Below are 56634 nucleotides of genomic sequence, written 5' to 3' on the forward strand. Positions count from 1 at the left end.
CATTTGACGAGGTGTTGCATGATATTTTCATGCACTGGCTTTTAACACACTGTTGAGTTCTCAAGAAACGGACGCGTTCACCGTCAACCACCCGGCCGCACTCGCTTCGTTCGTTGTGTCTTAATTTTACCGTTTCGTCCGACTTGCTGTCAAACCGGGCGAACCAGCTACAATCTCGACCACCCCGCTTCCGGGGCAACCCTCTCAACTTACCGTGACATTTGGCCGTTGTCCAATCACCCGGTTTTTCGGATGATGCGACGCCATACCAAGTGGTGGCTGTGTTGGAGAAGGAGTGGCCCCTCGGGGCCCGTCCGCCGTCATGCGGCGTCCGGCTCGCTCCCGGGGCACAGACGAGATTAGGTCGGGATCGCCCTCACGTCAAATCTGCGTCCGGCATGTCGATCTCTGCCCCTATCCTCCACTAGGTGACCGCCACGATCGCCGCACCCGAGAGCCCGACACACGCCCTCCCCCGTACCCCGCCCTGGCTCGCCGTCGTGGCGGGCGTCGTGGCCTGCGCCGTCGCGCTCACCGGGTCGGGCGGCGCGACCCTCAACGGGGACGAGCTGGCCACCCTCAGCGCGGCCAGGCGCGGCATCTCCGGCATGTGGGAGCTCGCGCAGCACATCGACGGCCACTTCCTGCCCTACTACGTGTTCATGCACTTCTGGACGGCGTTCGGCGAGGCGGAGCTCTGGCTGCGGCTGCCGTCGGCCGTGGCCATCGGCGTGGCCGCCGCCTTCCTGGTCTGCCTCGGCCGGCGCCTGCACGGGACGACTGCGGGCCTGACGGCCGCGGCGCTGTTCGCCGTGCTTCCCTCGGTCTCCTACTACGGCGCCTTCGCCAGGTCCTACGCCTTCGCCGCCGCGGCGGTCACGATCTCCTTCTGGTGCCTGCACCGTGCCCGGTGGGTGCGGTACGCGATGTCCGTGGCTTTCGTCGGCTGCACGCACCTGTTCGCCGTCCTGGTCCTCCCCGCGCACCTCGCCCTGCTCCGCAGGAGCACCGCGAGCGCCACGAGCGCCGGAGGCACCGCGAGCGCCAAGAGCGTCGGAGTCACCGCGAGCGCCAGGGGCCCCTGGGGCATGGTCCTGGCCATGGCGGCCGGGTTCGTCCCTGCGGCCGTGCTGGGTCTCATCGGGTACGGCGAGCGCCACGCGATCAGCTGGATCCCCCAGCGTGGCCCCGAGGTGCTGCTGAAGTTCCCCAAGATGGCGGCGGGGGCGAGCGGGATCGGCCTGCTGCTGTTCGCGGTCGCGCTCGCCGGTGCCGTCCTCATGATCAGGAGGGACACCCGGTGGGGCCTGGCACTGTCCGGCTGGCTGCTGCTCCCGCCCGTGCTGCTGCTGGCGGTCTCCCACCTGGTGACACCCGTGTACGTGGACCGCTATCTCTTCGTCACCGCTCCCGCGCTCGCGCTGCTGGCGGCGATCGCGGTGGCCGAACTGCCCCGCTTCGCCGTGCCGGCAGCCGTGGCCCTCACGGTCGCCGCGGGTGCGCTGGCCGTACCGCAGCACGGGGAGATCAGGGAGCCGAACGGCCGCTTCGAGGATGTGCCGTGGGCGATCCGGCGGATGAAGCTCGAGCCCGGTGACGCGATCGTGTACGGCCAGAGCTCGCTGCGCACCGGCTTCGACTACTACGCCGCGGCTGTCATGCCGGACGACGTGCTGCGGGAGGGCACGGCGCCGGCCGCCGACAGTTTCGCCTACCCCGAGAAGGTGGACGTCGCCGCCGCGCTCGCGGGCCGCGACAGGGTCTGGCTGGTGTGGCGCGGCGCGAAGGACGCCGACCTGCCGGCGATCGAGAAGGTACGGCAGGCGGGCTTCGACCGGGCCCAGGCCTGGCACTCGGCCGACATCCCCGGCCTGACGGTCTCCCTCTACACGCGAAAGGCGGGCCTGCCCTGAGGGCAGGCCCGCCGGCGGTCGGGCGGGTCAGCCGACGATGACGCCGCCGATCGACTTCTTGCCGCGGCGCAGGACGAGGAACCGTCCCTGGATCAGGTCGTCCGCGCCGGGCGTGAACGCCTCATCGGTGATCTTGACGTTGTTGAGGTACGCCCCGCCCTCCTTGATCGCGCGCCGGGCCGCCGACTTCGACTCGACCAGGCCACTTTCGGCCATAAGGTCGGCGAGGGTCGGGCCGAGCGTGGCGACCCTGGCCAGCGGGACCTCCGCCAGCGCCGCCTCGAGCGTCGCGGCGGGCAGGTCCTCGAGCGTGCCCTGCCCGAACAACGCCTTGGAGGCGGCGACGACCGCGTCGAGCTCGGCCTTGCCGTGCAGCAGCTCGGTGAGCTCCTCGGCCAGGGCTCGCTGCGCCTCGCGGGCGAAGGGCCGCTCGGCGACGGCCTTCTCCAGTTCCTCGATCTCCTCGCGGCTGCGGAAGGTGAACACCTTGAGGTAGTGGATCACGTCGCGGTCGTCAGAGTTGAGGAAGTACTGGTAGAAGGCGTAGGGCGAGGTCATGGCCGGGTCGAGCCACAGCGCGCCGCCCGCCGTCTTGCCGAACTTGGTGCCGTCGGCCTTGGTGATCAGTGGCAGGGTGAGCGCGTGAACGTGCCCGCCCTCGACGCGGCGAACCAGGTCGACGCCCGCGGTGATGTTGCCCCACTGGTCGCTGCCGCCGATCTGCAGCGTGCAGCCGTGCCTGCGGTACAGCTCCAGGAAGTCGTTCGACTGCAGGATCTGGTAGCTGAACTCGGTGTAGCTGAGTCCCTCACCGGCCAGGCGCGCCGAGACCGACTCGCGGGCCAGCATGCGGTTGACGGGGAAGTGCTTGCCGATGTCGCGCAGGAAGTCGATCGCGGACAGCTCGGCGGTCCAGTCGAGGTTGCTGACCATGAGCGCGGGGTTGGGCTGGATCTCGAAGTCGATGAAACGCCCCACCTGGCCGCGCAGCCGCTCCACCCATCCGGCGACGACGTCACTGGAGTTGAGCGCGCGCTCGGAGTTGCGTCCGCTGGGGTCGCCGATCAGCCCGGTGGCGCCACCGACCAGGCCGATGGGCCGGTGGCCGGCCAGCTGGAAGCGGCGCAGCGTCAGCAGCGGCACGAAGTGACCGACGTGCAGCGAGGCCGCGGTCGGGTCGAAGCCGCAATAGACCGTGATCGGCCCCTTGGCCATGGACGCCCTGAGGGCGTCGAGGTCGGTGGACTGCGCGATCAGGCCTCGCCACGCGAGGTCGTCGAGGATGTCGGTCACGATTCCGGCTTTCCCAACATGTAGTGGTTGACGGGGACTAGCCTGCCCGATACACACGCATCCTCGCCACTTGGATACGCTCGGTGTCCATGTGGAAGGTCCGTCGCGAGCTGGCCGTTCTCAAGATCCTAGGGGCTCTGGCCTGTGCCGGGCTCGGCGTCTACTGGTACCTCGGCGGCGACGTGCGCGGCGTCGTCCTGGCCGTCCCCGCGACCCTGCTGGTCGGCGCGATGGCGGCCAGGGACGTGATCGCCCCTGTACGGCTGGCGGCCGACGAGAGCGGCATCACGGTCGTGCACGGCTTCGCCGGCAGACGGCACGTCCCCTGGGACCAGATCGAGGACGTGCGCGTCGACGTGCGCACGCGGTTCGGGCTGCGCAGCGAGATGCTCGAGATCGACACCGGCGACCACCTGCACCTGCTGAGCGGCTACGAGCTCGGCGGCGCCTCCTGCACGGAGGTCGCGGCGTTGTTGCGCCGCCGCGGCGTGTGAGCCCGGTACGGCGAGACGGTCGGCTCCCCCTCGATCCAGAACCGCCACGGCGTGTCGGCGGCGCTGGAGATTCCCGTCCTGGGTCCTGAGCGGATCTCCGGAGCCGGCTCTCCTTCGAGCACCCGGCCGATCATGTCCAGCCCGTTGTCGGCCCTGCCGAGGCCGAGCGCGGTCGCCAGCCTGGCGGGGCCGCGCGCGAGGTCGCGGTCCTTGGCGGCGGGCCGACGGGCGCGGGCCAGGGGCAGGCCGGTCACGATCTCGCCGGCGCGCAGCAGCACCGCCGAGCCGTGTCCCTCGGGCAGGCAGACGAGGTTGGCGCAGTAGTGCATGCCGTAGGTGAAGTAGACGTACAGGTGGCCGGGCGGGCCGAACATGACCGCGTTGCGCGGGGTCTGCCCGCGGTAGGTGTGGGAGGCGGGGTCCTCCCCCGGCAGGCCGTACGCCTCGACCTCGGTCAGCCGGACGCCGACGTCGCCGTGCACGAGGACGCACCCGAGCAGGTCGGGTGCGACCTCGTGGGCGGGGCGGTCGAAGAAGTCCCTGGTCAGACGTTGGACGCCCATGCCGCCTGCACGTCGACGGTCTCGCGCAGGGCGGCGATCTGGTCGCGGACCCTGTCGGGGGCCGTGCCGCCGTGCGCCTTGCGCGCGGCCAGGGCGCCCGGCACGTTGAGGACGTCGCGGACGTCCGGCGTCAGGTGCGGCGACACCTTGGCCAGGTCCTCGTCGCTCACGTCGCCGAGGTCGACGTCGTTGACCTGGCAGTAGACGACCAGGTGACCGACGGCCTCGTGCGCCTCGCGGAAGGGCACGCCCTTGCGGACCAGCAGCTCGGCCAGGTCCGTGGCCAGGGCGAAGCCGTCGGAGGCGGTCGCCGACATGCGGGCGGTGTTGACGCGCATGGTGGAGACCAGCCCGGCCACCGCGGGCAGCACGACGAGCAGCGTGTCGACGGTGTCGAAGACCGGCTCCTTGTCCTCCTGCAGGTCGCGGTTGTAGGTGAGCGGCAGGCCCTTGAGCACGGTCAGCAGCGTCATGAGGTTGCCGATGAGGCGGCCGGACTTGCCGCGGGCGAGCTCGGCCACGTCCGGGTTCTTCTTCTGCGGCATGATCGACGAGCCGGTCGAGTAGGCGTCGTCCATCTCGATCCAGCGGAACTCCTGCGAGGCCCACAGGACGATCTCCTCGCCGAGCCGCGACAGGTGGACGCCGATCATCGCGGCGTCGAACAGGAACTCGGCGGCGAAGTCGCGGTCGGCGACGGCGTCCATCGAGTTCGGCGCGGCGGCGTCGAAGCCGAGCTCGGCGGCGACGACGACGGGGTCGAGCGGCAGCGACGAGCCGGCCAGCGCGCCGGAGCCCAGCGGCGAGACCGCGGCCCGCTTGTCCCAGTCGATCAGGCGGTCGATGTCGCGTGCGAAGGCGTGCACGTGCGCCAGCAGCTGGTGGCCGAAGGAGACCGGCTGGGCGTGCTGCAGGTGGGTCATGCCGGGCGCCGCCGTGTCGGCGTGGTCGGCGGCCTGGGCCAGCAGCGCCGTCTCCAGCTCCACCAGCCTGGAGACGATGGTGCGGACGTGGTCGCGGAGGTAGAGCCGCAGGTCGGTGGCGATCTGGTCGTTGCGGCTGCGCCCGGCGCGCAGCTTGCCGCCGAGGGCGCCGAGCCGCTCCAGCAGCCCCCGCTCCAGCGCGGTGTGCACGTCCTCGTCGGCGACCGTCGGCCGGAACTCACCGTTCTTGCAGGCGCGCTCCAGGTCGTCGAGCGCGCCGATCATGCGCTCGAGCTCGTCGTCCGTCAGCAGGTCCGCCCTGTTCAGCACGCGGGCGTGCGCCCGCGAGGCCATCAGGTCGTACGGCACCAGCCGCCAGTCGAAGTGCACGCTCACCGACAGCCGAGCCAGCGCGTCGGCGGGGCCCGACTCGAAGCGCCCGCCCCACAGCCTCATCGGCTTGCCATCACTCACCGTCATACCCTCCGTCTTCTCCGCGAAGTCCCACGCGATCCTAGCCATGCTTCACGTCACGGGCTGCAGCGATCTTGGACGGCAGGCTCCACAGCTGGACGAATCCCTTGGCGAGCGACTGGTCGAAGGTGTCGCCGGTGTCGTAGGTGGCCAGCGAGAAGTCGTACAGCGACTGCTCCGAGCGCCGGCCGGTGACGACCGCGCGGCCGCCGTGCAACGTCATCCTGATGTCGCCGCTGACGTACTTCTGCGCCTCGGCGATGAGCGCGTCGAGGGCGTGCTTGAGCGGCGAGAACCACAGGCCGTCGTAGACGAGTTCGCTCCAGCGCTGGTCGACGCCGCGCTTGAAGCGGGCCAGGTCGCGTTCGACGGTGACGTTCTCCAGCTCCATGTGCGCGGTGATGAGCGCGATGGCGCCGGGCGCCTCGTAGACCTCGCGCGACTTGATGCCGACGAGCCGGTCCTCGACCATGTCGATCCTGCCGACGCCCTGCGCGCCGGCCCGCCTGTTCAGCTCGTCGACGATCTGGAACGGCGTGAGCAGCCGCCCGTCGAGGGCGACCGGCACGCCGCGCTCGAAGGTGATGACGACCTCGTCGGCCTCGCGCGGCTCGGCCGGGTCGGCGGTGTAGGCGTAGATGTCCTCGGTGGGACCGTTCCAGATGTCCTCGAGGTAGCCGGTCTCGATGGCCCTGCCCCACAGGTTCTGGTCGATCGAGTAGGGGTTCTTCTTGGTGGTCTCGATCGGCAGGCCCTTCTCCTCGGCGAAGGCGATGGCCTTGTCACGGGTCCAGGCGAAGTCGCGGGCGGGCGCGACGACCTTGAGGTCGGGGGCCAGCGCGGCCAGGCCCGCCTCGAAGCGGACCTGGTCGTTGCCCTTGCCGGTGCAACCGTGGGAGACCGTGGTGCCGCCGAACTGCTTGGCCGCCGACACCAGGTGCTTGACGATCAGCGGGCGCGACAGCGACGACAGCAGCGGGTAGCGGTCCATGTAGAGCGCGTTGGCCTGCAGCGCGGGGACGCAGAAGTCGGCCGCGAACTCGTCCTTGACGTCGATCACCACGGACTCGACGGCGCCGCAGTCGAGGGCGCGTTTCTGGATCACGTCCATGTCCTCGCCGCCCTGACCGAGGTCGACGGCCACGGCGATGACCTCGGCGTCCATTTTCTCGGCCAGGAACGGAATGGCGACGGAGGTATCCAGCCCTCCGGAGAAGGCGAGCACGACTCTCTCAGACATGATCATGGTCCTTTGCGGTTGGCGATGTTGAGCAGGCTGCCCGCGAGCGCCTGGCCCCCCTGCGGGTCACGGCTGATGACCAGGATGGTGTCGTCTCCTGCCACGGTGCCGAGGATGGACTCCCAGTCGGCGTGGTCGATGGCGGAGGCGAGGAACTGGGCGGCGCCGGGCGGTGTCCTGACGATGACGAGGTTGGCCGAGGCCTCGGCGGAGACGAGCAGTTCCTCGGCGATCCGGTTGAGCCTGGCGGCGGGCGACTCGCCGGTGCCGAGGCGGGCCAGCGGGATGCGCCCGCCGCCCTCGCCGGGTAGGGCGTAGACCAGCGAGCCGTCCTCCGCGCGCAGCTTGAGGGCGCCGAGCTCGTCCAGGTCGCGGGAGAGCGTGGCCTGGGTGACCTCGACCCCGCTCTCGGCGAGCAGCTTGGCCAGCTCCGGCTGGGAGCGCACGGCCTGGCGCTGCAGCAGCTCGGTGATCTTGGCCTGTCGCGCCACCTTGGTCATGGGGATGGTCATCGGGACTCCTTCGCCGGTGCCGTCACCAGCCACTGCAGGAGCGCCTTCTGCGCGTGGCGGCGGTTCTCCGCCTGGTCCCACACCACGCTGCGGGGGCCGTCGAGCACCTCGGCGCTGATCTCGTAGCCGCGGTAGGCGGGCAGGCAGTGCAGCACGACGGCCTCGGGCGCGGCGTGGGCCAGCAGCGCGGAGTTCACCTGGTACGGCATGAGCGCCGCGACGCGCTCATCCTTGCCGTCCTGCCCCATGGACACCCAGGTGTCGGTGGCGACGACGTCGGCGCCGTGCGCGGCGACCACCGGGTCCTGGCGGACGGCGACGGTGCCGCCGGTCTGTTCCGCGATCTCCGCGGCCCTGGCCAGGATCGCGGGATCGGGCTGGAAGCCGGACGGCGCGGCGATCCGCACGTGCATGCCGGCGGTGGCGCCTCCGAGCAGGTAGGAGTGGGCCATGTTGTTGGCGCCGTCGCCGAAGTAGGCCAGCGTCAGCCCCTCGGTCCTGCCGAAACGCTCCCTGACGGTCTGCAGGTCGGCGAGGATCTGGCAGGGGTGGTACTCGTCGGTCAGGGCGTTGACCACGGGCACGCCCGAGGCCGCGGCCATGGCGTCGATGCGCTGCTGGGCGCCGGTCCGCCACACGATGGCGGCCACCTGGCGCTCCAGCACCTTGGCGGTGTCCTCGATCGGCTCGCCGCGGCCCATCTGGGACGTGCCGCCGTCGATGATCATGGGGAGGCCGCCCAGCTCGCCGATGCCGACGGCGAAGGAGACACGCGTCCTGGTGGACGGCTTGTCGAACAGGACGGCGACGGTCCTGGGGCCCGCGAAGGGGCGGTAGCCGTACGGGTCCTTCTTCATCGCCGCGGCCAGGTCGAGCACCTCGGCCTGCTCGGCGGGCGAAAGGTCGTCGTCCTTCAGGAAGTGCCGGACGGGTGGTCTAGTCACGGGAGGCCTCTTCGAGGATGGAGGGGAGGGCGGCGACGAAGGAGCGGATCTCCTCGGCCGTCACCACCAGCGGAGGGGCGAGCCGTACCGCGTCGGGCTGCAGGGCGTTGACCAGGAATCCGGCGTTCTGGGCGGCCTGCTGCACCTTGCCGGAGACCGGCTGGTGGAGCACCAGCGCCAGCCAGAGGCCGCGGCCGCGCACGCCCTTCAGCAGCGGGTGCCGCACCTCCTCCAGGCCCGACCACAGCAGGTCGGCGGCCCGGTTGACGTGGTCGAGGTCGACGTTGTCCAGGACGGCCAGCGCGGCGGCGCAGGAGACCGGGTTGCCGCCGAACGTCGAGCCGTGATCGCCCTTCTCGAACAGCGTGCCGGCGAAGCCGAAGCCCACGCACGCGCCGATCGGCAGCCCGCCGCCCAGGCCCTTGGCCAGGGTGAGGATGTCGGGCACGACGCCGTCGGCCTGGTGGGCGAACCAGTGTCCCGTCCGGCCGATGGCCGACTGGATCTCGTCGGCGACCAGCAGCGCCCCCGTCGCGGTGCAGATCTCGCGGGCGGCCTTGAGGTAGCCGTCCGGCGGCGGCACGACGCCCGCCTCGCCCTGCGTGGGCTCGAGGAAGACGGCGATGCAGTCCTCGGTGACGGCCTGGGCGAGCGCGTCGGCGTCGCCGTACGGCACGAAGCGGACCTCGACAGGGAACGGGCCGAACTGGTCGCGGATGGCCTTCTTGCCGGTCAGCGACAGGGCGCCCATGGTGCGGCCGTGGAAGCCGTTCTCGGTGGCGACGAAGTAGGAGCGGCCGGTGGCCTTGCCGTACTTGACCGACAGCTTGTAGGCGGCCTCGTTCGCCTCGGTGCCGGAGTTGGCGAAGAAGATCCTGGCGGGCTCCTTCAGCAGCTCCAGCAGCTTCTCGGCGAGCAGCACCTCGGGCTCGTGCAGGAACAGGTTGCTGGTGTGGGCGATGGTGGCCACCTGCCGGGAGACCGCCTCCACCAGCGCGGGGTGGGCGTGGCCGAGCGAGTCGACCGCGATCCCGCCGATGAAGTCGAGGTACGGCCGGCCGTCGACGTCCCACACGGTGGTGCCCTCGCCTCGGGCCAGAGCCAGCGGCGGGACGCCGTAGTTCGGCATGAAGGCGTTCTCGAACCTCTGATACAGGTTCATCAGGGCATCACCATGGTTCCGATTCCGTGGTCGGTGAAGATCTCGAGCAGCAGGGAGTGGGGCACGCGGCCGTCGAGGACGTGCGCCTGCGGCACGCCGCCCTGCACGGCCGTCAGGCAGGCCTCCATCTTGGGCACCATGCCGCTGGACAGCGTCGGCAGCAGCTCGGCCAGCTCGGCCGCCTTGAGCCGGTCGATCACGTCGGTGTCCTCGGGCCAGTTGGCGTACAGGCCCTCGACGTCGGTGAGCACGATCAGCTTCTGCGCGTCGAGCGCGACGGCCAGCGCGGCGGCGGCGGTGTCGGCGTTGACGTTGTAGATCTCCCCGTCGTCGCCGCGGGCGACGCTGGAGACGACGGGGATGCGGCCGTCGTCGAGCATCGCCCGGACCGCGCCGGGCTCGACCCTGACGATCTCGCCGACCTGGCCGATGTCGACCGGCTCGCCGTCGACGACGGCGTGCTTGCGCTCGGCGGTGAACAGGTGGGCGTCCTCGCCTGACATGCCGACGGCGAACGGGCCGTGCCGGTTGATCATGCCGACGACGTCGCGGTTGACCTGGCCGACCAGGACCATCCTGACGACCTGCATGGCCTCGGACGTGGTGACCCGAAGCCCCGCGGTGAACGTCGACTCGATGCCCAGCCGGTCGAGCTGGGCGTTGATCTGCGGCCCTCCGCCGTGCACGACGACGGGCTTGAGGCCCGCGTAGCGCAGGAAGACGATGTCCTCGGCGAAGCCCTCCTTGAGGGAGTCCTCGGTCATGGCGTTGCCGCCGTACTTGATGACGACGGTGGCGCCGCTGAACCTGGCCAGCCAGGGCAGCGCCTCGATCAGCGTGCTCGCCTTGGCGAGCGCTCCGTTGGCCCTCATGAGCTGTACGCCGAGTTCTCGTGGACGTAGGCGGCGGTCAGGTCCGTCGTGTGGATGGTCGCCGAGTGCGGTCCTGCCGACAGGTCGATGGTGATGGTGACGTCGCGGGGACGCATGTCGACCTTGGCGCGGTCGTCGCCGACGGCGCCGCCCCTGCAGATCCAGATGCCGTTGATGGCCACGTTGATCCGGTCGGGCTCGAAGACCGCGTCGGTGGTGCCGACCGCCGACAGGACGCGGCCCCAGTTGGGATCCTCGCCGTGGATGGCGCACTTGAGGAGGTTGGAGCGGGAGACCGTACGGCCGACGGTGACCGCGTCGTCCTCGCTGGCCGCGCCGACGACCTCGATGGCGATCGCCTTGGAGGCGCCCTCGGCGTCGACCAGCAGCTGCCGCGCCAGGTCGGCGCAGACCTCGGTGATCTTCTTCTCGAACTCGTCGAGGTCGGGGATGATGCCGGAGGCGCCGCTGGCCAGCAGCAGCACGGTGTCGTTGGTGGACATGCAGCCGTCGGCGTCGAGCCGGTCGAAGGTCTTCGACGTGGCCTTGCGCAGCACCGTGTCGAGCTGCTCGGCCGACAGGTCGGCGTCGGTGGTGATGACGCACAGCATGGTCGCCAGGGCGGGGGCGAGCATGCCGGCGCCCTTGGCCATGCCGCCGACCATGTAGCCGCCGTCGCCGCGCTTGAAGGAGATCTTGGAGACGGTGTCGGTCGTGCGGATCGCGTCGGCCGCCGCCAGGCCACCGTCGCGGGAGAGCTGGGTGGCGGCGCTGTCGACGCCGGCCAGCAGCCGGTCCATGGGCAGCCGCTCGCCGATCAGGCCGGTGGAGCACACCGCGATCTCGCCGGCCGAGTCGGCCAGCACCTCGGCGACCTTCTCCGCCGTGGCGTGGGTGTCCTGGAAGCCCTCGGGACCCGTGCAGGCGTTGGCGCCGCCGGAGTTGAGGACGACCGCGCGCACCCTGCCGCCGGCCAGGACCTGCTGTGACCACAGGACGGGGGCGGCCTTCACGCGGTTGGCGGTGAAGACGCCCGCCGCGGCGCGGCGGGGCCCCTCGTTGACGACGAGGGCCAGGTCGCGGTGACCGCTGGCCTTGATGCCCGCGGTGATGCCTGCGGCCTTGAATCCGAGGGGTGCTGTGACGCTCATGCGTCCTCCTTCGTCGGACGCATGAGCGTCAACGCACAGTGTTTGATGGTTCCCTCGCCACGCTCGCTCACGGGGCGACTCCGTTCTGAGGAAGGCCGAGCTCTTCTGGTAGGCCGAGGGCGAGGTTGACGCTCTGGATCGCGCCGCCCGCCGTGCCCTTGGTGAGGTTGTCGATGGCGATGACGGCGACCACGCGGCCGGCTCGCTCGTCCAGCGTGACCTGCAGGGCCGCGGTGTTGGCGCCGTAGGTCATCGCGGTGGCGGGCCAGGTGCCTTCGGGCAGCAGCGTGACGAACGGCTCGTCCTTCAGCGCGCTGTCGTAGGCCTCGCGCAGCGTGGCGGTGGTGAGGCCGGGGGCGGCGGGAGCCGTGCAGGTCGCGAGGATGCCGCGGCTCATCGGGGCCAGCATCGGGGTGAAGGCGACGGTGACGGGGACACCCGCCACGGCCGACAGGTTCTGCTCCATCTCGGGCGTGTGGCGGTGGACGCCGCCGACGCCGTAGGCGCTGACCGAGCCCATGACCTCGCTGCCGAGCAGGTGCGGCTTGAGCGCCTTGCCGGCGCCGCTGGTGCCGGTGGCGGCCACCACGACCACGTCGGGCTCGGCGAGCCCTTCCGCGAAGGCCGGGAAGAGGGCCAGGGTGACGGCCGTCGGGTAGCAGCCGGGTACGGCGATGCGCCGGGCGGCCTTGAGCAGGTCGCGCTGGCCGGGAAGCTCGGGCAGGCCGTACGGCCAGGTGCCCGCGTGGGCTCCGCCGTAGAACTCCGCCCACGCGGCGGGGTCGGCGAGCCGGTGGTCGGCTCCGCAGTCGACGACCACCGTGTCGTCGTCGAGCTGGGCGGCGACCGCGGCGGACTGGCCGTGCGGGAGGGCGAGGAAGACCACGTCGTGGCCGGCGAGGGTCTCGGCGGTGGTTTCCTGAATGATCCGGCCGGCCAGCTGGGGCAGGTGCGGCTGGTGGGCGCCGAGCGGGCTGCCCGCGCTCGTGGCCGCGGTCAGCGCGCCGATCTCCAGCTCAGGATGCATGAGCAGCAGGCGCGCGAGCTCACCTCCGGCATAGCCGCTGGCTCCGGCGATCGCCACACGCTGCATAATCATTCACCCTTACTCATGCTCTTGCTTAGAAAGATTATGCATGCGAGTCGATGAACATGCAAGCAAGCTCGGCCTGCGCGCCCGCATCGCGAGATGGGACTAAACACCCAAAGAGTGCATAATCACTCAGAATTGAGGATCTAGCGTCACGTACCTACCGGTCGGTACTGTGAAAACTCCGGTTCACAGACCCTGCGGGAGTTCTTGCCCATGAGCATCACGCACACCCAGGTCCAGGCCCAGCTCACGGCGGCGGGCCAGCTGTTCGAAACCGAGGCGCTCGACTCCGGGATCCGTACGTGGAAGCACGCACCCGGACACTTCCGCACGATGCTCGAGAACAGTCGGTTCCAGGGCGAGAAGGACTTCCTCGTCTACGAGGACGAGCGGATCAGCTACGAGGAGCACTACCGGCAGGCGGCGACCCTGGCGCGCAGGCTCACCGAGGAGTACGGCGTCGCCAAGGGTGACAGGGTCGCGATCGCCATGCGCAACTACCCGGAATGGGTCGTCTCCTTCTCCGCCGTGCTCGCCGCGGGGGCGATCGCCGTACCGCTGAACGCGTGGTGGACCGCGCAGGAGCTCGACTACGGGGTCACGGACTCGGGCGCCAAGGTGCTGATCGCCGACGGCGAGCGCGCCGAGCGGCTGGCCGGCACAGGCGTGCCGCTGATCGTCACCAGAGGGTCGGGACACGGCAGGCCGTGGAACGAGGTCATGGGCGAGGTCAGGCCGGACGTGACGCTTCCCGAGGTGGAGCTGTCGCCCGAGGACCCGGCCACGATCTTCTACACCTCCGGCACGACGGGGCTGCCCAAGGGGGCGCTCGGCAGCCACCGCAACCTCGGCCAGGCCCCGATGACCGTCGCCTACTCGCTGATCAGAGCGGTCGTCATGGCGGGCAAGGACCCGTCCGGCCTGACGGGTGAGCGGCGCGTGACGCTGCTGACCGTGCCGCTGTTCCACGTGACGGGCTGCTTCGCCGTCCTCATGGGCACCATGTTCACCGGAGGCGCTCTCGTGCTCATGTACAAGTGGGACCCCGAGCGGGCGCTGCAGCTCATCGAACGCGAGCAGATCACCGGCATGACCGGCGTGCCCACCAACGCCTGGCAGCTGCTGTCGCACCCCGATGTGGGCAAGTACGACCTGTCGTCCCTCACCGGCATCTCGTACGGCGGCGCCCCCGCACCGCCCAAGCTCATGGAGCGCATCAGCGCCGAACTGCCGGGCCGCGCACCGAGCAACGGTTACGGCCTGACGGAGACCACGGCCCTGACGATCAACAACGCGGGCGCCGACTACGCCCGCAGACCGGACAGCATCGGACTGCCCTCCGCCGTCGTCGACGTGCGCGTCACCGACCCCACAGGCGCGCCGCTGCCCGCCGGCGAGGTGGGCGAACTGTGCCTGCGGGGACCCAACGTCATCCTCGGCTACTGGAACAAGCCCGCGGCGACGGCCGAGACCTTCATCGACGGGTGGCTGCACACCGGCGACCTGGCGCGGGTGGACGACGAAGGCTTCGTGTACATCGTCGACCGGGCGAAGGACATGGTGATCCGCGGCGGCGAGAACGTGTACTGCGCGGAGGTCGAGGCGGCGCTGTTCGAACACCCGTCCGTGGACGACGCGGCGGTGATCGGCGTACCGCACGACGAGCTCGGCGAGGAGGTGGGCGCGGTGGTCCGGCTGTCGGCCCCCGCCACGGCCGAGGAGCTGACGGCGTTCCTGAAGGAACGGATCGCCGGGTTCAAGGTGCCTGCCCACTACTGGTTCAGGGACAGCGAGCTGCCGCGCAACCCGGGCGGCAAGATCCTCAAGACCCGGCTGCGCCAGGAGGTCCTGGGCCCCGACCGACCCTGATGCCCGGCTCCTACTGACCGGCCCTACTGAGCGCTGACCGGCCCTGCTGAGCGGCCCGAGGCCCGCTCTTCCGTCCCCCCTTGCCCCGTGAGCTCATCCCTCCGGCCAGTGCCCTTCCCCCCCCTTGACCCGCGCTCATCCCCTCGAAACCGCGCCCTTCCACCCCCCTTGACCCCCTTGACGCGCGCTCATCCCCTCGGGCCCGCGCCCTTCCGCCCTCTCGACCCGCGCTCTTCCACCCTCTCGACCCGCGCTCTTCCACCCCTCTTGACGCGCGCTCATCCGCGCCCTCGGTGGGTGGAAGAGCGTTCTTATTTTGCTTTGTCGCAGGTCAGCGCGCCACAGGCGGTCGTCGTTACCTCCCGCGTAATCGCCGCCTTGATGTCCCTGATGACACGGTTGCACCACCGGAACGAAACACCCTTCCGAAGGAGCACACGATGACCACCATCCCCGTCACCGCCGACCGCGCCAAGTTCCTGCGCCTGGCCCTGGCCGCGGACGCCATCATCACCGGCGGCAACGGGCTGATCTACCTGCTGGCCGCCGCCCCCGTCGGCGCGCTCCTCGGCGCCGACGCCGGCGTCCTGCGCGAGATCGGCGTCTTCCTCCTCGTCTACGGCGCGGCGGTCGGCTTCCTCGCCAGCCGGGCGACCATCAGCAGGGCCGCCACCCAGGCCGTGATCGCCCTGAACATCGTGTGGACCCTCGGCAGCGTCGCCACCGTCGTCACCGGCCTCATGGACTTCACCACCATCGGCGCGATCTGGGCCATCGCCCAGGCGCTCGTGGTGGCCGGCTTCGCCGAACTGCAGATCATGGGCCTGCGCAAGGCCGCCTGACCCCCTCACCGACCCGACCCTCTCACCGACAGGAAAGGACGAGAACACCATGACCATCGTCGAGCGCTACCTGGCCGCCTGGAACGAGACCGACGCCGAGGCCCGCGCCAAGGCCGTCGCCGAGCTCTGGACCGAGGACGCCACCTACACCGACCCCATGGCGGACGTGGCCGGCCACGAGGGCATCGCCGCGGTGATCGCCGGAGCCCAGGAGATGTTCCCCGGCCTGGTCTTCACCCCCGGCGAGCTTGACGACGCCCACCACGACCTGGTCCGCTTCACCTGGCACCTCGGCCCCGCCGGCGGCGAGGCGCTGGCCGTCGGGTTCGACGTGGTGAAGCTCGCCGAGGACGGCAGGATCCGCCAGGTGCTCGGCTTTCTCGACAAAGTGCCCGGCTGAGCGATCCACTCGAAGGCCCCCGGACCCCGGGGGCCTTCGTCATGCTCGGACCCTCACGCGGAGGCCGTCACACCGGGCCATCCGGCGGGGGCCCATCATGTGGGGCCATCACGCGAAGGAGCCATCGGCTGGGAAGCCATCACGCGAGGGAGCCGTCACGCGGAGGGGCCATCACGCGGAGGGGCCATCACGTGGGAGGCCATCGCGTGGGAGGCCATCACGCGAGGGGCCGGCACGCCGGCGCTTCCTCCTGCCGGGCGGTGGAAAATCCTTTGCGCCGGCCCGCGGCCCCGAAACAGAATGAACCCTCGTGTCCGACCGACTCAAGCGCCTGCTCGCCCACTTCGCCATCGACCTGGGTCCGCTGCGCGAATCCCGCGACTATCGGCTGCTGATGGCCTCCGGCGTCATCACCATGTTCGGCACGTTCATCACGATGGTCGCGGTGCCGTACCAGATGAAGGAGCTGACCGGCTCCTACGTCGCGGTCGGCCTGGTGAGCCTGGCGGAGTTCGTGCCCATGGTGATCTGCGGGCTGTGGGGCGGCGCGATCGCCGACTCGCTCGACCGGCGCAAGGTCATCCTGCTGGGCGAGGTCGGGCTCATGGTGACCTCGGCGCTTCTGATGGTCAACGCGATCCTGCCCGAGCCGCAGGTGTGGGTGCTGTACGTGGTCGGCGCGCTGTCCACCGGTCTGGCCAGCCTGCAGCGGCCGAGTCTGGAGGCGCTGATCCCGCAGGTGGTCAGGCACGACCAGCTGGGTTCCGCGGCCGTGCTGGCCAGCCTGCGCTGGAACATCGGCGCCATCACGGCGCCCGCCCTCGGCGGCCTGCTGGTGACCACGTTCAGCGTCGCCACCGCCTACGCGGTCGACACCCTCAGCTTCGTGCTCTCGCTGCTGCTGCTGTGGCGGATCGCGGCTGTCCCGCCGAAGGAGGACGCCGCTCCGGCCTCGCTGAGCTCGCTGGTCGAGGGCGTCCGCTACGCCGTCGGCAGGCGCGACCTGATGGGCACCTATCTGGTCGACGTCGCCGCGATGGTGTTCGCCATGTCGACGGCGCTGTTCCCGTTCATCGTCGACCACTACGGCGCTCCCCAGGCGCTCGGCCTGCTGTATTCGGCCGGCGCGGTCGGCTCGCTCGTCGCCTCGCTCACGGGGGCCTGGGCGGCGCGCGTGCAACGACAGGGACTCGGCGTGATCCTGGCGGCGGCGCTGTGGGGGGCGGCGATCGCGCTCGCGGCGGTGATCCCCAACATCTGGGCGATCTTTCTCTGCCTGGCACTGGCGGGCGCGGCCGACATGGTCAGCGGCATCTTCCGGATGACCATGTGGAACCAGACCATCCCGGAGGAACTGCGCGGCCGCCTGGCGGGCGTCGAGCTGCTCTCCTACGCCAGCGGCCCGATGCTCGGCAACGCCAGGGCCGGGCTCATGGCGCAGGCCGGAGGCGCCCGGTTCTCCCTGGGGTTGGGCGGGCTGCTGTGCGTGGGCTCGGTGGCGCTGCTGGCGTGGCTGCTGCCGTCCTTCCGCACCTACGACGCCAGGACCAGCGAACACGCGCTGGCCGAGAAGGCACGCCGCGAGGCCGCCACCTCCCAGGCCTGACGCCGACGTGCGGCCCTGCCGGCCCCAGCCGCCCGGGCCCGGGTCCGCGCCGCCTCGGCGGTGCCACCCCGGCGGAGCACGCCCGCTGATACCGCCGCCCGGGGCATACCCGGTGGTACCTCCGACGCAGCCTGCCCAGTGGTGATACCACCGCTACGACCGGCCCGGCGACAGGACACGTCCCCAGCCGGCGCGTGCCCAGTGATGCCGCCCGGGCCTTCCCGGCGGCACGTCGCCGCTCGGGGAGGGCATGCCTGGTGACCTGCCATCGGGTACCGGCCATGAGACGGCACGCCCCATGATCAACTGCCGGGGCGGCAGTCGCAGCGCGGCACATCGCCAGTCGAAGGCACGCAGATGACCTACCGCCGGGGCGCCGTCGAGGCGGCACGCCGTCGGTCGAGGGCATGCGTGATGGTCTGCCGCCGGGGCGTCGGGAACGCCCGGGAAGGACGAGCGGCGAAGGCGTGGCGCTAGGCGGGTCTGCCCTCGGCTTTCCCGAACGCGTGCAGCGCCTCCACGTCGGAGTGGAGTCCGGTGACGTAGTCGGCCACCCACCCGGCGACCCCGGGGAAGCCGCTCTCCTCGACGATCCGTGCGCCTGCCGCTCGTGCGTCGAACAGGGTACGGCGGAGCGTGACGGCGCCGCTTCCCGCGTCGAGCAGGGCCCAGTGGGCGCCCGCCGTGCCGTACGGCATGCCGACCGAGCCTGGATTGACCACCAGCCTGCGGTCGACCAGCCTGACGAACGGCATGTGCGTGTTGCCCAGCACGACCGTGTCCGCCCCGACACCGTCGAGCACTTCGGCCCAACGCTCGATCGTGCTGTCGACCAGGATCATCTCGTCGTCACGCCGGGGCGTGGCGTGCACGAACAGCGTCGTGCCCAGGGCGCCGAGATCCAGTTCGCGCGCGTCCGGCAGGCCCGCCAGCAACTCCACCTGGTCATCGCGCAGCTGCCGGCCGGCCCACTGCGAGATCGGGTAGGCGCTCGGCTCGCCGCGGGCGACCTCCACCAGCTCCCGGTCGGCGTTGCCGTTCACCCACAGCGCCCGCTCCCCCAGCGAGACCAGCAGGTCGAGCGTCTCAACGGGTTGCGGGCCCGCGGCCATGTCACCGGTGAGGACGAGCAGGTCCGCCGCCACAACGTCGGGTTCGGCCAGCACGGCCTCCAGCGCGGGCAGGACACCATGGATGTCGGACAGTACGGCTACACGCATGACGTTCACGCTGCCGGATCGCCCGCGCGCCCCTCAAGGGCTTTCGCCCGCGGCGGACCGCCCGGTCGCCCGCACCCTCGGGTCAGCCGCTCCGCGTCCCCTCAGGCATCACCACCGCGGGCGATCAGCCGCTTTCGCGCCAGCCCTCGCGTTCCTCCACCAGCGCGTCGACCCGCGGAAGGTGCTCCTCGCCGAGCCCTTCGACGACGACGAGCCACTGCGCGTCCTCGGCGTCGTCCTCCCCGGCGAGCGTCTCCCTGACGACGGCAGGCACACCGCCGAGCCGCGGGAACCATTCGACCAGCGTCTCGGCCACCTCTTCGGCGTCGTCACGCTCGGAGAACACCAGCAACTGCCTCATGGACGGCAAGCCTAGAGCCCGGCCCTGCCTCCTCGTTCTCCGGGCGTGAGCGGCGTAGATCACCTACCGTGGGCCCATGGCGTCCGACGCGGTGACACCGGAGACGACTCGCTCGCTACCCGGTTGGGTCTTCCCTCCGGCCGAGGGCTTCGCCGCCGAGCACCTCGATCACCTTCCGGATCTGCCTGCGCGCACGGAGTTGATTGACGCAAGCTTGGTGTTCGTGAGCCCACAGCCGTCCCTCCACATGCGCACGCTCTCGCTCCTGGAGTTCGAGCTGCGACGCCAGGCTCCGGGCACGCTCAAAGTGCGCAGGCACATGAGCGTCGTCCTCGGCCCGGCCCAGCGGCCCGAGCCTGACGTGAGCATCGTCCGCGCCGAGGCGGCGCACGGCGAGGAGACCTCCTACCAGGCGGCCGACGTGCTGCTCGCCGCCGAAGTGGTGGCGCCGGACTCTCTCGTGCGCGACCGCGAGCGCAAGCCGCAGCTGTACGCGGAGGCGGGCATCAGGCACCACTGGCGGGTCGAGAACGACGCACATGGTCCCGTCGTCTACGTCAACGAGCTCGACCCCGCGACCTGCGCCTACGGGCTCACCGGTATCCACCACGACCGGTTGAAGCTCACCGTCCCGTTCGACCTCGACATCGACCTCACCGAGATCGCCCGGCTCTGAGATCGACCGGCGCTGAGATCAATCGGCTCTGAGATCTGGACGAATCCGCGAGCCGGGCGGCACGAAGGTCGCCACGAAAAAAGGGGGCCCCGAGGGGCCCCCTTTCACTGTCTCTCCTACGCCCCGCGCAGTTGCGCGCCGACCCGGTCGGCGGCCATCGCGACGGCCGCGTCGCGGGCGGCGGTGGTCTCCTCCACCGTCAGCGTGCGGTCGGCGGCGCGGAAGCGCAGCGTGTAGGCCAGCGACTTGTTGCCCTCGCCCACCTGCGCTCCGGTGTAGACGTCGAACAGCCGCACCGACTCCAGCAGCTCGCCCGCGCCGTCACGCAGCGCCGCCGCCACGTCCGCGACCGGGGTCCAGTCGGGGACGATCAGCGCGACGTCCTGCGTGGCGATCGGGTAGGAGGAGACAGGGGGCGTCTCGACCGGCCCCGGCATGGCCTGCTCGAGGCGGGTGAGCTCCAGCTCCATGGCGCAGGTGCGCGGCGGCAGGCCGTAGGCCTCGACCACCCTGGGGTGCAGCTCTCCCGCATGGCCCACGAGGACGTCGCCCACGTAGAGGGCGGCGCACCGGCCGGGGTGCCACGGCTCGTGCTGGTCGGCGACCACGGCCAGCTCCACGCGGGCCTCGCTCGCCACGAGCCGCGCGGCCTGTACGGCGTCGGCCCAGCCGGCCTGGCGGCCCTGGCCCCACCAGCCGGAGCGCTCGAACTCGCCGGCCAGCACGACGGCCACCCGCTGCGGCTGCCTGGGCAGCGCCGACTCGATCGACTCGAGCTCCTCGGGAGAGGGCCGGCGGTCGACGCCGAGCACGGGCGCCTTGACGGGCGTGCCCTCACCGGGCCGGTAGACCAGGCCGGTCTCGAACAGCGCCACGTCGTTGAACCCGCGGCCCACGTTGCGCACCAGGGTCTTGAGCAGGCCGGGCAGCAGCGTGGTGCGCAGCAGCGGCTCGTCCTCCGACAGCGGGTTGGCCAGCCGTACGGCACGACGGCGGTCGTCGCCCTCGGGCAGCTGCAGGTGGTCGAGGTCGCGCTCGCCGAGGAACGGGTAGGCCAGCACCTCGACGTAGCCGGCGGCGGCCAGCGTGCGGCCGACCCGCCGGTGCAGCCGCTGCGCCTCGGTCAGCCCGGCGCCCGCCGGAGCCTTGGGCAGGATCGAGGGCAGGTCGGCGTAGCCCTCGAGGCGGATGACCTCTTCGGCCAGGTCGTTGGGGTCGGTGAGGTCGGGGCGCCACGACGGCGGCGTGACCGTGATCATGTCGTCGCCCGTCACGGCCAGCAGCCCGTCGGTGTCGCCGCCGGAGACCACGCCCGTGGGGTCGACACCGCCGCGCTGCGGCGCCGGGTCGGCGCCCGGCACGACCTGGCAGCCCACCTGCTCCAGGCGGGTGACGACCGTCTCGCGGGAGTACGGCACGCCGGCCACGGCCCCCGGGTGGGAGGTCGGGATGGCGATCCGCACGGGCGACACCTCGCTCTGGGCGTGGGTGACACCCGGGACGGCGGTGGCACCGCCCAGGGAGGTCAGCAACTGCACCGCCCGCCACGAGGCGACCAGCGGCAGCTCGCGGTCGACGCCGCGCTCGAAACGCTTGGACGCCTCCGACACCAGGTTGTGCCGACGGGACATGCGCGCCGTGCCGGTGGCCGAGAAGTGGGCCGCCTCGATCACGATGTCGGTGGAGTCGTCGGAGATCTCGGTGTGCAGGCCGCCCATGGTGCCCGCCATCGAGATCGCGCCCGAGTCGTCGGTGATCAGGATGTCGTCGGTGTCGAGCTTGCGGACGACGTGGTCGAGCGTCTCCAGCGTCTCGCCGGGGACGGCGCGCCGTACGACGATCTCGCCGGTCAGCTTCGTGCGGTCGAAGGCGTGCAGCGGCTGGCCGAGCTCCAGCATCACGTAGTTGGTGATGTCGACGGCCAGCGACACCGGACGCATGCCGGCCCTGGTGAGCCTGGTGCGCATCCACAGCGGGCTCGGCGCGGACGGGTCGAAGCCGCGCACCTCGCGCAGCACGAACCTGTCGCAGGACGTCGGGTCGCCGATGGAGGCGGGGTGGGACGGCTCGGTGTCGGCGGGCAGCTCGATCGCCGCCGGGTCATGGAACGGCACGCCGAAGGCGGTGGCCGCCTCGCGGGCCACGCCCCTAATCGACAGGGCGTAGCCGATGTCGGGGGTGATCTCCAGCTCGAGCACGTCGTCGCGCAGGCCGAGCAGCTCGACCACGTCGGTGCCGATCGGGGTGTCCTGGGGCAGCACCATGATGCCGTCGTGGTCGTCGCCGAGGCCGAGCTCGCGCTCGGAGCAGATCATGCCCTCGGACATGCGGCCGTAGGTCTTGCGCGCGCCGACCTCGAAGCCGCCGGGCAGCACGCCGCCGGGCAGCACGATGGGCACCCTGTCGCCCACCACGAAGTTGGTGGCGCCGCAGACGATCTGACGCGGCTCGGCCTCGCCGACCTCGACCATGCAGTGGCGGATCGGCTTCTTGAACCCGGTCAGCTCCTCGATCGAGAGCACCTCGCCCACCACGACGTTCTTCACGTCATGGCCGTGGGAGCTGATGCTCTCGAGCTTGAGGCCGGCGGCGGTGAGCTTGTCCGCCACCTCGTGCGCGGTGACGGCGGGGAGGTCGACGTGCTCCCGCAGCCAGGAAAGCGGGACCTTCATCAGATCTCCATTCCGAACGGGAGGGTGAAGCGGACATCGCCCTCGACCATGTCACGCATGTCTTCGGCGTTGTGGCGGAACATCAGCGTCCGCTCGATGCCCATGCCGAAGGCGAAGCCGGAGTACTTGCGCGGGTCGACGCCGCAGGCGACGAGCACGCGCGGGTTGACCATGCCGCAGCCGCCCCACTCGATCCAGCCCTCCGACTTGCAGGTGCGGCAGGGCGGGTTGCCGGGAACGGCCGAGGCACCCCTGCACACGAAGCACTTGAGGTCCATCTCGGCCGAAGGCTCGGTGAAGGGGAAGTAGTTGGGCCTGAACCTGGTCGTGATGCCCTCGCCGAACATGACCTCGGCGAAGCGGTCGAGCGTGCCCTTGAGGTGGGCCATCGTCAGGCCCTCGTCGATCGCCAGCCCCTCGACCTGGTGGAAGACCGGCGTGTGGGTGGCGTCGAGCTCGTCGGTGCGGAAGACCTTGCCGGGCGAGACGACGTAGACCGGCACGCCCCGCTGCAGCAGCGCCCTGATCTGCACCGGGGAGGTCTGGGTGCGCAGCACCTTGCCGGAGTCGGTGGACTCGACGAAGAAGGTGTCGTGGTCGGAGCGCGCCGGGTGGTCGGTCGCGATGTTGAGCGCGTCGAAGTTGAACCACTCGCCTTCGAGCTCGGGGCCCTCGGCGACCTCGTAGCCCATCGCGACGAAGGTGTCGGCGATGCGTTCCTGCATGGTCGTGAGCGGGTGGCGGGCGCCTCGGGGCGCGCGGTCCCAGGGCAGCGTGACGTCAACCGTCTCCTCGACGAGGACGCGGGCGTCGCGCTCGGCCTCCAGCTCGGCCTGGCGCGCGGCGAGGGCCTCGTTGATCGCCTTGCGGGCGCCGCCGATGCGCTTGCCCGCCTCGGCGCGGGCCGCGGGCGGCAGGGCGCCGATCTCGCGGTTGGCCAGCGCGATCGGCGAGCGGTCTCCGGCGTGTGCGAGGCGCACCTGCTTGAGTGCGTCGAGATCGCCCGCCGCCTTGATCGCGGCGACGGCCTCGGCCTCCATGCGCGCCAACTCGTCGGCGTGCAGAGGGGTGACCTCGACGGGGTCGTAGTCAGACAAGAGAGAGCTCCGTATCCAGGGCTTGAGCGGACCCGAGTCTAGTCGGATCGGCAGAAAGGGTCGTGCGCGGCGACGCCTGCCTGTGGAAAACGACCGGCCGCGCCTCGCGCCTGTGGAAAAGCCCGTCGGGTCCGTGCTCGCCGTACGGTCAGGCGAAGTCGGGTGCCCCGGCGGGCATGGTAAATCGGAACTCGGCCCCGCCCTCGGGCGCGCGCTGCACGGTGATGGTGCCGCCGTGGGCCTCCACCAGGCCCTTGACGATGAACAGGCCAAGGCCCGTGCCGCCGCGCCTGCGGCTGTTGCCGCGCCAGAACTGCTGGAAGACGCGCGGGGCCAGCTCGGGCGCGATGCCCTCACCCTGGTCTCGCACGGACACGGCAACTCCCCAGCCGACGGATTCGATGTCGATCGTGACGGTGCCCCTGCCGTGGCGCACCGCGTTCTCCACCAGGTTACCGAGAATCTGGTCGATCTTGTCGCCGTCGAGCCACATCTCGGGCAGCTCGCCGGAGACCCGCAGCTGGAAGCGGTTTTCGGGCTCGCCCGCCGCGACCCTGCCAGCGATGATCTTGCGGGCCCGGGCGGGCACGTCGACGACCGCCCGGTGGATCTCCAGCCGCCCCGACTCGATCCGCGAGACGTCGAGCAGCTCGGTGATCAGCCTGGTGACCCTGTCGGCGTCGTTGTTGACGGTCTCCAGCATCACGAGCTTCTGCTCTTCGGTGAAGCGCGTCCACTTGGCCAGCAGCGTCGCGGTGAAGCCCTTGACGCTGGTCAGCGGCGAGCGCAGCTCGTGGGCGACCGTCGAGACCAGGTCGGCGCGGCTGCGTTCGAGCCGCGCCCTGGCGCCGCCGTCGCGCAGGGTGATCGTGACCCGCGCGACGTCGCCGCCGCACTCGGGCTCGCGCACCAGCCTGGCCGCCACGTGCAGCTCCTGCCCGCCGGGCAGGTGGAGCGGCCGTTCGGGCACCCTGGTCCTGGTGCGCAGCCCGCCCTCGGGGTCGAGGCACTTCCACCACTCGCGGCCGTCGTGGTCGCGGAACGGGAACACCTCGTTGATGTCACCGCCGACCGCGCGCTCGCGGCTGACGCCGGTGAGCCTGGCGGCGGCCCTGTTGACGGTGAGGATCACGCCGAAGCGGTCGGTCACGATGAGCCCGTCGGGCAGGTCGTCCACGGGCACCGTGCACGCCGGATCGGACACCCGCCAACCGGTACCTTCGCCCCGCACGAACCCCGCCTCCTCAACCTACATGGCCGACAATAGCGGGTTTCCCACACCAGAGGGCACCCGCGCGCGCCGCCTTGCGCTGGGGTCGCCCTGTCCTCCCGTACGGCTACCGCCGGGCCGGGCCCACCCAGGGCACGCATGCCCGCCCGTCCAGGGAGACGGCACGCGAGCTCACCGGCGGGCCGCCGTCACGCGCCGCCGTCCCGCGCCTGCGGGGCAAACCCGCTTGCCCGGCCGGTTCCGGGCCGGTTCAGCCGTTCCGCTGGGCCCTGGCCGAGGCGTACAGGCAGACCGCCGCCGCGGTCGCCAGGTTGAGGCTCTCCGCCTGCCCGTAGATCGGTACCCGCACCACGTCGTCGGTGAGCGCCAGGATCTCCTCGGGCAGCCCCCACGCCTCGTTGCCGAACACCCAGGCCGTGGGCCCCGACAGGTCGACGTCGTCCAGCGTGTGCTTGCCGGCCCCGTCGGCCGCCAGCACCCGCAGCCCGCTGTCCTTCAGCCGCCGCACGGCCTGCGCGACCGGCGAGCCGATGGCCACGGGCAGGTGGAACAGGCTGCCCGCGCTGGCCCTGACGCACTTGCCGTTGTAGGGGTCGACCGAGGCGTCGGTGAACACGACGGAGTCGGCGCCGGCCGCGTCGGCCGTACGCATCACGGTGCCCGCGTTGCCGGGGTCGCGCACGTGCGCGAGCACCGCCACGAGCCGGGCCTGCTCGGTGACGGCCTGCTCCAGGGGCGTGTGCACGAACGTGCAGATCGCCACCAGGCCCTGCGGCGTCACCGTCTGGGCCAGTTCGGCCATGACCTCGCCGCTGGCCCGCTGGACCGGAACGCCCTTGAGCGTGGCCTCGCTGATGAGGTCGCCGTGTCGCACCTCGGCCTCGGCGGTGGTGAACAGTTCGAGGACCACGCCGTCCAGCTTGAGCGCCTCGCGCACGGCCTGGGGTCCTTCGGCGAGGAACTTGCGGTCCTGCTCCCTGAAAGCGCGCTTGGTGAGCCGGCGCGCGGCTTTCACGCGCGGCGACTTCACGTTGGTCAGCTCGGATCCCGCCATGCTCCAGTCCCCCACTCGTCGAACGCTCGTGCCCGCACGAGCCATTGTCCAGCTCTCACGACCCTCCCGGACCCCTGAAGAGCATGAGGGACGCTCGCGCGGGCCGCCGCGGGAGGCCGGGAGCCGCTCACGGCCCGCTTCACCGACCCCGGTCCGCTCACCGCCCGTCTGCCCGCTGCCGCCGGTCGGGCCGAACCCGGTCCGCTCACCGCCTGCCGGCCCGCCGGCGACGGTCGGGCCGAACCCGGTCCGGCCGTCGCGCCTGCCCGCTGCCGGCGATCACCCTCAGGAACGGCCGTTGCGCGGCTGTCAGGCAGCTCTCAGCGACCCGCAGATCGACATGAGCCGCACCAGGCCGGTCGCCCCGTGCCGCGAAACCCGCCGGATGATCGGTCACTCCCGCCGTCCGTCAGCCACCGGCGGCCCGCTCCCGCGAGAAAGCCAGGAGACCGCTCCCGGACAAAGCCAAGAGGCCGCTCCCGCGAGAGAGCCAGGAGGCCGTGGCCACGAGAGAACCCCCACCCCGTTGGGCAGGCCGCTCTCGGCGCACCGGCGACCCACCGGCCATCGAGCGGTTCCTCCCGGAAGCCACTGGGCCCGGCCACCAGGGGCCGCGCCGTGACACCGCCTGTCCGGAAGGGCAGGGGCGCGAGCCGGGACGGCGACGCGAACCACCCGCGTGCCGTCCGGCCCCATGTCCGCCCGAACCGGGCCGGGCAAACAAAACGGGCCCACCGACGTGGCGGTGGGCCCGTGCGAATCCGTGCCGAACGGTCAGCCCGCGGCCGGCGCGTTCACGTTCGCCGGCAGGGCCTTCTTGGCGGCCTCGACCAGCGTCGCGAAGGTCTGGCTGTCGTTGACCGCCAGGTCGGCGAGGATCTTGCGGTCGACCTCGATGTTGGCCAGCCGCAGACCCTGGATCAGGCGGTTGTAGGTGATGCCGTTCTGACGAGCCGCCGCGTTGATCCGCTGGATCCACAGGCGGCGGAAAGCGCCCTTGCGGTCCTTACGGTCACGGTAGGCGTAGGTCATCGAGTGGAGCATCTGCTCCTTGGCCTTGCGGTACAGCCTGGACCGCTGGCCACGGTAGCCGCTCGCCCGCTCGAGGACGACCCTGCGCTTCTTCTTGGCGTTGAGCGCCCGCTTCACGCGTGCCATGTTCTATCTCCCCGGGGACTTGCGCTACTTGGCGAGCAGCTTCTTGGTCTTCTTGTAGTCAGCGTCGGAAATGACGACTTCATTCTTGAGACGGCGCGTCAGCGTGGACGACTTCCACTCGTTGTAGTGCGCGCGGCTGGCGCGGCGGCGCTTGATCTTGCCGGTTCCGGTGAACCGGAACCGCTTCTTCGCACCGCTGTGCGTCTTCATCTTCGGCATTTCGCCGTCTCTCCTCAATTCGTCCGTGCCGAATCCCGGGCCGGTGCGGGCCGGCCCGGTTGCGGCTTGTTCGACTGGCGCTGGCTGGGTCGCCTGTAAGGCTAACCCGAACTGCGGGTCACTCTTCCGGTTCGGAAGGCTCCTCGCTGCCACGCTGCGCCTTGGCCGCTGCCTTTTCGGCCTTGGCCTCGGCCTTCTTCTTGTGCGGACCGATCACCATGATCATGTTACGGCCGTCCTGCTTGGGCTGGGACTCGACGAAGCCGAGCTCCGTGACGTCCTCGGCCAGCCTCTGCAGGAGCCTGAAACCCAGCTCGGGACGCGACTGCTCACGTCCGCGGAACATGATCGTGACTTTGACCTTGTCTCCCGCCTTGAGGAACCGCACCACGTGACCCTTCTTGGTCTCGTAGTCGTGCGGGTCGATCTTCGGCCGGAGCTTGATCTCCTTGATGATCGTGTGCGCCTGATTCTTGCGCGCCTCGCGCGCCTTCATCGCGGACTCGTACTTGAACTTGCCGTAGTCCATGAGCTTGCACACGGGCGGACGAGCCGTGGCCGCGACCTCGACGAGGTCGAGGTCTGCCTCCTGGGCGAGCTTCAGGGCGTCGTGGATGGACACGATGCCGACCTGCTCACCGTTAGGGCCGACGAGGCGAACCTCGGGCACACGGATGCGCTCGTTGATGCGGGGCTCAGTGCTGATGGGGCCTCCTAGGTATGCGATCCCTACGCGCTCGATCGTGCCGGGCATCAACGCGGATGTAAACGCGAAAATGCCCCGCACATCGCGCATGCGGGGCCACTGAGCTTGGCGGCTCGAATGGCCGTAAGCTCCCCGGAGTAAGTCCGGCGTGATCCTGGACCTGGACACCTCACGGTGACTCAGGTGGGAGGGAGACCTCCGCTTGCGCGTCCAGCAAGCATGCCGGACCGATCAGGGAGCTACATTACCACAACCACGAGCGCCCGCCGAATCATCCCGCCTGGCTGACGCATTTCCTGGACGGCCTGGCACACGACAGCGGGCCGCGGACCAGGCCCGTCTTCGCCGAGACGGCCGGAGAACGGCCAGGCTCAGCCCCATCGGGCGTGCCCGTGATCGGGCTGCCCGGGGCCGGTCACCGTAAAGTCAAGACTTCGCGGGGACCGGGAATCAACCCGTTCGAGTGGCGCGCCTGAGGATCTCGGCCTCGCCCGCCGCGCGCATCGCCGCCACCGGCACGTCCGTCCGGCCCGTCATCAGCTCCACCTGGCGCACCGCCTGGTGCAGCAGCATCGGGAACCCGCCGACCACCTTTCCGCCCGCGGCCCGCACCGCGGCGGCCAGGCGCGTCGGCCAGGGGGCGTAGACGACGTCGAACAGCGCGGGGACCCGCGCCGCCTGGCCCGCGAAAGCATCGGCGGCGCCACCGGGCAGCGTGGAGACCACCAGGTCGACGTCGAGCAACGCGTCCAGCTTGTCGAACGTCTCGACCGCCAGCGCCATCCCGAGCCGCTCGGCCACCTCGATCGTCTCCCCCGCCCGCGCGGGGTCGCGCACGACGAGTGTCGCGGCGCCGGTGCCGAGGCCGCGCAGTGCGGCCAGGGCAGAGGCGGCCGTGGCGCCGCCGCCCAGCACCAGCGCCGAGCCGGGGGCGGGGATGCCCGCCTCGGCCAGGGCCTGCTCGATGCCGTGGACGTCGGTGTTGTCGCCGTGTCTGGCGCCGCCGGCGAACACCACCGTGTTGGCGCCGCCCACCGCGACGGCCAGGTCGGAGACGGTGTCGAGCAGCGGGAGCACGGCGCGCTTGAGCGGCATCGTCAGCGACAGCCCCGCCCAGTCCTCGGCGTCGAGCATGGCGGGCAGGCCGGCTTCGTCGCACTCGCGCGCCTCGTAGGTCCAGCCGGTCAGGCCCATGGCCTGGTAGGCGGCCCGGTGCAGGAACGGCGAGAGCGAGTGCGTGATCGGCGAGCCCAGCACCGCTGCCCGTCCTGTGGTCCGCACACCTGCTCCTTTCACCGCGCCCTGGGTCTCCAGGACTCTATCGCCCGGTACGGCAGGCCCGCGCGAGCCCCACCCGGCGGCACGGGCCACGCCTCACCGAGCCCAGCCTGCGCCGAGCCGGCGCCGAGCCCGCGCGGGCCGGCCGGGTCACCCACCGCCGTTGCGCTCGAACTCCGCCTTCAGCTTCCAGAACTCCGCCTCGCTGGCCGTGAACTTGGTGACCTTGTTCTTGGGGTCGGTCGTCACGAAGTACAGGTAGCCGCTGTCGCTCGGCTTGAGCGCCGCCTCGATCGCGTGCTCACCCGGGTTGCTGATCGGCCCCGGCGGCAGCCCTTCGTACATGTAGGTGTTGAACTTCGACTTGGTCTCCAGATCGGCATGGGAGGCGGCGATGCCGTACTTGTTGAGCGCGTACATGACCGTGCTGTCCATCTGGAGCTTCATCGCCGGCTTGCGCGACAGACGGTTGTAGATCACCTCGGCGATCTTCGGCATGTCCTCGTACGTGCCCGCCTCGGCCTGCACGATGCTGGCGACGGTCATGATCTGCCCCGGGGTGAGGCCGAGCTGTTTGGCCGACTCCTCCAGGTTCGTGGCCGACGCCGCCTGCGTGTAGCGGTCGACCATCTGGGTGAGCATCTGGGTGGGAGTGGCGTTCGGCTCGAACTCGTAGGTCGCGGGGAAGGCGTAGCCCTCCAGGCTCTTGGCGTAGGACGGCAGGCCGATGGCCTCCTTGTCCTTGGCCGCCGCGACGAACTCCTTGCGCGACTTCTTGGTCTGCTTGGCCAGGATGTCGAACACCTTGGTGAGCCGCTCCCCCTCCTTGATCAGGACGGTGTTCTGCAGCTTCTTGCCCGACACCAGCGCCTCGACGGCGGCGGCGGCCGACATGCCCTTCTTCAGGGTGAACTGGCCGGGTCGCAGCTCGGAGCTCTTGCCGGCGGCGGCGATGGCGTTGGTGAAGGCGCGCTCGCTGGCCACCACGCCCTGCGCCTGCAGGGTCTTGGCGACGTCGGCGGCGGTCTGGCCGTCCTTGACCTGGATGACCACCTCGGTGGTGCCGGGTCCCTTGAAGTCGTCGGGCACCAGCGCGTCGCTGAGCCACAGGTAGCCGTAGTAGCCGCCACCGCCGATGATGCCCACGAGGACGATCACAGCGAGCAGCGGGGCGAGGAATCCGCCGCGGTTGCGGCGCCTGCGCCTGCGGCGGCCACGGCCCACCTTGCCGGAACCGCGAGAGCGGCCCCTGGCCCGACCTTCGTCGTCCTCGGAGCCTAGCAAAAAGTCCATGTCGAGATCGTTCATAGATGCGGTGGCCAATCTCCCGGTATGGACGGCCTGGCGTCAAGGGGGAACACCAAACCGGTGGGGGTTACCGAGCCGAACGAGGGGATCCGCCGGCCTTGAGCCGGTGACCAGCGGTTATCACGATGTGTAGCAATGCTAGGGGATGCGGCAGGCGTGCGCGCCTCCGCCCCGGCCCCGGTCCTCGGCGGGACTAAGCAGGCCCCGAGCAGCATCAATGGGTCCCGAGGTAGTCGTTCAACTCTTCCCGGTATCTCACGAACTCACTCTCTTTGTCGGTGAATTTCGTGATTCTATGCTCCGGGTTGGTTGTCACAAACCAGTTCCAATCGCCCCTGGCCGGGTGCAACGCGGCCAGCAGCGCCTTCTCCCCCGGATTGGCGATCGGCCCCGGAGGCAGGCCCTTGTGCCGGTAGGTGTTGTACCGGGAGCGCACCCTGAGATCGTCCTGCGACAGCTTCAGCGTGCGCCGGTTGAGCGCATAGGTGACGGTGGCGTCGAGCTGGAGCGGGGTGCCGCTCCTGAGCCGGTTGTAGATCACTCTAGCGATCTTCGGATAGTCGCCGTCCCTGCCGCCCTCGGCCTGCACCAGGCTCGCCACGGTGACCGCCTCCAGCGGCGTGAGCGCGACCCCCGCGGCACGTGACTCGAGGCCGATGCTCGCGGCCGCCTCCCTGAACCGGGTGACCATCCGCCTGAGCAGGTCGGCCGCCGTGCCGCCCGGCTCGACCTCGTAGGTCGCCGGGAAGAGGAAGCCCTCCAGGCCGCGGGCGTAGCGGGGCAGGCCCAGCGTGGCGACCCTGGCCGTCCGGAAGTCCTGGAGCGGGATGCCCGACTGCTTGGCCAGGTACGGCAGCGCCTCCGACAGCCGCATGCCGTCGGGCAGCGTGACCCGCTTGACCACCCTGGCACTCGGCGTCAGCAGCAGGTCGAGCGCCGCGGCGGCGGCCATCCCCTTGCGCAGCAGGTAGTGCCCGGGATACAGGCTCGCCGCCTTGGAACGTTCCTGCGCGACGTTGGCGAACGAGCGGGCACTGGCCACCACGCCGGCCTCGGTCAGGAGCGCCCCGATGTCGCCCGCGCTGGCTCCCGGGTGGATGTGCACGGTGACCGCTCCCGTGCCCGCCCCGTCGAAGTCCGCGGGCATGACGTACGGCTTCAGCACCACGAACCCCGCGGTGCCGAGCGCCAGCGCGGAGGCGGCGGCGCCACCCGCCAGCGTGGCGGCCTTGCGCCTGGCCCGGCGCCGGCCCGAGGCCGCCCGATCGGCTGCCGGCGAGGCCGCCCAGCCGGCGGCCGGCAGGTCGGGCCCGTCACCGCCGGTCTCCCCCTCGTCCTCCACCGGTCTGCTGAAGGGGATCACCTCGGCCAGCGAGTCACCGTCGTCGTCGCCGGGCCGCCGGCTCGACGGCAGCTCGGCCACCGGCAGCGGAGCCGTGTCCTCCAGGGGACGTCCCGGCGTCGTGCGGGGTCCCTCGTCGTCCGGCCCGCTCACCGGGCAGACCCGTCGTCCGCCGCTTCGGGCGGATCGACGGGTCTGCCTGGTGGCCGGTCTGTGGCTCGCTCCGCGTCGAGCGCGTCCTGCAGCAGCACGACGGCGGCCGCCTGGTCGACGACGGAGCGCTGCTTCTTGGCCTTGACGCCGCTGGCCCGCAGCCCCTGCTGGGCGGCGACCGTGGTCAGCCGCTCGTCGAACAGCCGCACCGGCACGGGTGCCAGCCGTACGGCGAGGTCAACGGCGAAGGTGCGGGCCAGCGCCGCGGCCTGGCCCTCACGTCCCGACAGCGAGGTGGGCAGCCCGACGATCACCTCGATCGCCGCGTGCTCCTCGACCAGGACGGCGATGCGGTCGAGGTCGCCCGCACCGCGTCTGACGGTCTCCACCGGAGTGGCCAGCAGTCCCGAGGGGTCGCTGCGGGCCACTCCGATGCGTACGGACCCGACGTCGACGCCGAGTCGTGCGCCGAATCTCATGTCAGGCGAGCTGCTCCGCGATGGTCTCGCCGACCACGCGCAACGCCTCGTCGATCGCCTCAGGACGGGTGCCCCCGCCCTGCGCGACATCGTCCTTGCCGCCACCGCCACCCCCAAGCGCCTTGGCGGCGACGCCGACCAGTCTCCCGGCCTTGAGCCCCCGCTCGCGCCCCGCCTCGTTGACCGCGGCAACCACCACCGGACGGTCAGAGGGGACCCCGGCGAGCACGACGACCGCCGGACGGTCACCGGCGAACCTGCCGCGCACGTCAAGCGCGAGCTTACGCAGATCATCGGGCCCGGTTCCATCAGGCGCGCGGTGGGTCACGACAGAGACTCCGTGCAGCTCACGGGCCTGCGCGGCCAGATCGCCTGCGATCTGGAGCACCTGCGCGGAGCGCAGCTTCTCCAGCTCCTTCTCGGCGGTGCGGAGCCTGGAGACGATGCCCTCGATGCGCTCGGGCAGCTCCTCGCGGCGCGCCTTCAGCTGCTCGGTCACCTGGGCGACCAGCAGCGACTCGCGGGCCAGGAAGCGGAAGGCGTCGATGCCGACCAGCGCCTCCACGCGGCGCACGCCCGCGCCGACCGACTGCTCGCCCAGCACCTTGACCAGGCCGAGCTGGCCCGAGGAGTGGACGTGGGTGCCGCCGCACAGCTCGCGGGAGTAGTCGCCGATCTCCACGACGCGGACCTCGTCGCCGTACTTCTCGCCGAACATGGCCAGCGCGCCCATCGCCCTGGCCTCGGCCTGGGAGGTGTAGAAGGCGTTGACCCTGAGGTCGTTGATGAGGACGGCGTTGACCTCGTCCTCGACGTCGCGCAGCACGCTGGGCGGCACGGCGCCGGCGGAGGTGAAGTCGAAGCGGAAGCGGCCGGGCGAGTTCTCCGAGCCCGCCTGCGCCGCCGACTCGCCCAGGGCGTTCTTGAAGCCGCGGTGCACCAGGTGGGTGGCGCTGTGGCTGCGCGAGATCGCCTTGCGGCGCTCGACGTCGACCTCGGCCTGCACCTCGTCGCCGAGGCGCAGCTCGCCGGTGCGGACCTTGCCGCGGTGGACGACCAGGCCCTTGATCGGCGACTGCACGTCGAGCACGTCGACCTGCGCGCCCGAGGTGCGCAGCACGCCCTGGTCGGCGAGCTGACCGCCGCCCTCGGCGTAGAAGGGGGTACGGCCCAGCACGACCTCGACGGTCGAGCCCGCGCCGGCCACCGGAACCGGGACGCCGTCGACGAGGATGCCGACCACGCTGGACTCCGCCGTGGTCAGGTCGTAGCCGAGGAACTCGACCGTGCCCGCCTTCTCCAGCAGCTCACCGAAGACGGAGATGTCGGCGTTGCCGGTCTTCTTGGCCGCCGCGTCGGCCTTGGCGCGCTCGCGCTGCTCCTTCATCAGGCGGCGGAAGCCCTCTTCGTCGACCTTGAGCCCCTGCTCGGCCGCCATCTCCAGGGTGAGGTCGATGGGGAAGCCGTAGGTGTCGTGGAGCTGGAAGGCCTGGTCGCCGGAGAGCGTGGTGCCGGACTTGCGCTTGGTCTCCTCGACGGCGACGTCGAAGATCGCCGTGCCGGTGCGCAGCGTGCCGAGGAAGGAGGTCTCCTCGGCGTCGATGACCGCGTGGATCTGCGGCGCGTCGTTCTTCAGCTCGGGGTACTGCTCGCCCATCACGTCGATGGCGACCGCGGTGAGCTCGTGCATGTAGCGCTCCTCGCCCGAGCCGAGCAGGCGCAGGTTGCGGATGGAGCGGCGCAGGATGCGGCGCAGCACGTAGCCGCGGCCCTCGTTGCTCGGGCCGACGCCGTCGGCGACCAGCATGGTGCCGGTGCGGACGTGGTCGGCGACCACGCGCAGGCTGACGTCGGCGCGCGGGTCGCGGCCGTAGCGCGAGTCGGTGAGCTCGGCGGCCTTGTCGAGGATCTTGTAGGTGGTGTCGATCTCGTAGATGTTGTCGACGCCCTGCAGGATCGCCGCCATGCGCTCGAGGCCCATGCCGGTGTCGATGTTCTTGTTGGGCAGCTCGCCGGAGATGTCGAAGTCGGTCTTGTTGCGGACCGCGCTCAGCTGGTCCTGCATGAAGACGTTGTTCCAGACCTCGAGGTAGCGGTTCTCGTCGGCGATGGGCCCGCCCTCGCGGCCGTACTCGGGACCGCGGTCGTAGTAGATCTCCGAGCAGGGGCCGCCGGGGCCGGCCACGCCCATGTGCCAGTAGTTGTCGGCCAGGCCGCGGCGCTGGATGCGCTCGACCGGCACGCCGACCTTGTTGTGCCAGATGTCGAAGGCCTCGTCGTCGTCGAGGTAGACCGTCGCCCAGAGCCGGTCCTCGGGGAAGCCGAAGCCGCCCTCCGACTCGGGCTTGGTCAGCAGCTCCCAGGCGTACGGGATCGCCAGTTCCTTGAAGTAGTCGCCGAGGGAGAAGTTGCCGAGCATCTGGAAGAAGGTGGCGTGCCTGGTGGTCTTGCCGACCTCGTCGATGTCGGGGGTGCGCACACACTTCTGCACGCTGGCCAGCCGTGCCGCCGGAGGCTTGCGCTGCCCCAGGAAGTACGGCTTGAAGGGCACCATGCCCGCAGGCACCAGGAGCAGCGTCGGGTCCTCAGCGATCAGGCTGGCCGAGGGCACGACCTTGTGCCCACGCTCCTCGAAGAAGCGCAGGAAGCGGCGGGCGATCTCTGCCGACTCCATATCAGCGGCCATCCTTTGCGTTAGTGGGTTGTGTCAGGGTTGTCGAGCCCGAAGCGGGATCGCAACTCGATTTCGCGGTCGGCGGCCTCGCCGAGCGCCTCGGAGGTAAAGTCTCTCACCTGCAGCAGCAGCCCGCTGGCACCGTCGGCGGCCCTGCGGGCGACGTGGTCGGGCTTGAGGGTCTGCAGCTTGCGCATCACCCACACGGCGCCGAACGCGCCGAGCGCCATGTAGAACAGCCGCCTGATCACCGCCGCCTCCTGCGCGGCTGCTTGCGGACCTCGATGGCCCTGCGCACGCCGTGACTGAGGGCGGAGACCCTGATGAGCGGCCCGGTGAAGATCGTCTGGGTGACGGCGCTGAGTTTGGCGGCGTGCCCGCTGACCTGCTTGACGTCGCGGGTGATGGCCTCGACGGCGACGAGCTGCCGGTTGGCCTCGTTGACGGTCATGCTCATGTCCTCCAGCAGGGGCACGACCCGGTCGTTGAGGTCGGAGACCATCTTGGTGGTCTCCCTGAGCAGCCGCGCGAGCTTGACGAGCACCATGGCGAGAAAGCAGACGAGGATCGCCCAGGCCATGGCGACGATCAGCCCGGCCAGTTCTCCTGCGGTCAGCATCAGCGGATCCGTCCCCGTTGGCGTCGTGGAATGGGAAAGACCCTATCGTGCCGGATACCACTCGACTGCCTGCTGGGTGTATGTCGCGCCGAGCGAGTCACTCCGGCGCCCGACGCGCTCCGGCCACCAGCTCCACCTCGAAGCCCTGCGCGTTCTCCAGGTAGGCCGCGTGGTGGCCGGGGCCGCCCGCGTGGGGGTGCCGGTCGGCGAACATCAGCCGCCATCCGTGCGCCGGCGCCTCGGCCGCCACGACCTTCCCCCTCCCACTCCTGGTGAGGCTCGTAGCCGAGTCTGGTGAACAGCCAGGTGAAGCCGGGCAGGACCGCCTCCAGCGAGTCGACCCACAGCTCCACGTGGTGCAGGCTCACGGGGATCCGCGCAGGAAGTCGCGGATCCTGGCCCACCGGTCGGCGACGCCGGCCTCGGCGCCGTGCCTGGTCGGCGCGTAGTAGCGGCGCTCGCGCACCTCCTCGGGCGCGTAGTCCTGGCGGACCAGACCGTGCTCGAAGTCGTGCGGGTACTTGTAGCCCTTGCCGTGGCCGAGCTTGGCCGCGCCCGGGTAGTGGGCGTCGCGCAGGTGGCCGGGCATCTGGCCCATCAGGCCGCGCCGCACGTCGTCGGCGGCCGCCCCGATGGCCTTGACCACGGCGTTGGACTTGGGGGCCAGCGCGCAGTGGATGACCGCGTGGGCCAGGTTGATGCCCGCCTCGGGCAGGCCGATGAGCTGGACGGCCTGCGCGGCGGCGACCGCCGTCTGCAGGCAGGTGTTGTCGGCCAGGCCGACGTCCTCGGAGGCGAAGATGACGATCCTGCGGGCGATGAACCGGGGGTCCTCCCCGGCCTCGATCATGCGGGCCAGGTAGTGGAGCGCGGCGTCGGCGTCGGAGCCGCGCATCGACTTGATGAACGCGCTGATGACGTCGTAGTGCTGGTCGCCCTGCCGGTCGTAGCGGACGGCCGCCTTGTCGACCGCCTTCTCAACGACCTCGACCGTGATGTCGTCGGCCAGCAGGGCGGCGGCCTCGAGGTAGGTCAGCGAGCGGCGGGCGTCGCCGCCCGCCAGCCGTACCAGGTGCTCCAGCGCCTCGGGGGCGAGCGTGGCGCGGCCGGACAGGCCGCGCTCGTCGGTGACGGCCCGCCGCAACACGGCGCGGATGTCGTCGTCGGACAGCGACTCGAGGGTCAGCAGCAGCGAGCGTGACAGCAACGGCGAGATCACCGAGAAGAAGGGGTTCTCGGTGGTGGCGCCGATGAAGGTGACCCACCTGTTCTCCACCGCGGGCAGCAGGGCGTCCTGCTGGGCCTTGTTGAAGCGGTGGACCTCGTCGACGAACAGCACGGTCTGCCTGCCCGTCATGCCGAGCTCGCGGCGCGCGTTGTCGATGGCCGCGCGGACGTCCTTGACGCCGGCCGACACGGCGGAGATCTCGACGAAGCGGCGCTTGGTGACGCCGGCGACCACGTAGGCGAGCGTGGTCTTGCCGGTGCCCGGCGGCCCCCACAGGAACAGCGACATCGGCGCGTCGCTCTCGACCAGCCGGCGCAGCGGGGTGCCCTGGCCGAGCAGGTGGCGCTGGCCGAGCACTTCGTCGAGGGCGCGGGGGCGCATCCGCACCGCCAGGGGCTGGGGGGTGGCCTCCTCTGCGGCCGAATCGAACAGACTCTCCACAAATCGAGCCTACAGGGCCCACACCGCCCTGGCGCCCGAATCCCCTGCTCGGAACACGTAGTAGCCCGCCGCGACGGCCAGCGCCACCGTCACCGCCGACGCCGCCCAGGCGGGCACGCGCCGCTCGGCCCGCCACAGGAAGACCATCAGCAGGGCGGCCATGCCGAGGCCGGCCGTGGCCAGCAGCAGCGGCAGGGCGAAGCTCTGGTGCTCGGCGATGCGCTGACCGAGCTCTCCCTCCACCTGCGAGAACCGGGCCGCCTTCAAGGCGCCGCCGCTCTGGCGGGCGGCGAAGACGGCGGCGGGCGCGGCGAGCGCGAGCGCCACCACCGCCCATCCGAGGGACGGCCGGAAGCGGGGCACGAGTGCGTACGCCACGGAGGCGGCGACCAGCAGCGGGGTGAGCACCACCGCGAAGTGGATGATCAGTGGGTGCGCGGGGAGGCCCAGGATCTCGTTGAACATTTCACGACTCCGTTCTCATATGAACACGGATCCCACCACGCCGAGGTTCGCTGAGACCGGTTTCTCATCTACTTCTCAGGACATAAGCCCCATCTCTCCCACCAGCTACTTACGTCCAGCACATTCCCAACCCCGATAGCATGCGCGGAGCAGTTTGGTCATGTGTCGGCAAACGTGGAGGAAATACCGGTGAGCGGCGACGACCGCCAGAGCGAGCTGGCGCGGGAGCACAAGGAGCGGCAGGCGCAGCGTGCGGCCGAGCAGGCGGCCAAGGCCAGGCGCAACACCTTCATCGGCGCGGGCGTCGCGGTGGTGCTCGTGGCGGGCGGCATCGTCGCGGCCACCACGATGATCGGCAAGAGCGACGCCACGCCCGTGGCCGAGGCCTCCGCCTCCCCCAAGGCCAGCACCTCGGTCCCCGCGGTGCCCTCGGCCAGCCCGACGGCGTCGGCGGGGCCGGTGACCTGCGAGTACAAGAAGCAGAACGACCCGGCCATCCCGACCAAGTTCGTCGGCCTGCCGGGCAAGCGGCCCAACAAGAAGCTCAAGCAGATGACGATCGTCACCAACCGCGGCGAGATCGTCATCGACCTCATGACCGAGCAGGCGCCGTGCACGGTCAACGCGCTGGCCTTCCTGGCCAAGAAGAACTTCTACGACAACACCAGGTGCCAGCGCCTTGTCACGCCCGACGCCGCGGGCGTGCACCTGCTGCAGTGCGGCGACCCGCTGGCAAAGGCCGACGGGGTCAACCCCACCGACGGTCAGGGCTCGTCCGGCTTCACCTACGGCGACGAGAACGTCGGCATCCCGTACAACCAGGGCGTCGTGTTCGTCACCCAGCCGTCGGGCGCCGCGGGCCAGAACGGCAGCCAGTTCGCCATCTCCCTGTCCAACGAGAACACGCAGGTCTCCCCCGAGTACGGCGTGCTGGGCACGGTCAGCAAGGGCATGGAGATGATGCTGGGCCTCGCCAAGACCGAGAAGGACCTGATCGTCAACCCCAACGACATCACCGGCGACGGCGGCACCACCGCGCCGAAGAAGCCGGTCGTGATCAAGGACGTGCGCTTCTCCTAGTGATTCAGGTCACAACGCCGCCGCCGCCCGCCACGCAGGGGCACGCTGGAGGCTGTGACCGACAAACTTCCGTTCGAGTTCTTCCTCTCCCCGGAGTTCAGCACCGACCCGTACGCGGTCTACGCCGAGCTCCGGGCGAAGGGGCCCGTCCACGCGATCGACTTCCCGCCCGGCGCGTCCTCGTTCGTGATCATCGACCACGAGCACGTCAGGCCCGCGCTGAACGATCCGCGCCTGTCCAAGAGTCCGGCCAACGGCCCTGACTGGTTCCGCGAGGCGATCGCGAAGGACAATCCCGTGCTGGCCGACAACATGCTGATGTCGGACCCGCCCGACCACACGCGGCTGCGGCGGCTGGTGTCGAAGGCGTTCACCCCGCGCAGGATCGAGGAGCTGCGCCCGCGCGTCCAGCAGATCACCGACGAGCTGATCGACGCCTTCGAGGGCGACACGATCGAGCTGATCGACGCCTTCGCCTTCCCGCTGCCGATCATCGTGATCTGCGAGCTGCTGGGCATCCCCGACAGCGACCGGGCCGACTTCCGCCACTGGTCGGGCGCGCTGGTCCGCCCGGCCTTCGACGAGGAGCTGGCCAGGCAGCGCGACGAGGCCGGCGACGCCTTGCGCGCCTACTTCAGGGAGCTGATCGCCCAGCGGCGCGCCACCCCCACCGACGACCTGGTCGGGGCGCTGGTCACCAGCACCGAGCTGAGCGAGCAGGAGCTGCTGTCGACGCTGGCGCTGCTGCTGATCGCCGGCCACGAGACGACCGTCAACCTCATCGGCAACGGCATGCTGGCCCTGCTGCGCAACCCCGACCAGCTCGAGCTGCTGCGCGAAAGGCCCGACCTGCTGCCGAACGCGGTCGAGGAGTTCCTGCGCTTCGACGCGCCCGTGGAGCGCGGCACCTTCCGCATCGCGCTCGAGGACATGGAGATCGCCGGGACGCAGATCCCGAAGGGCAGCTTCGTGCACGTCTCGATCGGCGCGGCGGGCCGCGATCCCCAGGCCTTCGAGCGCGCCGACGCGCTGGACGTCACGCGCGAAGACAACCGGCACGTCGCCTTCGGGCACGGCATCCACTTCTGCCTCGGCGCGCCACTGGCCCGCATGGAGGCCCAGATCGCGTTCGGCTCGCTGCTCACCCGGCTGCCCGGCCTCGCGCTCGGCTGCGAGGAGAAGGAGCTGAGCTGGCGCTTCAGCGGCTCCATCCTGCGCTCGCTGACCGCCCTCCCGGTCACGATCCAGGGTGGCCCGCGTGCCTGACAAGCTGCCCTTCGAGTTCCTGTTCACCCCCGAGTTCAGCAGGAACCCCTACGCCGTCTACGCCCCCTTACGAGGCGAGGGACCGGTCTTCCCGATCGACTTCCCGCCGGGCTTCGAGGCCTATCTGATCATCGATCACGAGCACGGCAGGGCCGCGCTGAACGACCCGCGCCTGTCGAAGGACATGCAGCGGTTCGGCGACTACTTCAAGGCGATCGCCACCGAGGACGATCTCCTCTTCGACGCCAACATGCTCTCCTCCGACCCGCCCGACCACACGCGGCTGCGCAGGATCGTCTCCAAGGCCTTCACCCCGCGCCGGGTGGAGGAGCTGCGCCCGCGCGTCCAGCAGATCACCGACGAGCTGATCGACGCCTTCGCCGGCGGCAGGGCCGAGCTGCTGGACGCGTTCGCCTTCCCGCTGCCGATCATCGTGATCTGCGAGCTGCTCGGCGTGCCGCCGGAGGACCGCGACCTGTTCCGCGAATGGTCGGCCCTGCTGGTCAACCCCACCTTCGAACCCGACGAGGTCGAACGGCGCAGGGCGGCGGCCAGGGCGACCACCGGCTACTTCCGCGACCTGACCGAGCAGCGCAGGGCCGCGCCGCGCGACGACCTGATCAGCGCGCTGGTGTCCCAGGACGAGCTGACCGAAAAGGAGCTCCTCTCCACGCTCAGCCTGCTGCTGATCGCCGGCCACGAGACCACGGTCAACCTGATCGGCAACGGCGTGCTCGCGCTGCTGCGCAACCCCGGCCAGCTCGAGCTGCTGCGCGCCAGGCCGGAGCTGCTGCCGAACGCGGTCGAGGAGTTCCTGCGCTACGACGGGCCCGTCGAGCGCTCGACCCCGCGCTTCGCCGCCGAGGACCTCGAGATCGCCGGCACCCGCATCCCTCGGGGCGCCATGGTGCACATCTCGCTCGGCGCGGTGGGCCGCGACCCCGCGGTCGTGGCGGCGCCCGACACGCTCGACATCACCCGCGCCGACACCAGGCACCTGGCCTTCGGCCACGGCATCCACTTCTGCCTCGGCGCGCCGCTGGCCCGCATGGAGGGCCAGATCGCCATCGGCACCCTGCTCGACCGGCTGCCCGGCCTCGCGCTGGGCTGCGCCGAGGAGGAGCTGAGCTGGCGGCTGACCGGCTCGGTCGTGCGCGGCCTCGCCGCGCTGCCCGTCCGGTTCTGACGCCGGCGAGCCGGTGGCGCGGCCTCGGCCACGCCACCGGCTCGTTCCGCGGGCGGTCGCCCGGTTCCTACGCCTCGTCCTTCGGCTTGGCGTCGACTCCCGCCTCCTTGCGCTGTTCGACGGTGATCGGCGTGGGCGCGCCGGTCAGCGGGTCGAAGCCGGAGGCGGTCTTCGGGAAGGCGATCACGTCGCGGATCGACTCGCCGCCCGCCAGGAGCATGCAGATCCTGTCCCAGCCGTAGGCGATGCCGCCGTGCGGCGGCGGGCCGTACTTGAACGCCTCCAGCAGGAAGCCGAACTTCGACTCGGCCTCCTGCTTGCTGATGCCGAGCACGTCGAAGACGCGCTGCTGCATCTCGGCCCGGTGGATACGGATGGAGCCGCCGCCGATCTCCATGCCGTTGCAGACCATGTCGTAGGCGTAGGCCAGCGCCTCGCCCGGGTGTTCCTGGAAGTTGTCGGCCCACTCGGGCTTGGGCCCGGTGAAGGGGTGGTGGACCGCGGTCCAGCCGCCCTCGCCGTCCTCCTCGAACATGGGCGCGTCGACGACCCACAGGAACGACCACTGCGACTCGTCGATCAGGCCGCAGCGGCGGCCGATCTCGAGCCGGGCCGCGCCGAGCAGGTCGCGCGAGGTGTTGCGGGGACCGGCGGCGAAGAAGATCGCGTCACCCGGCTTGGCGTCCACCTTGCCCGCCAGGCCCGCGGCCTCGTTGGGCGACAGGTTCTTGGCGACGGGGCCACCGAGCGTGCCGTCCTCCTGGACCAGCACGTAGGCCAGGCCGCGGGCGCCGCGGGACTTGGCCCACTCCTGCCAGGCGTCGAGCTCCTTGCGGGTCTGCGACGCACCACCGGGCATGACCACCGCGCCGACGTAGTGGGCCTGGAAGACGCGGAAGGTGGTGTTCGCGAAGTACTCCGTCATGTCGACGAGCTCCTGACCGAAGCGCAGGTCAGGCTTGTCGGAGCCGTAGCGGGCCATCGCCTCGGCGTAGGGCATGCGCGGCAGCGGCATGGGGATCTCGTAGCCGAGGATCTCCTTCCAGACCCGCGCGATCAGCGCCTCGCCCACCGCGATCACATCGTCCTGGTCCACGAAGGACATCTCGATGTCGATCTGGGTGAACTCGGGCTGCCGGTCGGCGCGCAGGTCCTCGTCGCGGTAGCACTTGGCCAGCTGGTAGTAGCGCTCCAGCCCCGACACCTGCAGCAGCTGCTTGAACAGCTGGGGCGACTGGGGCAGGGCGTACCAGTTGCCCGGCTGCAGGCGCACCGGCACCAGGAAGTCGCGGGCGCCCTCGGGCGTCGAGCGGGTCAGCGTCGGCGTCTCGACGTAGACGAAGCCGTGCTCGTTCATCACCTCGTTGGCCAGGTAGGTGGCCTTGGAGCGGATCCGCATCGCGTTGGCGACCTGCTGGCGGCGGATGTCGAGGTAGCGGTAGCGCAGGCGGACCTCCTCGGCCACGCCCGTGCCGCCCTCGATCGGGAACGGCAGCGGCGCGGCCTCGCTGAGCACCTCGACCGAGTCGGCCACGACCTCGATCTCGCCAGTGGGCAGATCGGGGTTGGCGTTGCCCTCGGGGCGGATCCTGACCTCGCCGACCACCCTCACGCAGTACTCGCTGCGCAGGCCGTGGGCGTCGTCCTCCTCGCGGAAGACCACCTGCGCGGAGCCCGAGGCGTCACGCAGGTCGATGAAGACGACCCCGCCGTGGTCACGACGGCGGGCCACCCAGCCCGCGAGCGTCACCTGCTGGCCCGCGTGCTCCTTACGGAGCTCGCCGGCCTTGTGCGTGCGAATCACTGCAGCTTTCCCTTCAAAACATCGGCGACCTGGGCCAGCGGCACCTCGGTCTGCTCTGCGGTGGTCAGGTCCTTCACCTGGACGGCCTGCGCCGCCAGGTCACGCTCTCCGAGGATCAGCGCGAAGCGGGCGCCCGAGCGGTCGGCGCCCTTCATCGCGCCCTTGAGCCCCTTGCCGCCGAAGGCCATGTCGGCCGACAGGCCCGCCCCTCGAAGCTCCTCGACGAGCAGGAACATCCGGCGGCGCGCCTCATCGCCCAGCGGGACACCGTACACCTGGACGCGGCCGCCGGCCTCGTCGCCGAGCAGGCCCTCGGCCTCCATCGCCAGCAGCGTGCGGTCGACGCCGAGCGCCCACCCGACGCTGGGCAGCGACGGGCCGCCGAGCATCTCGCTGAGCCCGTCGTAGCGCCCGCCGCCGCCGACGGCCGACTGCGAGCCGAGCCCGCCGTGGACGAACTCGAAGGTGGTGCGGGTGTAGTAGTCGAGGCCGCGCACCAGGCGCGGGTCGTCGGTGAAGGGCACCTCGCAGGCGGTCAGCAGGGCGCGGACCTCCTCGTGGTAGGCCTTGCACGCCTCGCACAGGTGGTCGATGACCAGCGGCGCCCCCGTGAGCTGCTCCTGCACCTCGGGGCGCTTGTCGTCGAGCACGCGCAGCGGGTTGATCTCGATCCTGGCCCTGGTGTCCTCGTCGAGGTCGAGGGCGCGCAGGAAGTCCTGCAGCGCGGCCCGGTAGGCGGGGCGGCAGCCCTGGTCGCCGAGCGAGTTGAGCAGCAGCGTGACCTCGCGCAGGCCGAGGTCGCGGAAACCGCGCCAGGCCAGCACGATCAGCTCGGCGTCGAGCGCCGGGTCCTCGGCGCCGAGCGCCTCCGCGCCGACCTGCCAGAAGTGGCGGTAGCGGCCCTTCTGGGCGCGTTCGTAGCGGAACTGGCTGCCGGAGTACCACAGCTTCACCGGGAGCTGGCCGGTGTGCAGGTTGTGCTGCAGGACGGCGCGCACGACCGAGGCGGTGCCCTCCGGGCGCAGGGTCAGCGACCTGCCCGCCTTGTCGGGGAAGGTGTACATCTCCTTCGACACGACGTCGGTCGACTCGCCGACACCGCGTTTGAACAACTCGGTGTCCTCGAAGACGGGCGTCTCGACGTAGCCGTAGCCCGCCTGCCGTACGGGGGCGACGAGCGTCTCCCGGACGGCGAGGACCCGCTCGGAGCGGGGCGGCAGCCAGTCGAAGGTGCCCTTGGGTGCTTGGAAAGTCATCAGATCCCTCGTGTGGGACCGGCGTGCGGCGCGGCTTCCTTGAGATAAGGGTTGGTCGCGCGCTCGCGGCCGATCGTGGTCTGCGGTCCGTGGCCCGGCAGGACGACCGTCTCGTCCGGCAGCGGCAGGCACTTGGCGGCCAGGCTGCGCAGGATCGTCGGGTAGTCGCCGCCCGGCAGGTCAGAGCGGCCGATGGAGCCGGCGAACAGCAGGTCGCCCGAGAACATGATCTCCTCTGGAGGCAGCCTGAAACTCACCGACCCCCTGGTATGGCCCGGGGTGTGGTCGACCACGAACTCCATCCCCGCCAGCTCGACGACGGCGCCGTCGGACAGCTCCCGCACGTCGTCGGGTTCGCTCAGCGTGATGCCCCCGAACAGCTGGCCGGAGGTGGGCGACCAGCCCGCGGCCGGGTCGCTCAGCAGGTGGCGGTCCTCGGGGTGGATCCACGCGGGGATGTCACGCGCGCCGCAGACGGGGGCGACCGACCAGACGTGGTCGAGGTGGCCGTGGGTGAGAAGGACCGCGACGGGCTTCAGCCGGTGCTCGCGGAGCAGGTCGTCGACGGCGTCGACGGCGTCCTGGCCAGGATCGACGATCACGCACTCCTCGCCGGCGGCCGGCGCCACGAGGTAGCAGTTGGTCTGGAACGCCCCTGCGGGGAAGCCTGCGATGAGCATCTGCCTCGGCTGAGTCTCGTCAAGAAAGCGGATGAGAATGTAACCGAAGCGTACCGGTGCTGGCCGCTGGGCTGCGAACCATAACCGGTTGGCCGATACGATTCGCCCACCTCAGTTGATTCGATAGGGAGGCAAAAGCGGTGTCCACGGGCAAGGACCGCCAGCGTCAGCTGGCACGTGAGCACTACGAGCGGCAGATGCAGCGCCGCACCGAACGCGAAGCCAAGGCCAAGCGCACCGCCGTGATCGGATCCACCGTGGGCGTCCTCGTGGTCGTGGGCGGCGTCATCGCCGCCGTGGCCCTGCTCGGCGGCAGCGGCGACAGCGCCGCCTCCGACTCGCCGTCGGCCGCGCCCTCCACCTCCACGTCGGCCGCGGCCGGCCCCAAGCCCTTCGACCCGGCGACGGGCGAGTGCGGCTACCTGCCCGACACCAGCGGCACGGTCAAGGACGTCGGGCTGCCGCCGGCCAAGGCCGAGGCCAAGGACGCGGTCATGACGCTCAAGACGAGCCAGGGCGACATCGTCGTCGAGCTCAACGGCGTCAAGGCCCCGTGCACCGTCAACTCGCTCAAGCACCTGGCCGCCAAGAAGTACTACAACGGCAGCAAGTGCCACCGCCTGGGCAGCGCGCAGTTCCCCATGCTGCAGTGCGGCGACCCGACGGCCAAGGCCGACGGCAAGGCGCAGGGCGACGGCCAGGGCGGCCCCGGCTACCGGCTGGCCGAGGAGAACCTCGAAGGCGCCACCTACAAGCGCGGCGTCATGGCCATGGCCAAGACCAGCGAGCCCGGCACGACGGGCAGCCAGTTCTTCCTGGTCTACGGCGACATCGGGCTGACCCCCGACTACACGCCTGTCGGTACCATCACCAAGGGTCTCGACATTCTCGACAAGGTCAACAAGGCGGGCGTCATCACTCCTGGTCCGGACGGCACGGGCGCACCCAAGGAGACGGTCGAAATCAAAGACGTGACAATCTCTGCCAAGAGCTGACGTAATACAACTAGGGGCAGTAGTCCCGAAGGGTCTGATGAGAGTGCGGGAGGACACGGTGAGCACCGACCCGTGGGGCCGGGTAGACGACGACGGCACCGTCTACGTGCGTACGGCCGAGGGAGAGCGGGCCGTCGGGTCCTGGCAGGCCGGTGAGCCCGAAGAAGCGCTGGCCTACTTCCACCGCAAGTACGACGAGCTGGCCGGTCAGGTCCAGCTGCTCGAACAGCGCGTCAAGGGCACCGACCTGGCTCCTGCGCAGGCCGAGGCGAGCATCGTCAAGCTGCGCGAGGCCGTCGCCGACGCCCACGCCATAGGCGACCTGGGCGCGCTGGTCACGCGTCTCGACGCGCTCAGCGAGCTGGTCGCCAAGCGCCGCGAGGAGGTCAAGGCCGCGCGTGACCTGGCCAGGGCCGAGGCCAAGGCGGTCAAGGAGCGCATCGTCGGCGAGGCCGAGCGCATCGCCGACGAGACCACCCACTGGAAGTCGGGCGGTGAGCGGCTGCGCCAGCTGGTGGAGGAGTGGAAGGCCGCCGAGCGCATCGACCGCGTCACCGAGGCGGCCCTGTGGAAGCGGCTGTCGGCGGCCCGGACGGCCTTCGCCAAGCGGCGCAAGGCCTACTTCGCGGGGCTGGACGAGCAGCGCGAGGGCATCCGCGCCTACAAGGAGCGGATCGTGGTCGAGGCCGAGGCGTTGGCCGACTCCACCGACTGGGGCCAGACGGCCGCCGTCTACCGCGAGCTCATGCAGCAGTGGAAGTCGGCCGGCCGGGCCTCGCGCGAGGCCGAGGACGAGCTGTGGGCCAGGTTCAAGGCGGCTCAGGACCAGTTCTTCCAGGCCCGTTCCGCGGTCTTCGCCGAGCGTGACGCCTCGCTGGCGGCCAACGCGGAGGCCAAGGAGGCGCTGCTGGTCGAGGCGGAGAAGATCCTGCCGGTGACCGACCACCGCCACGCCCGGGCCGCGCTGCGCACGCTGCTCGAGCGCTGGGAGGCCGTCGGTCCCGTGCCGCGCGAGCAGCGCGACCGGCTGGAGGGCGGGCTGCGGCGCGTCGACGAGGCGGTCCGCAAGGCCGAGGAGGCGGAGTGGAAGCGCTCCAACCCCGAGGCCAGGGCTCGTGCCCAGAGCACGGTCGACCAGCTGCGCACCTCGATCGAGCAGCTGGAGAAGAAGCTCGGCAAGGCCCAGGCCGCCGGGCGCGCCAAGGAGGTCAAGGACGCCGAGGAGGCGCTGGCGGCCCGCCGTTCGTGGCTGGAGGAGGCCGAGCGCACGCTCGCCGAGTTCAGCTGATCCCTGCCGGAGGCTCCGGGTGGTACGCCACCCGGAGCCTTTTTATCGGTTCTTTTCTGACAAGCCGGCATTCCCGTTCTCCGTCCCCGAATGGAGTCGGTGCTTTTTCCGCGAAAAGCGGTCACGCAGGGTCATTGGGCCTCCCCATATTTCGCCGCGGGTTCCTACGATCATGGGACTCGCAGATATCGGCGAAAGGGGTCAAGATGACAATCGAGATCAAGCCCGTCGAAGAGGTAGAGACCACCGGTAACAGCAACAGCTGCTGAAACCCGTCCGTGGGGCCTCGGTGGAGGCCCCACACCACCTCTCACGGAGCCCCGCCCATGCTCGAACGGATTCAGGTGAATCCGGCTTTCCCTCTGTTCGTCGACGATTCACGGGAACAGGTCAGGCTCGGCGACTTTCCGCCCACGGGCCGCATCCTGTCACCGGCGGAAAAGCCGCTACGCGAGCTGTTCCGGCTCTGCGCCCGGCGTCCACGATCGAGACAAGAACTTTACCCGCTGCTCGACGGCGTCACTCCCGGCGAAATAGACGCCGCGATCGACCGCCTGCTCGCCGCCCGCCTCCTGGTCACCGAGACCGACCTGGCGGCGCTGACCGCCGACGACCGGCTGTCCCGGCAGGCGCTGTTCCTGTCGATGTTCCATCCCGCCGGCCAGGCGGTCACCGCCCTGCGCGACCTGGCCGCCCGGCGGGTCACCGTGCTGGGCGCCGGCGCCATCGGCGGCGCGGTCGCCGTCCAGCTGGTCACCGCGGGCGTGCGGCGGCTGACGCTCGTCGACGACGACCAGGTCGAGCCGTCCAACCTGCACCGCCAGCACCTCTACACCCCCGCCGACGTCGGCAGGCCCAAGGTCGCCGCGGCCGCCGACCGGCTGCGCGCCCACCAGCCCGACGCCGAGATCGTCGAGATCCGGCGCCGCATCCAGGGGGCGGCCGACGTCCCCGCCGCGGGCGAGGACTTCGTGGTCAACACCGTCGACACCCCGCAGCCGCACATCCGCCGCTGGGTCAACCAGGCCTGCGTGCAGGCGGGCGTGCCGTTCGTGACCGGCGGGTTCAACCAGCACGTCGGCCTGGTCGGCCCCCTCGTGGTGCCGGGCAGAACCGGCTGCCTGACCTGCAGGGAACGCCGGCTGGCCGAGCCGTACGGCACGGCCGAGCTGCCCACCGCCGACAACGCCGGCCGGACCGTCCCCGCCTTCGGCCCGCTCTGCGCGGCGGTCTCCGGCCTGCTGGCCGCCGAGATCGTCCGCCACCTGACCGGCACGGGAGCGCCCGCCCTGGAGGGCAGGACCGTGCACCTCGACCTGCTCGACCTGAGCACCACCGCGCACCCGTTCGAACGCCTGCCCGGGTGCGAGGTCTGCGGATGAGGCCCGACCTGAGCTTCCTGAGCGTGGTCGAGGACGGTCCCGACGACTACGTGGTCGGCAACGGCGCGCGGTTCGTCAACGTGCCGGGCATCGCCGCCAAGGTGCTGGCGCTGCTGGACGGCTCCAGGACGGTCGAGGAGGTCAGGAAGGAGGTGCTGGCGCGCCACGGCACGGACGTCGACGTGGCGGCCTTCGTCGGCGGTCTGGAGAGCATGGGGCTGCTCGAGGAACCCGAGCTGCCGCCCAGCCCCTGGGACCGCGTCCGGCCGGAGCACGTGCGCCTGCTCTTCTCTCCCGTCGCCGACGCCCTCGTCGGGCTGCTGGCGCTGTGCGCCGTCGCGGCCGTCGTCGCCGAACCGCGCATCGTGTCCGGCATGTCGGGCCTGGTGTGGTCGAACAGCCTCGCGTTCACCCTGTCGTTCGCCGTGGGCTCGTGGGTGCTCGTCTTCGTCCACGAGCTCAGCCACATCCTGGCCGCCCGCTCGCTGGGCGTGCGAGCCGAGCTGTCGCTAGGCACCCGCCTGCAGTTCCTCGTCGTCCAGACCAACGTGACCGGCGTCTGGCGGCTGCCCCGCCGGGCCCGCTACCGCGCGCACCTGGCGGGCATGCGGACCGACCTGTTCCTGGTCTCCGCAGCCGCCTGCGCGCTGTACGTCACCGAGAACGCCGTGGCCCGCCTCGTGATGGTCATCTGCGCCTCGCAGATCGTCTGGCAGTTCCTGTTCTTCATGCGCACCGACGTCTACTACGCCTTCGCCAACGCCACCGGCAACAAGAACCTCATGGCCGACGCCCAGGCCTACCTGCGGCGGCGGCACCGGCAGGCGCCGCGCTCGGTGCGGATCTACGCCTGGTTCGTCATCGCCGGCCGGGTGCTCGGACTGGCCTTCCTGCTCGGCTACACCGTGCCCATCACGATCGCGGTGTGCCGGCAGGCCGTGGCCGAACTCGGCACGTCCGTGCAGCCGCTGCTCACGCTGGCGATCGTCGCCTTCGGCTGGGGGCTCTACCTGTGGGTGTTCATCCGCCAGAGGCTCCGCTGACCCGGTAGACGTCGTAGACGCCCTGGATGCTGCGCACCGCCTTCAGCACGTGACCCAGGTGCTTGGGGTCGCCCATCTCGAAGGTGAACTTGCTGACCGCCACCCGGTCGCGGGAGGTGGTCACCGACGCCGACAGGATGTTGACGTGCTGGTCGGACAGCGTGCGGGTGACGTCGGACAGCAGGCGGGGCCGGTCGAGCGCCTCCACCTGGATCGCCACCAGGAACACCGAGTCCTCGTTGGGCGCCCACGTCACCTCCACGAGGCGGTCGGGCTGCTCCTTGAGCTGCTGCACGTTGGTGCAGTCGGAGCGGTGCACCGACACGCCGTGGCCGCGGGTGACGAACCCGACGATGTCGTCGCCCGGCACGGGGGTGCAGCAGCGCGAGAGCCGTACCCACACGTCGGAGTCGCCCGCCACGACGACGCCGGCACCGCCGCCGCCCCTGGGACGGCGACTGAGCCTGGTCGGCAGCGAGACCTCGGCGATGTCCTCCTCGGCGCTGTCGACGCCGCCGATGGACGTGACGAGCTTCTGCACGACCGTCTGCGCGGCGACGTGGCCCTCGCCGACGGCCGCGTAGAGGGCCGAGACGTCGGGGTAGCGCAGGTCGCGGGCGAGCGCCAGCAGCGCCTCGCCCGACATGAGCCGCTGCAGCGGCAGCCCCTGCTTGCGCATGGCCCTGCCGATGGCCTCCTTGCCCGCCTCGATCGCGGTCTCGCGGCGCTCCTTGGAGAACCACTGCCTGATCTTGTTGCGGGCGCGGCCCGACTTGACGAACTTCAGCCAGTCACGCGAGGGACCCGCGTCGGGCGACTTGGAGGTGAAGATCTCCACGGTGTCGCCGTTGCCCAGGCGCGACTCCAGCGGCACCAGGCGGCCGTTGACGCGCGCCCCGATGCACCGATGACCCACCTCGGTGTGGACGGCGTAGGCGAAGTCGACCGGCGTCGCGCCCTCGGGCAGCGCCACCACCTGGCCGCGCGGGGTGAAGACGTACACCTCCGACACCGACAGGTCGAAGCGCAGCGACTCCAGGAACTCCCCCGGATCGGAGGTCTCCTTCTGCCAGTCGAGCAGCTGGCGCAGCCAGGCCATGTCGCCGCCCGGCTTGACCTTGCCCGCAGGGCCGGGGCTGCCCGCCTCCTCCTTGTACTTCCAGTGGGCGGCCACGCCGTACTCGGCCCTGTGGTGCATCGCGTGCGTGCGGATCTGCAGCTCGACCGGCTTGCCCTCGGGGCCGATCACCGTGGTGTGCAGCGACTGGTACATGTTGAACTTGGGCATCGCGATGTAGTCCTTGAACCGGCCGGGCACCGGGTTCCATCGCGCGTGGATCGTTCCGAGCGCCGCATAGCAGTCGCGGACCGAGTCGACCAGGACCCGGATGCCCACCAGGTCGTAGATGTCGTCGAAGGCCACGTCGCGGGCGATCATCTTCTGGTAGACCGAGTAGTAGTGCTTCGGCCTGCCCTTGACCACCGCGCGGATCCTGGCGTCGCGCAGGTCGGCCGAGACCTTCTCGATGACCTCCTGCAGGAACAGGTCGCGGCGCGGGGCCCGCTCGGAGACCATGCGGGCGATCTCGTCGTAGCGTTTGGGGTAGAGCATCGCGAACGCGAGATCCTCGAGCTCCCACTTGATCGTGTTCATGCCCAGGCGGTGGGCCAGCGGGGCGAAGATCTCCAGCGTCTCGCGGGACTTCTGCTGCCTCTTGTGCTCCGGCAGGTAGCGCATCGTGCGCATGTTGTGGAGGCGGTCGGCGAGCTTGATGACCAGCACCCTGATGTCGCGCGACATCGCCACGACCATCTTGCGCACGGTCTCGGCCTGCGCGGCGTCACCGAACTTGACCTTGTCCAGCTTGGTGACGCCGTCGACGAGCAGCCCGATCTTGTCGCCGAAGTCGGCGCGCAGCTCGTCCAGGCTGTAGGCGGTGTCCTCGACCGTGTCGTGCAGCAGGGCGGCGCACAGCGTCTCGTCGTCGGTGCCGAGCTCGGCCAGGATCGTCGCCACGGCCAGCGGGTGCGTGATGTAGGGGTCGCCGCTCTTCCGCTTCTGGTCGCGGTGGTGGTAGGCGGCCACGTCGTAGGCACGCTCGATCAGGCGCAGGTCCGCCTTGGGATGGGTGGCGCGGACCGTCCGGAACAACGGCTCCAGCACCGGATTCATGGCCCCACCCCCAAACCGTCGGCGACGCGCCGCTGGAGCGCCGGACATCCCTTCGGAACTACCGGCGTCGGTGGCGTCGGGCACGACTACCTCACGGGGCACACAGACTCCTCACGTTCGAGTCCAGATCCCTCAGTGTATCCAGCCATGTCACCCGCGCGTCGGCCGGTCGCCCATCACACGATCACGAGCGCCCTCAGGTCGACACCCTCCAGCCGCTCGCGCCCCTTCAGGAAGGCCAGCTCCATCAGGACGGCGACGCCGACGACCTCGGCTCCCGCCCTCCTGACCAGCTCCACCGTCGCCTCGGCGGTGCCGCCGGTGGCCAGCACGTCGTCGACGATGACGACCCGGTCGCCGGGGCCGAAGGCGTCCTGGTGGACCTCGATGGTGGCCGAGCCGTACTCCAGCTCGTAGGAGGCCTCGAGGGTGGTGGAGGGCAGCTTGCCCTTCTTGCGGACCGGCACGAACCCCGCCCCGGCGCGGCAGGCGGCGGGAGCGGCCAGGATGAAGCCGCGCGCCTCGATGCCGACGACCTTGTCCACACCGGGGAAGCAGCCGGCGAGCGCGTCCACCACCGCGGTGAACGCCTGCGGGTCGGCGAGCAGAGGGGTGATGTCCTTGAACACGACCCCGTGCTTCGGGTAGTCGTTGACGTCCCTGATCCGCTCGAGGATCAGCTGGCTCAGCTCGCTCACGTCGGGCTCTCTTTCCTCTCCGTCCGGTGCGTCCGCCTGTCGGACGCACCACCATCCCACACCCCGGCCGCCCGGCACGACGCCGCCCCCGTCCCGTGAGAAGGGACGGGGGCGGCGCCCAGCGTCGAGCGGTCAGTTCTTGGCGGTGGCGGGCCGCTTGGCGCCGCCGCTCTTGCCCCCGCCGGTGGACGCCAGCCGCTTGGCGATCGCCTGGTACTTCGGCTCGCGCTCCTTCAGCGTCACCAGCAGCGGCGTGGCCACGCACAGCGAGGAGTACGTGCCGACCAGCATGCCGACGAACAGGGCGAGCGACAGGTCCTTCAGCGTGCCTGCGCCCAGCAGCGTGGTGCCGATGAACAGGATCGCCGCCACCGGCAGGATGGCCACCAGCGAGGTGTTCAGCGACCTGATCAGCGTGTGGTTGAGCGCGTCGTTCGCGGCCATCGTGTAGGTCTTCTTGGAGGTCGTGCCGAGCTTGGCGGTGACCTCCTTGATCATGTCGAAGACGACGACCGCGTCGTACAGCGAGTAGCCGAGGATGGTGAGGAAGCCCAGCAGGGTCGCAGGGGTGACCTCGAAGCCCGACCACGCGTAGATGCCGGCCGTGATGACCAGGTCGTGCAGCAGCGCGACGATCGCCGCCAAGGCCATCTTCGGCTCGAAGGCCATGCTCAGATACAGGATGATCGCGAACATGAACACCACGAGGCCGAGCCAGGCCTTGGTGGCCACCTCACCGCCCCAGGAGGCGCCGATCGAGGTGATGGAGATCTGCGCGGGGTCGACGCCGAGGTCCTTGGCGACGGACTGCTGCACCCTGGACAGGTTGGCCTCGTCGAGGGTCTCGGTGGTCACCCGCCAGCTACCGCCGGCCTGCTGGACGATCGGCTGGTGGACGCCCGCCTCGGTCATGGTCTCGCGGACCTTCTCGATGCCGGCCTGCGGCGCGGCGAAGGAGAACACCGAGCCGCCCTTGAACTCCACGCCCAGGTTGAGCGCGCTGCCATGGGTGGCGGCGCTGAAGATCAGGCCGGCGACGGAGAACAGCAGCAGGAAGGCCGAAAGGCTGTACCACAGCTTCCGGCGGCCGACGAAGTCGACGTCGATCTCGCCACGGTAGAGGCGACGCCCGAGTCCCATGTCAGGCCTCCTGCGGAGTGGTCGAACGAACAGTCTCCGGGCCCATGCGCTCGGCGTCGAGACCGGAGAGCTTGTGCCCCTTGGCGAAGAACTTCAACCTCGCCAGCAGCGCGATGAACGGCTTGGTGAACAGGAACACCACGACCACGTCGATCAGCGTGGTCAGACCCATCGCGAACGCGAAGCCGGCGACGCCGCCGACGGCCAGGAAGTAGAGCACCACGGCGGCGATGAACATGACCGCGTCGGCGATCAGGATCGTCCGCCGCGCGCGCACCCACGCCACCTCGACGGCGGCGCGCAGCGAGCGTCTGCCCTCCTTCATCTCGTCTCTGATGCGTTCGAAGTAGACGATGAAGGAGTCGGCTGTGATGCCGATCGAGACCACCAGACCGATGATGTGCGGCAGCGACAGGCTGAAGCCCGCGTAGGTGCCGAGGAGCACCACCGCCTCGTAGGTGATGACCGAGGCCATCAGGAGGCTCAGCACCGCGACCACGCCGAGGCCGCGGTAGTACAGCAGCGAGTAGATGACCACCAGGCCGAGACCGATGGCGCCGGCGATGAGGCCGCCGCGCAGCTGGTCCTGGCCGAGGGTGGAGGAGATCGTGTCGATGGAGCTGCGCACGAACTTCAGCGGCAGCGCGCCGTACTTCAGCTGGTCGGCCAGCGCGGTCGCGGTCTGCTGGGTGAAGCCGCCGGAGATCTCCGCCCGGCCGCCGGGGATGGGCTCGTTGATGTTCGGCGCGGTGATGACCACGCCGTCGAGGACCACGGCGACCATGTTGCGCGGCGGCTGGGCCTGGTAGGCCTCGGTGGTCAGGGTCGACCACGCCGTGGCGCCCTTGCTCTTGAAGTTGAGCTGCACGACCCACTGGCCGGTGGTCTGCTGCACGCCGGCGCTGGCCGTGTCGATGTCGGTGCCGACGACCCTGGCCTTGTCGAGGATGTACTTGGCGGTGCCGTCGGCGTCACAGGTGACGTACGGCTTGCTCGGGTCGTCCTGGACGCCCTGCTGCTTGTTCTTGGCGCAGTCGAGCTCGTTGTACTGCTTGACCAGCGCGGGGTCGATGCCGGCCAGCGCGGAGTCCTGGGTCGGCGCGCTGGGCTGGGCGCTCGGCGTCGCGGACGGGGTCGCCTTGGCGTTCCGGCCCTTGTCCTGGCCCTTGTTCTGGTCCTGGCCCTTGTTCTGGTCCTGGTTCTGGCTCTTCCGCTCGCCGGTCGCAGCGGCGGAGGGCGAGGGGTTGGGCGAGGTCAGCGCGGACGACAGGGCCTTGCCCGTCGGAGAGGCGCTGGGTGTGGGCGCGTTGGCCGAGGTGCGGGCGCTCGGCTGCGTGGAAGGCCGGTCGGACGACTGCCCGTTCGGCTGCGTGGAAGGCTGTCCTGAGCCCGAGGGCGTCGGCGCCTGGGTGGGCATGGTGCTCGGCTGCGGCTGGGCCGCCTCGGCGGCCAGGACCTGGCGGAAGCGCAGCTCCGCCGTGGTGCCGACCAGCTTGATGACCTCGTCCTTGCCTGCGCCGGGAACCGAGATGACGATGTTGTCGCCCGACTTGGCGACCTCCGCGTCGGAGATTCCGGTGCCGTTCACCCGGTCACGGATGATGTTGACGGCGAGGTTGAGGCTCTCTTCAGAGGGGGGAGAGCCGTTCGGAGTGATCGGCGACAGTGTCGCCGTCGTGCCACCTGCGAGGTCGAGTCCGAGCTTCGGCGTGAACGCCGGCTGCAGGAACATCGCCCCGCCCATGGCGAAGATGAGCGCCAGAAGCACCAGGAGCGTGCGCCCCGGCTTGCTCTGGCCGCTGGTCGGTCGGGCCACTGGTCGTCTGTTCTTTCAGGTAGGGGTCGGCCGCAAGCTGGTCAGGACTTCTTGCTGTTGGTGTCCTCGTCGTCGTTGCGGTCGACCGGCTCGTCGGCTACGGCGGATTCCTTCGTCTCGGTCGTCTCAGGCGCCGTCGCGGCGAGCTTGTCATCGGCGACGGGGGTGACGACCCGACCGATGGCGGCCTTCACCCAGCGGGTCTCGACGCCGGGAGCGACCTCCAGGATGACGTCCTCGTTGTCAACAGCCACCACGGTGGCGAACAGGCCGGTGGTGGTCATCACACGGGCGCCGGGCGCGAGCGAGTTCTGCATCTGAACGGCTTCCTGCTGCCGCTTGCGCTGCGGCCTGATGAGCAGGAAGTAGAACACCACCACCAGAAGCACAAGCGGCAGGATGTTCATAAGCGTTGCTGAGTCCACGAGGGCGACCTTCCATCGTCTGTCAAGATGATGACACCGGCGTCGAGCCGGAAATTCCATGCGTTGCGTCGAGGGGCCGCGCCGCTCAGCCCATCAGCTTACACAGCCAGCCAAGCCACGGAGTGTAGGCGGTTGTTGCGAAACCCGGCAACGAGGCAGCGATTCGGCGCGCGGGGAAGTTCCCAATTCGCAATGCTTGCAACCGTTCTGTGACCGCGCCGTTTCGTGGCGTTCCCGGCGGCCGGGTCCTGCCATCCCGGCCCGGCGGCGGGCGTCTCGGTCAGAAGGGCGCCTCCGGCGGAGGGGTGAGGCCCAGGTGAAGCCAGGCGGCGGTGGTGGCGACCCGCCCGCGCGGCGTGCGGGCCAGCAGCCCCTGGCGCACCAGGAACGGCTCGGCCACCACCTCGACCGTCTCCGGCTCCTCCCCCACGGCCACGGCGAGCGTCGACAGCCCGACGGGGCCGCCGCCGAACTTGCGCAGCAGCGCGCCGAGCACCGCCCGGTCGAGCCGGTCGAGGCCCTCGGCGTCGACCTCGTAGAGGTTGAGCGCGGCCGAGGCGACGTCGCGGGTGATGACGCCGTCGGAGCGGATCTCGGAGAAGTCGCGCACCCGGCGCAGCAGCCGATTGGCGATGCGGGGCGTGCCGCGCGAGCGCCTGGCGATCTCGTG

52 protein-coding genes (1 of these 52 only partly in view) are annotated in these 56634 nt (G+C 70.6%); 14 read left to right on the forward strand and 38 right to left on the reverse strand.

Annotated features, from left to right (window positions below; translation table 11 throughout):
- Nucleotides 1–428 precede the first annotated feature (428 nt).
- Entirely contained in the window at nucleotides 429–1913 is a 1485-nt protein-coding gene (locus ABZX22_RS22140; protein WP_354912019.1) for a glycosyltransferase family 39 protein, read from the forward strand.
- A gap of 27 nt (nucleotides 1914–1940) precedes the next feature.
- Here the strand turns inward: ABZX22_RS22140 and tyrS are convergent, their stop codons facing one another.
- Entirely contained in the window at nucleotides 1941–3206 is a 1266-nt protein-coding gene (tyrS, locus tag ABZX22_RS22145) for a tyrosine--tRNA ligase (RefSeq protein ID WP_354912021.1), read from the reverse strand.
- 89 nt (nucleotides 3207–3295) lie between these two features.
- Between tyrS and ABZX22_RS22150 the strand changes: the two genes are divergently transcribed.
- A complete protein-coding gene (locus tag ABZX22_RS22150; RefSeq protein ID WP_354912023.1) occupies nucleotides 3296–3700 on the forward strand; it encodes a PH domain-containing protein in 405 nt (134 codons plus the stop codon).
- Here ABZX22_RS22150 and ABZX22_RS22155 read toward each other — a convergent pair.
- The 9 genes from ABZX22_RS22155 to argC all read right to left on the reverse strand — a co-directional run bounded on the left by ABZX22_RS22155 (nucleotide 3637) and on the right by argC (nucleotide 12634).
- Entirely contained in the window at nucleotides 3637–4263 is a 627-nt protein-coding gene (locus ABZX22_RS22155) for a DNA-3-methyladenine glycosylase (RefSeq protein ID WP_354912026.1), read from the reverse strand. The genes ABZX22_RS22150 and ABZX22_RS22155 overlap by 64 nt on opposite strands.
- Entirely contained in the window at nucleotides 4245–5666 is a 1422-nt protein-coding gene (argH, locus tag ABZX22_RS22160) for an argininosuccinate lyase (RefSeq protein WP_354912029.1), read from the reverse strand. The genes ABZX22_RS22155 and argH overlap by 19 nt, the downstream gene beginning before the upstream one ends.
- 34 nt (nucleotides 5667–5700) lie before the next feature.
- Complete coding sequence (locus ABZX22_RS22165; RefSeq protein WP_354912032.1) at nucleotides 5701–6900, reverse strand: argininosuccinate synthase; 1200 nt, start codon at nucleotides 6898–6900, stop codon at nucleotides 5701–5703.
- 2 nt (nucleotides 6901–6902) lie between these two features.
- Nucleotides 6903–7412: an arginine repressor gene (locus ABZX22_RS22170; RefSeq protein ID WP_354912034.1), complete on the reverse strand. Its 510-nt coding sequence runs from the start codon at nucleotides 7410–7412 to the stop codon at nucleotides 6903–6905.
- Complete coding sequence (gene argF / locus ABZX22_RS22175) at nucleotides 7409–8356, reverse strand: ornithine carbamoyltransferase (protein ID WP_354912037.1); 948 nt, start codon at nucleotides 8354–8356, stop codon at nucleotides 7409–7411. The genes ABZX22_RS22170 and argF overlap by 4 nt, the downstream gene beginning before the upstream one ends.
- The gene (locus ABZX22_RS22180) at nucleotides 8349–9518 is read right to left on the reverse strand and encodes an acetylornithine transaminase (protein ID WP_354912038.1); all 1170 of its coding nucleotides are present in this window, start codon (nucleotides 9516–9518) and stop codon (nucleotides 8349–8351) included. Before ABZX22_RS22180 ends, argF begins: the two co-directional genes overlap by 8 nt.
- Entirely contained in the window at nucleotides 9518–10390 is an 873-nt protein-coding gene (argB, locus tag ABZX22_RS22185) for an acetylglutamate kinase (protein ID WP_354912039.1), read from the reverse strand. The genes ABZX22_RS22180 and argB overlap by 1 nt, the downstream gene beginning before the upstream one ends.
- Nucleotides 10387–11541 carry a bifunctional glutamate N-acetyltransferase/amino-acid acetyltransferase ArgJ gene (gene argJ / locus ABZX22_RS22190; protein WP_354912042.1) on the reverse strand — a complete coding sequence of 385 codons (1155 nt, stop codon included), beginning with the start codon at nucleotides 11539–11541 and terminating at the stop codon, nucleotides 10387–10389. Before argJ ends, argB begins: the two co-directional genes overlap by 4 nt.
- A 67-nt stretch (nucleotides 11542–11608) precedes the next feature.
- Nucleotides 11609–12634, reverse strand: coding sequence for an N-acetyl-gamma-glutamyl-phosphate reductase (gene argC, locus ABZX22_RS22195; RefSeq protein ID WP_354912045.1), 1026 nt, complete (start codon nucleotides 12632–12634; stop codon nucleotides 11609–11611).
- Between the two features lie 213 nt (nucleotides 12635–12847).
- Between argC and ABZX22_RS22200 the strand changes: the two genes are divergently transcribed.
- The 4 genes from ABZX22_RS22200 to ABZX22_RS22215 all read left to right on the forward strand — a co-directional run bounded on the left by ABZX22_RS22200 (nucleotide 12848) and on the right by ABZX22_RS22215 (nucleotide 17351).
- Nucleotides 12848–14503 carry a class I adenylate-forming enzyme family protein gene (locus ABZX22_RS22200; RefSeq protein WP_354912047.1) on the forward strand — a complete coding sequence of 552 codons (1656 nt, stop codon included), beginning with the start codon at nucleotides 12848–12850 and terminating at the stop codon, nucleotides 14501–14503.
- Nucleotides 14504–14943: 440 nt separating this feature from the next.
- Entirely contained in the window at nucleotides 14944–15345 is a 402-nt protein-coding gene (locus ABZX22_RS22205) for a hypothetical protein (protein WP_354912050.1), read from the forward strand.
- Nucleotides 15346–15394: 49 nt separating this feature from the next.
- Complete coding sequence (locus ABZX22_RS22210) at nucleotides 15395–15745, forward strand: nuclear transport factor 2 family protein (RefSeq protein WP_354912053.1); 351 nt, start codon at nucleotides 15395–15397, stop codon at nucleotides 15743–15745.
- Nucleotides 15746–16055: 310 nt separating this feature from the next.
- On the forward strand, nucleotides 16056–17351 hold the full coding sequence (locus ABZX22_RS22215) for an MFS transporter (RefSeq protein WP_354912056.1): 1296 nt from the start codon (nucleotides 16056–16058) through the stop codon (nucleotides 17349–17351).
- A gap of 473 nt (nucleotides 17352–17824) precedes the next feature.
- On the opposite strand, the gene ABZX22_RS22220 is transcribed toward ABZX22_RS22215, so the two are convergent.
- A complete protein-coding gene (locus tag ABZX22_RS22220; protein ID WP_354912058.1) occupies nucleotides 17825–18571 on the reverse strand; it encodes a metallophosphoesterase family protein in 747 nt (248 codons plus the stop codon).
- 124 nt (nucleotides 18572–18695) lie between these two features.
- On the reverse strand, nucleotides 18696–18932 hold the full coding sequence (locus tag ABZX22_RS22225; RefSeq protein WP_354912061.1) for a hypothetical protein: 237 nt from the start codon (nucleotides 18930–18932) through the stop codon (nucleotides 18696–18698).
- A gap of 76 nt (nucleotides 18933–19008) precedes the next feature.
- Between ABZX22_RS22225 and ABZX22_RS22230 the strand changes: the two genes are divergently transcribed.
- Complete coding sequence (locus ABZX22_RS22230) at nucleotides 19009–19608, forward strand: Uma2 family endonuclease (RefSeq protein WP_354912064.1); 600 nt, start codon at nucleotides 19009–19011, stop codon at nucleotides 19606–19608.
- 116 nt (nucleotides 19609–19724) lie between these two features.
- On the opposite strand, the gene ABZX22_RS22235 is transcribed toward ABZX22_RS22230, so the two are convergent.
- The 17 genes from ABZX22_RS22235 to ABZX22_RS22315 form a co-directional block, all read right to left on the reverse strand.
- Nucleotides 19725–22280: a phenylalanine--tRNA ligase subunit beta gene (locus ABZX22_RS22235; protein ID WP_354912067.1), complete on the reverse strand. Its 2556-nt coding sequence runs from the start codon at nucleotides 22278–22280 to the stop codon at nucleotides 19725–19727.
- Nucleotides 22280–23320, reverse strand: a complete 1041-nt coding sequence (pheS, locus tag ABZX22_RS22240; protein ID WP_354912496.1) for a phenylalanine--tRNA ligase subunit alpha — start codon at nucleotides 23318–23320, stop codon at nucleotides 22280–22282. The genes ABZX22_RS22235 and pheS overlap by 1 nt, the downstream gene beginning before the upstream one ends.
- Nucleotides 23321–23525: 205 nt before the next feature.
- Nucleotides 23526–24581 (reverse strand): ATP-binding protein, encoded by a 1056-nt coding sequence (locus tag ABZX22_RS22245; RefSeq protein WP_354912070.1) that lies wholly within the window; start codon nucleotides 24579–24581, stop codon nucleotides 23526–23528.
- A 277-nt stretch (nucleotides 24582–24858) separates the two neighbouring features.
- Nucleotides 24859–25662 carry an RNA methyltransferase gene (locus ABZX22_RS22250; RefSeq protein WP_354912072.1) on the reverse strand — a complete coding sequence of 268 codons (804 nt, stop codon included), beginning with the start codon at nucleotides 25660–25662 and terminating at the stop codon, nucleotides 24859–24861.
- A gap of 774 nt (nucleotides 25663–26436) precedes the next feature.
- Nucleotides 26437–26820, reverse strand: a complete 384-nt coding sequence (rplT, locus tag ABZX22_RS22255) for a 50S ribosomal protein L20 (protein ID WP_354912075.1) — start codon at nucleotides 26818–26820, stop codon at nucleotides 26437–26439.
- 24 nt (nucleotides 26821–26844) lie between these two features.
- On the reverse strand, nucleotides 26845–27039 hold the full coding sequence (gene rpmI / locus ABZX22_RS22260) for a 50S ribosomal protein L35 (protein ID WP_354912078.1): 195 nt from the start codon (nucleotides 27037–27039) through the stop codon (nucleotides 26845–26847).
- Between the two features lie 118 nt (nucleotides 27040–27157).
- The gene (infC, locus tag ABZX22_RS22265; RefSeq protein ID WP_354912081.1) at nucleotides 27158–27793 is read right to left on the reverse strand and encodes a translation initiation factor IF-3; all 636 of its coding nucleotides are present in this window, start codon (nucleotides 27791–27793) and stop codon (nucleotides 27158–27160) included.
- Nucleotides 27794–28195: 402 nt separating this feature from the next.
- Nucleotides 28196–29026, reverse strand: coding sequence for a shikimate dehydrogenase (locus ABZX22_RS22270; RefSeq protein ID WP_354912084.1), 831 nt, complete (start codon nucleotides 29024–29026; stop codon nucleotides 28196–28198).
- Nucleotides 29027–29173: 147 nt separating this feature from the next.
- Entirely contained in the window at nucleotides 29174–30316 is a 1143-nt protein-coding gene (gene mltG / locus ABZX22_RS22275) for an endolytic transglycosylase MltG (protein WP_354912087.1), read from the reverse strand.
- Between the two features lie 229 nt (nucleotides 30317–30545).
- Nucleotides 30546–31826, reverse strand: a complete 1281-nt coding sequence (mltG, locus tag ABZX22_RS22280; protein ID WP_354912089.1) for an endolytic transglycosylase MltG — start codon at nucleotides 31824–31826, stop codon at nucleotides 30546–30548.
- Nucleotides 31823–32305 (reverse strand): Holliday junction resolvase RuvX, encoded by a 483-nt coding sequence (gene ruvX, locus ABZX22_RS22285; RefSeq protein WP_354912092.1) that lies wholly within the window; start codon nucleotides 32303–32305, stop codon nucleotides 31823–31825. The genes mltG (ABZX22_RS22280) and ruvX overlap by 4 nt, the downstream gene beginning before the upstream one ends.
- Nucleotide 32306: 1 nt before the next feature.
- Nucleotides 32307–34979 (reverse strand): alanine--tRNA ligase, encoded by a 2673-nt coding sequence (gene alaS, locus ABZX22_RS22290; RefSeq protein ID WP_354912095.1) that lies wholly within the window; start codon nucleotides 34977–34979, stop codon nucleotides 32307–32309.
- A gap of 20 nt (nucleotides 34980–34999) precedes the next feature.
- The gene (locus tag ABZX22_RS22295) at nucleotides 35000–35230 is read right to left on the reverse strand and encodes a hypothetical protein (RefSeq protein WP_354912098.1); all 231 of its coding nucleotides are present in this window, start codon (nucleotides 35228–35230) and stop codon (nucleotides 35000–35002) included.
- Nucleotides 35227–35598: a DUF948 domain-containing protein gene (locus ABZX22_RS22300; protein ID WP_354912100.1), complete on the reverse strand. Its 372-nt coding sequence runs from the start codon at nucleotides 35596–35598 to the stop codon at nucleotides 35227–35229. The genes ABZX22_RS22295 and ABZX22_RS22300 overlap by 4 nt, the downstream gene beginning before the upstream one ends.
- 97 nt (nucleotides 35599–35695) lie before the next feature.
- Nucleotides 35696–35848 (reverse strand): hypothetical protein, encoded by a 153-nt coding sequence (locus ABZX22_RS22305; RefSeq protein WP_354912103.1) that lies wholly within the window; start codon nucleotides 35846–35848, stop codon nucleotides 35696–35698.
- A 114-nt stretch (nucleotides 35849–35962) separates the two neighbouring features.
- Nucleotides 35963–37207: a replication-associated recombination protein A gene (locus ABZX22_RS22310; protein ID WP_354912498.1), complete on the reverse strand. Its 1245-nt coding sequence runs from the start codon at nucleotides 37205–37207 to the stop codon at nucleotides 35963–35965.
- A 69-nt stretch (nucleotides 37208–37276) separates the two neighbouring features.
- Complete coding sequence (locus ABZX22_RS22315) at nucleotides 37277–37732, reverse strand: DUF2231 domain-containing protein (RefSeq protein ID WP_354912105.1); 456 nt, start codon at nucleotides 37730–37732, stop codon at nucleotides 37277–37279.
- 189 nt (nucleotides 37733–37921) lie between these two features.
- On the opposite strand from ABZX22_RS22315, the gene ABZX22_RS22320 reads away from it, so the two are divergent.
- From ABZX22_RS22320 to ABZX22_RS22330, 3 genes are read left to right on the forward strand one after another with little or no spacing between them, the layout of a single operon-like run.
- On the forward strand, nucleotides 37922–38812 hold the full coding sequence (locus tag ABZX22_RS22320; RefSeq protein WP_354912107.1) for a peptidylprolyl isomerase: 891 nt from the start codon (nucleotides 37922–37924) through the stop codon (nucleotides 38810–38812).
- 54 nt (nucleotides 38813–38866) lie between these two features.
- Nucleotides 38867–40078 (forward strand): cytochrome P450, encoded by a 1212-nt coding sequence (locus ABZX22_RS22325; RefSeq protein WP_354912110.1) that lies wholly within the window; start codon nucleotides 38867–38869, stop codon nucleotides 40076–40078.
- Nucleotides 40071–41264, forward strand: a complete 1194-nt coding sequence (locus ABZX22_RS22330) for a cytochrome P450 (RefSeq protein WP_354912113.1) — start codon at nucleotides 40071–40073, stop codon at nucleotides 41262–41264. The genes ABZX22_RS22325 and ABZX22_RS22330 overlap by 8 nt, the downstream gene beginning before the upstream one ends.
- Before the next feature lie 67 nt (nucleotides 41265–41331).
- Here ABZX22_RS22330 and aspS read toward each other — a convergent pair whose 3' ends face one another.
- Genes aspS through ABZX22_RS22345 form a run of 3 tightly spaced genes read right to left on the reverse strand, consistent with a single transcriptional unit; the run spans nucleotide 41332 to nucleotide 45004 of the window.
- Nucleotides 41332–43068, reverse strand: coding sequence for an aspartate--tRNA ligase (gene aspS / locus ABZX22_RS22335; protein WP_354912115.1), 1737 nt, complete (start codon nucleotides 43066–43068; stop codon nucleotides 41332–41334).
- A complete protein-coding gene (gene hisS / locus ABZX22_RS22340) occupies nucleotides 43065–44324 on the reverse strand; it encodes a histidine--tRNA ligase (protein WP_354912118.1) in 1260 nt (419 codons plus the stop codon). Before hisS ends, aspS begins: the two co-directional genes overlap by 4 nt.
- On the reverse strand, nucleotides 44324–45004 hold the full coding sequence (locus tag ABZX22_RS22345) for an MBL fold metallo-hydrolase (protein WP_354912120.1): 681 nt from the start codon (nucleotides 45002–45004) through the stop codon (nucleotides 44324–44326). Before ABZX22_RS22345 ends, hisS begins: the two co-directional genes overlap by 1 nt.
- A gap of 140 nt (nucleotides 45005–45144) precedes the next feature.
- Here ABZX22_RS22345 and ABZX22_RS22350 point away from each other — a divergent pair, with 140 nt between their 5' ends.
- The 4 genes from ABZX22_RS22350 to ABZX22_RS22365 all read left to right on the forward strand — a co-directional run bounded on the left by ABZX22_RS22350 (nucleotide 45145) and on the right by ABZX22_RS22365 (nucleotide 49712).
- Complete coding sequence (locus ABZX22_RS22350) at nucleotides 45145–45999, forward strand: peptidylprolyl isomerase (RefSeq protein WP_354912123.1); 855 nt, start codon at nucleotides 45145–45147, stop codon at nucleotides 45997–45999.
- 37 nt (nucleotides 46000–46036) lie between these two features.
- Entirely contained in the window at nucleotides 46037–47287 is a 1251-nt protein-coding gene (locus tag ABZX22_RS22355; RefSeq protein ID WP_354912125.1) for a DUF349 domain-containing protein, read from the forward strand.
- A 326-nt stretch (nucleotides 47288–47613) separates the two neighbouring features.
- Nucleotides 47614–48669, forward strand: a complete 1056-nt coding sequence (locus ABZX22_RS22360) for a TOMM precursor leader peptide-binding protein (protein WP_354912127.1) — start codon at nucleotides 47614–47616, stop codon at nucleotides 48667–48669.
- Nucleotides 48666–49712: a hypothetical protein gene (locus tag ABZX22_RS22365; protein ID WP_354912130.1), complete on the forward strand. Its 1047-nt coding sequence runs from the start codon at nucleotides 48666–48668 to the stop codon at nucleotides 49710–49712. Before ABZX22_RS22360 ends, ABZX22_RS22365 begins: the two co-directional genes overlap by 4 nt.
- Here the strand turns inward: ABZX22_RS22365 and ABZX22_RS22370 are convergent.
- From ABZX22_RS22370 to ruvB, 6 genes are all read right to left on the reverse strand, one after another.
- Nucleotides 49690–51885 carry a bifunctional (p)ppGpp synthetase/guanosine-3',5'-bis(diphosphate) 3'-pyrophosphohydrolase gene (locus ABZX22_RS22370; RefSeq protein ID WP_354912132.1) on the reverse strand — a complete coding sequence of 732 codons (2196 nt, stop codon included), beginning with the start codon at nucleotides 51883–51885 and terminating at the stop codon, nucleotides 49690–49692. The genes ABZX22_RS22365 and ABZX22_RS22370 overlap by 23 nt on opposite strands.
- Nucleotides 51886–52061: 176 nt before the next feature.
- Nucleotides 52062–52583, reverse strand: coding sequence for an adenine phosphoribosyltransferase (locus tag ABZX22_RS22375; protein WP_354912135.1), 522 nt, complete (start codon nucleotides 52581–52583; stop codon nucleotides 52062–52064).
- Nucleotides 52584–52715: 132 nt separating this feature from the next.
- Nucleotides 52716–53723, reverse strand: a complete 1008-nt coding sequence (gene secF / locus ABZX22_RS22380; RefSeq protein ID WP_354912137.1) for a protein translocase subunit SecF — start codon at nucleotides 53721–53723, stop codon at nucleotides 52716–52718.
- A 1-nt stretch (nucleotide 53724) separates the two neighbouring features.
- Nucleotides 53725–55539, reverse strand: a complete 1815-nt coding sequence (gene secD, locus ABZX22_RS22385; protein WP_354912139.1) for a protein translocase subunit SecD — start codon at nucleotides 55537–55539, stop codon at nucleotides 53725–53727.
- 41 nt (nucleotides 55540–55580) lie between these two features.
- Nucleotides 55581–55946: a preprotein translocase subunit YajC gene (yajC, locus tag ABZX22_RS22390; RefSeq protein ID WP_354912500.1), complete on the reverse strand. Its 366-nt coding sequence runs from the start codon at nucleotides 55944–55946 to the stop codon at nucleotides 55581–55583.
- 298 nt (nucleotides 55947–56244) lie between these two features.
- A protein-coding gene (gene ruvB, locus ABZX22_RS22395) for a Holliday junction branch migration DNA helicase RuvB (protein ID WP_354912142.1) crosses the window boundary here: on the reverse strand, nucleotides 56245–56634 show its end. It continues 627 nt past the right edge of the window; only the last 390 of its 1017 coding nucleotides appear in the window; its start codon lies off the right edge, out of view; the stop codon is at nucleotides 56245–56247.

The organism is Nonomuraea sp. NPDC003804, from assembly GCF_040610675.1.
GTDB lineage: Bacteria > Actinomycetota > Actinomycetes > Streptosporangiales > Streptosporangiaceae > Nonomuraea.

What these genes read in the sequence shown, in the direction of transcription:
- ABZX22_RS22150 (WP_354912023.1), top strand. Translation starts at nt 3,296, where the DNA reads ATGTGGAAGGTCCGTCGCGAGCTGGCCGTTCTCAAGATCCTAGGGGCT.
- ABZX22_RS22155 (WP_354912026.1), bottom strand. Translation starts at nt 4,263, where the DNA reads ATGGGCGTCCAACGTCTGACCAGGGACTTCTTCGACCGCCCCGCCCAC.
- argH (WP_354912029.1), bottom strand. Translation starts at nt 5,666, where the DNA reads ATGACGGTGAGTGATGGCAAGCCGATGAGGCTGTGGGGCGGGCGCTTC.
- ABZX22_RS22165 (WP_354912032.1), bottom strand. Translation starts at nt 6,900, where the DNA reads ATGTCTGAGAGAGTCGTGCTCGCCTTCTCCGGAGGGCTGGATACCTCC.
- ABZX22_RS22170 (WP_354912034.1), bottom strand. Translation starts at nt 7,412, where the DNA reads ATGACCATCCCCATGACCAAGGTGGCGCGACAGGCCAAGATCACCGAG.
- ABZX22_RS22180 (WP_354912038.1), bottom strand. Translation starts at nt 9,518, where the DNA reads ATGAACCTGTATCAGAGGTTCGAGAACGCCTTCATGCCGAACTACGGC.
- argB (WP_354912039.1), bottom strand. Translation starts at nt 10,390, where the DNA reads ATGAGGGCCAACGGAGCGCTCGCCAAGGCGAGCACGCTGATCGAGGCG.
- argJ (WP_354912042.1), bottom strand. Translation starts at nt 11,541, where the DNA reads ATGAGCGTCACAGCACCCCTCGGATTCAAGGCCGCAGGCATCACCGCG.
- argC (WP_354912045.1), bottom strand. Translation starts at nt 12,634, where the DNA reads ATGCAGCGTGTGGCGATCGCCGGAGCCAGCGGCTATGCCGGAGGTGAG.
- ABZX22_RS22200 (WP_354912047.1), top strand. Translation starts at nt 12,848, where the DNA reads ATGAGCATCACGCACACCCAGGTCCAGGCCCAGCTCACGGCGGCGGGC.
- ABZX22_RS22205 (WP_354912050.1), top strand. Translation starts at nt 14,944, where the DNA reads ATGACCACCATCCCCGTCACCGCCGACCGCGCCAAGTTCCTGCGCCTG.
- ABZX22_RS22210 (WP_354912053.1), top strand. Translation starts at nt 15,395, where the DNA reads ATGACCATCGTCGAGCGCTACCTGGCCGCCTGGAACGAGACCGACGCC.
- ABZX22_RS22220 (WP_354912058.1), bottom strand. Translation starts at nt 18,571, where the DNA reads ATGCGTGTAGCCGTACTGTCCGACATCCATGGTGTCCTGCCCGCGCTG.
- ABZX22_RS22225 (WP_354912061.1), bottom strand. Translation starts at nt 18,932, where the DNA reads ATGAGGCAGTTGCTGGTGTTCTCCGAGCGTGACGACGCCGAAGAGGTG.
- ABZX22_RS22230 (WP_354912064.1), top strand. Translation starts at nt 19,009, where the DNA reads ATGGCGTCCGACGCGGTGACACCGGAGACGACTCGCTCGCTACCCGGT.
- ABZX22_RS22235 (WP_354912067.1), bottom strand. Translation starts at nt 22,280, where the DNA reads ATGAAGGTCCCGCTTTCCTGGCTGCGGGAGCACGTCGACCTCCCCGCC.
- pheS (WP_354912496.1), bottom strand. Translation starts at nt 23,320, where the DNA reads ATGGAGGCCGAGGCCGTCGCCGCGATCAAGGCGGCGGGCGATCTCGAC.
- ABZX22_RS22250 (WP_354912072.1), bottom strand. Translation starts at nt 25,662, where the DNA reads ATGGCGGGATCCGAGCTGACCAACGTGAAGTCGCCGCGCGTGAAAGCC.
- rplT (WP_354912075.1), bottom strand. Translation starts at nt 26,820, where the DNA reads ATGGCACGCGTGAAGCGGGCGCTCAACGCCAAGAAGAAGCGCAGGGTC.
- rpmI (WP_354912078.1), bottom strand. Translation starts at nt 27,039, where the DNA reads ATGCCGAAGATGAAGACGCACAGCGGTGCGAAGAAGCGGTTCCGGTTC.
- infC (WP_354912081.1), bottom strand. Translation starts at nt 27,793, where the DNA reads ATGCCCGGCACGATCGAGCGCGTAGGGATCGCATACCTAGGAGGCCCC.
- mltG (WP_354912087.1), bottom strand. Translation starts at nt 30,316, where the DNA reads ATGGACTTTTTGCTAGGCTCCGAGGACGACGAAGGTCGGGCCAGGGGC.
- ruvX (WP_354912092.1), bottom strand. Translation starts at nt 32,305, where the DNA reads ATGAGATTCGGCGCACGACTCGGCGTCGACGTCGGGTCCGTACGCATC.
- alaS (WP_354912095.1), bottom strand. Translation starts at nt 34,979, where the DNA reads ATGGAGTCGGCAGAGATCGCCCGCCGCTTCCTGCGCTTCTTCGAGGAG.
- ABZX22_RS22300 (WP_354912100.1), bottom strand. Translation starts at nt 35,598, where the DNA reads ATGCTGACCGCAGGAGAACTGGCCGGGCTGATCGTCGCCATGGCCTGG.
- ABZX22_RS22310 (WP_354912498.1), bottom strand. Translation starts at nt 37,207, where the DNA reads ATGCGCCCCCGCGCCCTCGACGAAGTGCTCGGCCAGCGCCACCTGCTC.
- ABZX22_RS22315 (WP_354912105.1), bottom strand. Translation starts at nt 37,732, where the DNA reads ATGTTCAACGAGATCCTGGGCCTCCCCGCGCACCCACTGATCATCCAC.
- hisS (WP_354912118.1), bottom strand. Translation starts at nt 44,324, where the DNA reads ATGACTTTCCAAGCACCCAAGGGCACCTTCGACTGGCTGCCGCCCCGC.
- ABZX22_RS22345 (WP_354912120.1), bottom strand. Translation starts at nt 45,004, where the DNA reads ATGCTCATCGCAGGCTTCCCCGCAGGGGCGTTCCAGACCAACTGCTAC.
- ABZX22_RS22355 (WP_354912125.1), top strand. Translation starts at nt 46,037, where the DNA reads ATGAGAGTGCGGGAGGACACGGTGAGCACCGACCCGTGGGGCCGGGTA.
- ABZX22_RS22360 (WP_354912127.1), top strand. Translation starts at nt 47,614, where the DNA reads ATGCTCGAACGGATTCAGGTGAATCCGGCTTTCCCTCTGTTCGTCGAC.
- ABZX22_RS22365 (WP_354912130.1), top strand. Translation starts at nt 48,666, where the DNA reads ATGAGGCCCGACCTGAGCTTCCTGAGCGTGGTCGAGGACGGTCCCGAC.
- ABZX22_RS22370 (WP_354912132.1), bottom strand. Translation starts at nt 51,885, where the DNA reads ATGAATCCGGTGCTGGAGCCGTTGTTCCGGACGGTCCGCGCCACCCAT.
- secF (WP_354912137.1), bottom strand. Translation starts at nt 53,723, where the DNA reads ATGGGACTCGGGCGTCGCCTCTACCGTGGCGAGATCGACGTCGACTTC.
- yajC (WP_354912500.1), bottom strand. Translation starts at nt 55,946, where the DNA reads ATGAACATCCTGCCGCTTGTGCTTCTGGTGGTGGTGTTCTACTTCCTG.